This is a genomic window from Mycobacterium paraffinicum, assembly GCF_001907675.1.
GTDB classification, from domain to species: Bacteria; Actinomycetota; Actinomycetes; order Mycobacteriales; family Mycobacteriaceae; genus Mycobacterium; species Mycobacterium paraffinicum_A.
Map to the genome: position 1 here is coordinate 1 of NZ_MPNT01000037.1, position 54,370 is coordinate 54,370.

The 54,370-nt window shown below is 70.8% G+C and carries 38 protein-coding genes and 2 pseudogenes; 21 read left to right on the plus strand and 19 right to left on the minus strand.

Translation table 11 applies throughout. From position 1 onward, the window contains the following. From BRW65_RS26350 to BRW65_RS26410, 13 genes are all read left to right on the plus strand, one after another. Positions 1-433 (plus strand): Asd/ArgC dimerization domain-containing protein (locus tag BRW65_RS26350; protein WP_279627700.1); only part of this gene is annotated, 433 nt, incomplete at its 5' end. A gap of 56 nt (positions 434-489) precedes the next feature. Beyond that, positions 490-1,722 carry a bifunctional glutamate N-acetyltransferase/amino-acid acetyltransferase ArgJ gene (argJ, locus tag BRW65_RS26355; protein WP_073879776.1) on the plus strand — a complete coding sequence of 411 codons (1,233 nt, stop codon included), beginning with the start codon at positions 490-492 and terminating at the stop codon, positions 1,720-1,722. After that, a complete protein-coding gene (gene argB / locus BRW65_RS26360; protein WP_073879722.1) occupies positions 1,719-2,606 on the plus strand; it encodes an acetylglutamate kinase in 888 nt (295 codons plus the stop codon). Before argJ ends, argB begins: the two co-directional genes overlap by 4 nt. Beyond that, positions 2,603-3,802, plus strand: coding sequence for an acetylornithine transaminase (locus BRW65_RS26365; RefSeq protein ID WP_073879724.1), 1,200 nt, complete (start codon positions 2,603-2,605; stop codon positions 3,800-3,802). Before argB ends, BRW65_RS26365 begins: the two co-directional genes overlap by 4 nt. Beyond that, positions 3,795-4,721 (plus strand): ornithine carbamoyltransferase, encoded by a 927-nt coding sequence (gene argF / locus BRW65_RS26370; RefSeq protein WP_073879725.1) that lies wholly within the window; start codon positions 3,795-3,797, stop codon positions 4,719-4,721. Before BRW65_RS26365 ends, argF begins: the two co-directional genes overlap by 8 nt. Then, entirely contained in the window at positions 4,718-5,218 is a 501-nt protein-coding gene (locus BRW65_RS26375) for an arginine repressor (protein WP_073879727.1), read from the plus strand. Before argF ends, BRW65_RS26375 begins: the two co-directional genes overlap by 4 nt. A gap of 12 nt (positions 5,219-5,230) precedes the next feature. After that, complete coding sequence (locus BRW65_RS26380; protein ID WP_073879729.1) at positions 5,231-6,439, plus strand: argininosuccinate synthase; 1,209 nt, start codon at positions 5,231-5,233, stop codon at positions 6,437-6,439. Then, positions 6,436-7,854 (plus strand): argininosuccinate lyase, encoded by a 1,419-nt coding sequence (argH, locus tag BRW65_RS26385; protein ID WP_073879731.1) that lies wholly within the window; start codon positions 6,436-6,438, stop codon positions 7,852-7,854. Before BRW65_RS26380 ends, argH begins: the two co-directional genes overlap by 4 nt. A gap of 108 nt (positions 7,855-7,962) precedes the next feature. Then, positions 7,963-9,024 (plus strand): type III polyketide synthase, encoded by a 1,062-nt coding sequence (locus BRW65_RS26390; protein WP_073879733.1) that lies wholly within the window; start codon positions 7,963-7,965, stop codon positions 9,022-9,024. An 83-nt stretch (positions 9,025-9,107) separates the two neighbouring features. Beyond that, positions 9,108-15,467, plus strand: coding sequence for a type I polyketide synthase (locus BRW65_RS26395; RefSeq protein WP_073879735.1), 6,360 nt, complete (start codon positions 9,108-9,110; stop codon positions 15,465-15,467). A 7-nt stretch (positions 15,468-15,474) separates the two neighbouring features. Continuing rightward, positions 15,475-21,804 (plus strand): type I polyketide synthase, encoded by a 6,330-nt coding sequence (locus BRW65_RS26400; protein WP_073879737.1) that lies wholly within the window; start codon positions 15,475-15,477, stop codon positions 21,802-21,804. A gap of 1 nt (position 21,805) precedes the next feature. Continuing rightward, positions 21,806-24,835, plus strand: a complete 3,030-nt coding sequence (locus BRW65_RS26405; RefSeq protein ID WP_073879739.1) for a type I polyketide synthase — start codon at positions 21,806-21,808, stop codon at positions 24,833-24,835. A 127-nt stretch (positions 24,836-24,962) separates the two neighbouring features. Next, a complete protein-coding gene (locus tag BRW65_RS26410; RefSeq protein ID WP_073879741.1) occupies positions 24,963-26,024 on the plus strand; it encodes a type III polyketide synthase in 1,062 nt (353 codons plus the stop codon). Here BRW65_RS26410 and BRW65_RS26415 read toward each other — a convergent pair. The 11 genes and pseudogenes from BRW65_RS26415 to BRW65_RS26460 all read right to left on the minus strand — a co-directional run bounded on the left by BRW65_RS26415 (position 26,007) and on the right by BRW65_RS26460 (position 38,038). Next, positions 26,007-27,281, minus strand: a complete 1,275-nt coding sequence (locus tag BRW65_RS26415) for a cytochrome P450 (RefSeq protein WP_139273243.1) — start codon at positions 27,279-27,281, stop codon at positions 26,007-26,009. The two genes, BRW65_RS26410 and BRW65_RS26415, sit on opposite strands and share 18 nt — an antisense overlap. 5 nt (positions 27,282-27,286) lie before the next feature. Next, on the minus strand, positions 27,287-29,059 hold the full coding sequence (locus tag BRW65_RS26420; protein WP_073879745.1) for an ABC-F family ATP-binding cassette domain-containing protein: 1,773 nt from the start codon (positions 29,057-29,059) through the stop codon (positions 27,287-27,289). 10 nt (positions 29,060-29,069) lie between these two features. Next, positions 29,070-29,245: pseudogene (locus tag BRW65_RS31060) on the minus strand (antitermination regulator); the annotation flags it as partial. Positions 29,246-29,263: 18 nt separating this feature from the next. Then, complete coding sequence (locus BRW65_RS26425; protein WP_432206457.1) at positions 29,264-30,394, minus strand: enolase C-terminal domain-like protein; 1,131 nt, start codon at positions 30,392-30,394, stop codon at positions 29,264-29,266. Further along, complete coding sequence (locus BRW65_RS26430; RefSeq protein WP_208611931.1) at positions 30,367-31,380, minus strand: SDR family oxidoreductase; 1,014 nt, start codon at positions 31,378-31,380, stop codon at positions 30,367-30,369. The genes BRW65_RS26425 and BRW65_RS26430 overlap by 28 nt, the downstream gene beginning before the upstream one ends. Before the next feature lie 15 nt (positions 31,381-31,395). Further along, the gene (locus tag BRW65_RS26435) at positions 31,396-33,189 is read right to left on the minus strand and encodes a glycoside hydrolase family 15 protein (RefSeq protein WP_073879747.1); all 1,794 of its coding nucleotides are present in this window, start codon (positions 33,187-33,189) and stop codon (positions 31,396-31,398) included. Then, positions 33,182-34,885, minus strand: a complete 1,704-nt coding sequence (locus BRW65_RS26440) for a GMC family oxidoreductase (RefSeq protein WP_073879749.1) — start codon at positions 34,883-34,885, stop codon at positions 33,182-33,184. The genes BRW65_RS26435 and BRW65_RS26440 overlap by 8 nt, the downstream gene beginning before the upstream one ends. Further along, the gene (locus tag BRW65_RS26445) at positions 34,885-35,631 is read right to left on the minus strand and encodes a gluconate 2-dehydrogenase subunit 3 family protein (protein ID WP_073879751.1); all 747 of its coding nucleotides are present in this window, start codon (positions 35,629-35,631) and stop codon (positions 34,885-34,887) included. Before BRW65_RS26445 ends, BRW65_RS26440 begins: the two co-directional genes overlap by 1 nt. Before the next feature lie 5 nt (positions 35,632-35,636). Next, positions 35,637-36,116 (minus strand): hypothetical protein, encoded by a 480-nt coding sequence (locus tag BRW65_RS26450; RefSeq protein WP_073879753.1) that lies wholly within the window; start codon positions 36,114-36,116, stop codon positions 35,637-35,639. A gap of 645 nt (positions 36,117-36,761) precedes the next feature. Beyond that, positions 36,762-37,655, minus strand: coding sequence for an integrase core domain-containing protein (locus tag BRW65_RS26455; protein WP_139273239.1), 894 nt, complete (start codon positions 37,653-37,655; stop codon positions 36,762-36,764). A 38-nt stretch (positions 37,656-37,693) separates the two neighbouring features. Next, positions 37,694-38,038 carry a helix-turn-helix domain-containing protein gene (locus tag BRW65_RS26460; protein ID WP_073879758.1) on the minus strand — a complete coding sequence of 115 codons (345 nt, stop codon included), beginning with the start codon at positions 38,036-38,038 and terminating at the stop codon, positions 37,694-37,696. Positions 38,039-38,129: 91 nt separating this feature from the next. Between BRW65_RS26460 and BRW65_RS26465 the strand changes: the two genes are divergently transcribed. Then, positions 38,130-39,581: an HNH endonuclease signature motif containing protein gene (locus BRW65_RS26465; RefSeq protein ID WP_084188004.1), complete on the plus strand. Its 1,452-nt coding sequence runs from the start codon at positions 38,130-38,132 to the stop codon at positions 39,579-39,581. 7 nt (positions 39,582-39,588) lie between these two features. Here the strand turns inward: BRW65_RS26465 and BRW65_RS26470 are convergent, their stop codons facing one another. Further along, positions 39,589-40,290: an MspA family porin gene (locus tag BRW65_RS26470; RefSeq protein WP_244168219.1), complete on the minus strand. Its 702-nt coding sequence runs from the start codon at positions 40,288-40,290 to the stop codon at positions 39,589-39,591. A gap of 109 nt (positions 40,291-40,399) precedes the next feature. Here BRW65_RS26470 and BRW65_RS32050 point away from each other — a divergent pair, with 109 nt between their 5' ends. The 3 genes from BRW65_RS32050 (at position 40,400) to BRW65_RS26480 (ending at position 43,840) form a co-directional block, all read left to right on the plus strand. Continuing rightward, positions 40,400-40,561 (plus strand): hypothetical protein, encoded by a 162-nt coding sequence (locus BRW65_RS32050; RefSeq protein ID WP_208611932.1) that lies wholly within the window; start codon positions 40,400-40,402, stop codon positions 40,559-40,561. Between the two features lie 86 nt (positions 40,562-40,647). Then, complete coding sequence (locus tag BRW65_RS26475) at positions 40,648-43,635, plus strand: acyl-CoA synthetase (protein ID WP_073879786.1); 2,988 nt, start codon at positions 40,648-40,650, stop codon at positions 43,633-43,635. Beyond that, positions 43,628-43,840, plus strand: coding sequence for a Trm112 family protein (locus BRW65_RS26480; protein ID WP_068217817.1), 213 nt, complete (start codon positions 43,628-43,630; stop codon positions 43,838-43,840). The genes BRW65_RS26475 and BRW65_RS26480 overlap by 8 nt, the downstream gene beginning before the upstream one ends. Here BRW65_RS26480 and BRW65_RS26485 read toward each other — a convergent pair. Genes BRW65_RS26485 through BRW65_RS26500 form a run of 4 tightly spaced genes read right to left on the minus strand, consistent with a single transcriptional unit; the run spans position 43,806 to position 47,248 of the window. Continuing rightward, on the minus strand, positions 43,806-44,429 hold the full coding sequence (locus BRW65_RS26485; protein WP_073879788.1) for a TetR/AcrR family transcriptional regulator: 624 nt from the start codon (positions 44,427-44,429) through the stop codon (positions 43,806-43,808). The two genes, BRW65_RS26480 and BRW65_RS26485, sit on opposite strands and share 35 nt — an antisense overlap. Beyond that, positions 44,429-45,247 (minus strand): ABC transporter permease, encoded by an 819-nt coding sequence (locus BRW65_RS26490; protein WP_139273241.1) that lies wholly within the window; start codon positions 45,245-45,247, stop codon positions 44,429-44,431. Before BRW65_RS26490 ends, BRW65_RS26485 begins: the two co-directional genes overlap by 1 nt. After that, positions 45,181-45,936: an ABC transporter ATP-binding protein gene (locus BRW65_RS26495; protein WP_073879760.1), complete on the minus strand. Its 756-nt coding sequence runs from the start codon at positions 45,934-45,936 to the stop codon at positions 45,181-45,183. The genes BRW65_RS26490 and BRW65_RS26495 overlap by 67 nt, the downstream gene beginning before the upstream one ends. Positions 45,937-45,967: 31 nt before the next feature. Then, positions 45,968-47,248: an ammonium transporter gene (locus BRW65_RS26500; protein ID WP_073879762.1), complete on the minus strand. Its 1,281-nt coding sequence runs from the start codon at positions 47,246-47,248 to the stop codon at positions 45,968-45,970. Positions 47,249-47,320: 72 nt separating this feature from the next. Between BRW65_RS26500 and BRW65_RS26505 the strand changes: the two genes are divergently transcribed. Further along, positions 47,321-47,932: a DNA-3-methyladenine glycosylase gene (locus tag BRW65_RS26505; RefSeq protein ID WP_073879764.1), complete on the plus strand. Its 612-nt coding sequence runs from the start codon at positions 47,321-47,323 to the stop codon at positions 47,930-47,932. Between the two features lie 69 nt (positions 47,933-48,001). Here BRW65_RS26505 and BRW65_RS26510 read toward each other — a convergent pair whose 3' ends face one another. Further along, complete coding sequence (locus tag BRW65_RS26510; RefSeq protein WP_073879766.1) at positions 48,002-48,892, minus strand: bile acid:sodium symporter family protein; 891 nt, start codon at positions 48,890-48,892, stop codon at positions 48,002-48,004. Positions 48,893-49,019: 127 nt separating this feature from the next. Here BRW65_RS26510 and tyrS point away from each other — a divergent pair, with 127 nt between their 5' ends. Then, positions 49,020-50,291 (plus strand): tyrosine--tRNA ligase, encoded by a 1,272-nt coding sequence (gene tyrS, locus BRW65_RS26515; protein ID WP_073879768.1) that lies wholly within the window; start codon positions 49,020-49,022, stop codon positions 50,289-50,291. Positions 50,292-50,308: 17 nt separating this feature from the next. Here the strand turns inward: tyrS and BRW65_RS26520 are convergent, their stop codons facing one another. Further along, complete coding sequence (locus BRW65_RS26520) at positions 50,309-51,814, minus strand: flavin-containing monooxygenase (RefSeq protein ID WP_073879770.1); 1,506 nt, start codon at positions 51,812-51,814, stop codon at positions 50,309-50,311. Next, entirely contained in the window at positions 51,811-53,127 is a 1,317-nt protein-coding gene (locus tag BRW65_RS26525) for an NADH:flavin oxidoreductase/NADH oxidase family protein (RefSeq protein WP_073879772.1), read from the minus strand. Before BRW65_RS26525 ends, BRW65_RS26520 begins: the two co-directional genes overlap by 4 nt. A gap of 89 nt (positions 53,128-53,216) precedes the next feature. On the opposite strand from BRW65_RS26525, the gene BRW65_RS26530 reads away from it, so the two are divergent. Both BRW65_RS26530 and BRW65_RS26535 read left to right on the plus strand, forming a co-directional pair. Further along, positions 53,217-53,798, plus strand: coding sequence for a TetR/AcrR family transcriptional regulator (locus BRW65_RS26530; RefSeq protein ID WP_073879774.1), 582 nt, complete (start codon positions 53,217-53,219; stop codon positions 53,796-53,798). A gap of 118 nt (positions 53,799-53,916) precedes the next feature. Continuing rightward, positions 53,917-54,234 (plus strand): annotated as a pseudogene (locus BRW65_RS26535) (DUF732 domain-containing protein); the annotation flags it as partial. Between the last annotated feature and the right edge of the window lie 136 nt (positions 54,235-54,370).

The window sequence follows — 54,370 nt, forward strand, 5'->3', positions numbered from 1 at the left end:
GGCCTACAACATCGCCGGGGCCCACCGGCACACCCCCGAGATCGCCCAGGGCCTGCGGGCGGTCACGAACCGCGACGTCTCGGTGTCGTTCACCCCGGTGCTGATCCCGACGTCGCGCGGCATCCTGGCCACCTGCACCGCGCGCACCCGTTCGCCGCTGTCGCAGCTGCGGGCCGCCTACGAAAAGGCTTACGACGCGGAGCCTTTCGTTCACCTGCTGCCCGAGGGCCAGCTGCCCCGCACCGGCTCGGTGATCGGCAGCAACGCGGCGCACATCGCGGTCGCGGTAGACGAGGCCGCCGAGACGTTCGTGGCCATCGCCGCCATCGACAACCTGGTCAAGGGCACCGGCGGAGCGGCGGTGCAGGCGATGAACCTGGCGCTGGGTTGGCCGGAGGCGCAAGGCCTTTCGGTGGTCGGGGTCGCGCCGTGACTCGCGCCGGCGACGATGACGCCGGCGCAGCCGGGGTCGGTGGGGGTACCTCCCGCTTGCGGGGGAGAGCGGCGCCATCTGTCGTAGCAGCCGAGGCGCGCTTGGTGCGCGAACAGGGCGTCACCGCGCCGGCCGGGTTCCGGGCCGCCGGCATCGCCGCCGGCATCAAGGCGTCGGGCAACCGCGACCTGGCCCTGGTCTTCAACGAGGGCCCCGACTACGCGGCCGCCGGTGTGTTCACCCGCAACAAGGTCAAGGCCGCGCCGGTGCTGTGGACCCAGCAGGTGCTGGCCACCGGCGCCCTGCGCGCGGTGATCCTCAACTCCGGCGGCGCCAACGCCTGCACCGGACCGGGGGGCTTTCAGGACACCCACGCGACCGCCGAGGCCGTCGCGGCCGCGTTGTCGGACTGGGGAACCGAGACCGGGGCCATCGAGGTCGCGGTGTGCTCCACCGGCTTGATCGGTGACCGGTTGCCGATGGGCAAGGTGCTGGCCGGGGTGCGGGCGATCGTGCAGGACATGGCCGGCGGGCTGAGCGGCGGGGACGAGGCCGCGCGCGCGATCATGACCACCGACACCGTGCCGAAACAGGTTGCGCTGCACCACGCGGGCAACTGGACCGTCGGCGGGATGGCCAAGGGCGCGGGCATGCTGGCGCCCTCGCTGGCCACCATGCTCTGCGTGCTCACCACCGACGCGGCCGTCGAGTCCGCCGCGCTCGACCAGGCGTTGCGCCGGGCCACCGCGCGCACCTTCGACCGGCTGGACATCGACGGCAGCTGTTCGACCAACGACACCGTTCTGCTGCTGGCGTCGGGGGCAAGTGAAATCACGCCGAGCCAGGCCGATCTGGACGACGCCGTGCTGCGGGTCTGCGACGACCTGTGCGCGCAGCTGCAGGCCGACGCCGAGGGCGTCACCAAGCGCGTCATCGTCACCGTGACCGGGGCCGCCTCCGAGGACGACGCGCTGACCGCCGCGCGCGTGATCGCCCGCGACAGCCTGGTCAAGACCGCGGTCTTCGGGTCCGATCCCAACTGGGGCCGGGTGCTGGCGGCCGTCGGGATGGCCCCGGTGACGCTGGACCCGGACCGAATCACCGTGTCGTTCAACGGCTTTGCCGTGTGCGTCGACGGGGTCGGGGCGCCGGGCGCGCGCCAGGCGGACCTGTCGGGCGCCGACATCGACATCACCGTCGACCTGGGGGTCGGCGACGGCACCGCCGCCGTCCGCACCACCGACCTGTCGCACGCGTACGTCGAAGAGAATTCGGCCTACAGCTCGTGACGGTCGACACTCGAGAGCTGTCCACCGCGGTCAAGGCTCAGGTGCTGGCCGAGGCGCTGCCCTGGCTCAAGCAGCTCTACGGCAAGGTCGTGGTCATCAAGTACGGCGGCAACGCCATGACCGACGACACGCTGCGGCACGCGTTCGCCGCCGACATGGCCTTCCTGCGCAACTGCGGCATCCTGCCGGTCGTCGTGCACGGCGGCGGCCCGCAGATCACCGCCATGCTGCGCCGCCTGGGCATCGAGGGCGACTTCAAGGGCGGATTCCGGGTCACCACACCGGAAGTGCTGGACGTGGCGCGGATGGTGCTGTTCGGCCAGGTGGGCCGCGAACTGGTCAACCTGATCAACGCGCACGGCCCCTATGCCGTCGGCATCACCGGCGAGGACGCGCAACTGTTCACCGCCGTGCGGCGCAGCGTCACCGTGGACGGCGTGGCCACCGACATCGGTCTGGTGGGCGACGTCGAACGGGTCAACACCGCCGCCGTGCTGGATCTCATTACGGCGGGCCGCATTCCGGTGGTGTCGACGCTGGCGCCGGACGCCGAGGGGGTCGTGCACAACATCAACGCCGACACCGCCGCGGCGGCCCTCGCCGAGGCCCTGCGCGCCGAAAAGCTGTTGATGCTCACCGACGTCGAGGGTCTCTACACCAGCTGGCCGGACCGCGGCTCGTTGGTCAGCGAGATCGACACCGCCACACTTTCCCAACTGCTACCCACGCTGGAGGCGGGCATGATCCCCAAGGTCGAGGCGTGCCTGCGGGCCGTGACGGCCGGCGTGCCGAGCGCGCACGTCATCGACGGGAGGGTCGAACATTGTGTGCTGGTGGAACTATTCACCGACGCGGGCACCGGCACCAAGGTCGTGAGCGCATGACTGAAGGAAACGCGATGAAGCAGCGCTGGGAAGCCGTGATGATGAACAACTACGGCACCCCGCCGCTGGCCTTGGCCAGCGGCGACGGCGCCGTGGTGACCGACGTGGACGGCAACACCTACCTGGACCTGCTCGGCGGCATCGCCGTCAACGTCCTCGGCCATCGCCACCCCGCGGTCATCGAGGCCGTCACGCACCAGATGGCGACGTTGGGCCACACCTCCAACCTGTACGCCAGCGAACCGGGCATCGCGCTGGCCGAGGAGCTGGTGGCCCTGTTGGGGGCCTCCGACGAGGCCGGGGCGCCGACGCGGGTGTTCTTCTGCAACTCGGGAACCGAGGCCAACGAGGTGGCGTTCAAGCTGTCGCGGTTGACCGGGCGCACGAAACTCGTTGCGGCGCAGGGCGGTTTCCACGGCCGCACGATGGGGTCGCTGGCGCTCACCGGTCAGCCGAGCAAGCAGGCGCCGTTCGAACCCCTGCCCGGATACGTCACGCACGTGCCGTACGGGGACGTCGACGCGCTGGCCGCGGCGGTCGACGAGGCCACCGCCGCGGTGTTCCTCGAGCCGATCATGGGGGAGGGCGGCGTCGTCGTCCCACCCGAGGGCTACCTGACCGCCGCCCGCGACATCACCTCGCGGCACGGCGCGCTGCTGGTGCTCGACGAGGTGCAGACCGGAATGGGCCGCACCGGAGCGTTTTTCGCCCACCAGCACGACGGCATCACCCCCGACGTCGTCACCATGGCCAAGGGGCTCGGCGGCGGGCTGCCCATCGGCGCCTGCCTGGCCGTCGGGCCTGCCGCGGAGCTGATGACCCCCGGCCTGCACGGCAGCACCTTCGGCGGCAACCCGATCTGCGCGGCGGCGGCGCGGGCGGTGTTGCGGGTGATCGCGGACCAGGACCTGACCCGGCACGCCGAGGTGCTCGGCAAGTCGGTGCGCCACGGCATCGAATCCCTGAATCACCCGCTGGTCGACCACGTTCGCGGGCGCGGGCTGCTGCAGGGCATGGTGCTGACCGCGCCGCGGGCCAAGGAGGCCGAAAGCGCCGCACGCGCGGCCGGCTTCCTGGTCAACGCCGCCGCCCCCGACGTCATCCGGCTGGCCCCTCCGCTGATCGTCACCGAGGCCCAGCTCGACGGCTTCGTCGCGGCCCTGCCGGGCATCCTGGACAAGGCCGCCCATGCCTAGGCACTTTCTGCGCGACGACGACCTGTCGCCCTCCGAGCAGGCCGAGGTGCTGCAGCTGGCCGCCGAACTGAAGAAGGACCCGTTCAGCTGGCGCCCGCTGGAGGGGCCGCGCGGCGTCGCGGTGCTCTTCGACAAGAACTCCACCCGGACCCGGTTCTCCTTCGAGGTGGGCATCGCCCAGCTCGGCGGGCACGCCGTCGTCGTCGACGCCCGCAGCACCCAACTGGGCCGCGACGAGACGCTGGCCGACACCGCGCGGGTGCTGTCCCGCTACGTCGAGGCCATCGTGTGGCGGACGTTCGGCCAGGACCGGCTCGAGGCGATGGCCGAGGCGGCGACGGTCCCGGTGGTCAACGCGCTCTCCGACGACTTCCATCCCTGCCAGGTGCTCGCCGACCTGCAGACCATCACCGAACACAAGGGATCGCTTGCGGGGCTGCGGATGTCCTACTTCGGCGACGGCGCCAACAACATGGCCCATTCGCTGCTGCTCGGCGGGGCGACCGCCGGCATGCACGTCACGATCGCCGCGCCGGACGGCTTCGCGCCCGCCCCGGCATTCGTCGCGGCGGCCACGGAGCGCGCCGAAGCCACCGGCGCCTCGGTCACCCTCACCGCCGACCCCGACGCGGCCGCACGCGGCGCCGACGTCCTGGTGACCGACACCTGGACGTCGATGGGGCAGGAGGACGACGGGCGCGACCGCCTCACACCGTTCCGGCCGTTCGGGGTCGACGAGCGGCTACTGGGCCTCGCCGACCCGGAAGCCATTGTGCTGCACTGCCTTCCGGCCCACCGCGGCGACGAAATCACCGACGCGGTGATGGACGGGCCGGCCAGTGTGGTGTGGGACGAGGCCGAAAACCGGCTGCACGCCCAGAAGGCGCTGCTGGTCTGGCTGCTGGAGCGGTCGCGATGACCCGCTCGAAGACCACCACCGAAACCACCCGGGCCGGCCGGCAGGACCGCATCGTGGCGATCCTGTCGTCGGCGTCGATCAGCAGCCAGGGCGAGCTGGCGGCCCGGCTGGCCGACGAGGGCATCGAGGTCACCCAGGCCACGCTGTCCCGCGACCTCGAGGAGCTCGGCGCGGTGAAGCTGCGCGGCGCCGACGGCGGCGTCGGGGTCTACATCGTCCCCGAGGACGGCAGCCCGGTGCGCGGGGTGTCCGGCGGCACCGCGCGGCTGTCCCGGCTGCTGAGCGAGTTGCTGGTGTCGGCCGACGCCAGCGCCAACCTCGCGGTGCTGCGCACCCCGCCGGGCGGCGCCAACTATTTGGCCAGCGCGATCGACCGCGCGGCGCTACCGTACGTCGTCGGCACCATCGCCGGTGACGACACCGTCTTCGTGGCCGCCCGAGAGCCGATGACCGGCGCCGAGCTGGCCCGCACCCTCGAAGCCCTCACCACGACATAAGGAGATTGGTTCATGTCAGATCGCGTCATCCTGGCGTATTCCGGCGGGTTGGACACGTCGGTCGCGATCAGCTGGATCGGTAAGGAGACCGGCCGTGAGGTGGTGGCCGTGGCGATCGACCTCGGCCAAGGCGGCGAGGACATGGAGGTCGTCCGCCAGCGCGCCCTGGACTGCGGCGCGGTCGAAGCCGTCGTCGTCGACGCCCGCGACGAGTTCGCCGAGGGCTACTGCCTGCCCACCATCTTGAACAACGCGCTCTACATGGACCGCTACCCGCTGGTGTCGGCCATCAGCCGGCCGCTGATCGCCAAGCACCTGGTGGCCGCCGCCCGCGAGCACGGCGGCACCACCGTCGCGCACGGCTGCACCGGCAAGGGCAACGACCAGGTCCGGTTCGAGGTCGGATTCGCCTCGCTGGCACCGGATTTGGAGGTGCTGGCGCCGGTCCGCGACTACGCGTGGACGCGGGAGAAGGCGATCGCGTTCGCCGAGGAGAACGCCATCCCGATCAACGTGACCAGGCGCTCGCCGTTCTCCATCGACCAGAACGTATGGGGCCGCGCGGTGGAAACCGGCTTCCTGGAACACCTTTGGAACGCGCCCACCAAGGACGTCTACTCCTACACCGAAGACCCCACGATCAACTGGAACACCCCCGACGAGGTGATCGTCGGGTTCGAGCGCGGCGTCCCGGTGAGCATCGACGGCAAACCGGTGTCGGTGCTGGGCGCCATCGAGGAGCTCAACCGCCGCGCCGGCGCCCAGGGGGTGGGGCGGCTCGACGTGGTCGAGGACCGGCTGGTGGGCATCAAGAGTCGCGAGATCTACGAGGCCCCCGGCGCGATGGTGCTCATCACCGCCCACACCGAGCTCGAACACGTCACGCTGGAGCGCGAACTGGGCCGCTTCAAGCGGAACACCGACCAGCGCTGGGCCGAGCTGGTCTACGACGGGCTTTGGTACTCGCCGCTGAAGACCGCGCTGGAAGCGTTCGTCGAGAAGACCCAGGAGCACGTCACGGGCGAGATCCGAATGGTGTTGCACGGCGGGCACATCGCCGTCAACGGCCGGCGCAGCGCGGAGTCGCTCTACGACTTCAACCTGGCCACCTACGACGAGGGCGACAGCTTCGACCAATCCATGGCCAAGGGCTTCGTCTACGTGCACGGGCTGTCGTCGAAGATCGCGTCCCGCCGGGACCTGGCGGCCGACGAAGCGTGAGCACACGCGAGGGCTCGCTGTGGGGCGGCCGGTTCGCCGACGGCCCGTCGGACGCGCTGGCCGCCCTGAGCAAGTCCACTCATTTCGACTGGGCGCTGGCCCCCTACGACATCGTGGCGTCGCGGGCCCACACCGTGATCCTGTTCCACGCCGGGCTGCTCACCGCCGAGCAGCGCGACGGCCTGTTGGCCGGGTTGGACAGCCTCGCCGAGGACGTGGCCGACGGCAGCTTCACACCGCTGGTGACCGACGAGGACGTGCACGCCGCGCTCGAGCGCGGGCTGATCGACCGGGTCGGCCCCGACCTGGGCGGCCGGCTGCGGGCCGGGCGGTCGCGCAACGACCAGGTGGCCACCCTGTTCCGGATGTGGCTGCGCGACGCGGTGCGCCGGGTCGCCGACGCGGCCCTGGAGGTGGTGGCTGCGCTCGCCGCCCAGGCCGGCGCGCACCCGACGGCCATCATGCCCGGCAAGACGCACCTGCAGTCCGCCCAGCCGGTCCTGCTGGCCCACCACCTGCTCGCCCACGCGCACCCGCTGCTGCGCGACGTCGACCGCATCGTGGACTTCGACAAGCGCGCCGCGGTGTCCCCGTACGGTTCCGGGGCGCTGGCCGGCTCGTCGCTGGGGCTGGATCCCGACGCGATCGCGGCCAAGCTGGGTTTCGCGGAGGCCGCGGACAATTCCATCGACGCGACCGCGGCCCGCGATTTCGCCGCCGAGGCCGCGTTCGTCTTCGCGATGATCGGCGTCGACCTGTCCCGGCTGGCCGAGGACATCATCCTGTGGAGCTCGACGGAGTTCGGCTACGTCCGGTTGCACGATTCCTGGTCCACCGGCAGCTCGATCATGCCGCAGAAGAAGAACCCCGACATCGCCGAGCTGGCCCGCGGCAAGTCCGGACGGCTGATCGGCAACCTGGCCGGGCTGCTGGCCACGCTGAAGGCGCAGCCGCTGGCCTACAACCGCGACCTGCAGGAGGACAAGGAGCCGGTCTTCGACTCGGTGGCCCAGCTGGAGCTGGTGCTGCCGGCGATGGCGGGGCTGGTCGCCAGCCTGAGCTTCGACGTCGACCGGATGGCCGCCCTGGCCCCGGCGGGCTACACGCTGGCCACCGACATCGCCGAGTGGCTGGTGCGCCGGGGCGTGCCGTTCCGGTCCGCGCACGAGGCCGCCGGGGCCGCCGTGCGCGCGGCCGAGGGGCGCGCCGTCGGGCTGGACGAGTTGACGGACGACGAATTGGCCGCCATCAGCCCCGAGCTGACGCCGGAGGTGCGCGAGGTGTTGACGATCGAAGGCTCGGTGTCCTCGCGCGACCGGCGGGGCGGGACCGCGCCGGCCCGGGTCGCCGAGCAGCTCGAATCCGTGCTGGCCGAATGTGAGCAGCTCAGGGCGCGGCTCGGCGGCCGGGGATGAGATGACCTCGATTTACGCGCCGGCAAATTTGAACCGGACTAGAATCCCCGCTCAAGCGATGCGGCTGAACCTGTCGAGCCAGAACTTCGTCATCAAGGGGTGGGACCAATGAGCGTCGTCGCCGGCGTATTCGGTGCCTTGCCGCCGTATCGCTATTCCCAGCGTGAGCTCACCGACTTCTTCGTCAGCATCCCCGAATTCGAGGGCTACGAAGACATCGTCCGGCAGCTGCACGCCAGCGCCAAGGTCAACAGCCGCCACCTGGTGCTGCCGCTGGAGCGCTATCCCACGCTGACCGACTTCGGCGCGGCGAACCGCATCTTCATCGAGAACGCCGTCAACCTCGGCTGCGAGGCCCTCTCGGGCGCCCTCGACGAGGCCGGCCTGCGGCCGCAGGACCTCGACGCGCTGATCACGACGACGGTCACCGGCCTCGCGGTGCCCTCCCTGGACGCCCGGATCGCCGGGCGGCTGGGGCTGCGCGACGACGTGCGCCGGGTTCCGCTGTTCGGCCTGGGCTGTGTGGCCGGCGCCGCCGGCGTCGCCCGGCTGCACGACTACCTGCGCGGGGCGCCCAACGCCGCCGCGGCCCTGATCTCGGTCGAGCTCTGCTCGCTGACCTATCCCGGATACAAGCCGTCGCTGCCCGGCCTGGTCGGCAGCGCGCTGTTCGCCGACGGGGCGGGCGCGGTGGTCGCCGTCGGCGAGCGGCGTGCCGAAAAGGTGGCCGCGGGCGGGCCCAGCATCCTGGACTCGCGCAGCACGCTCTACCCTGATTCGCTGCGCACCATGGGTTACGACGTCGGCGCCGCCGGATTCGAGCTGGTCCTTGCCAAGGACCTGGCCGAGGTGGTGCAGGAGCACATCGAGCAGGACGTCACCGGGTTCCTCGGCGCGCACGGGCTGACGACGACCGACATCGGCGCCTGGGTCAGCCACCCCGGCGGCCCGAAGATCATCGACGCGATCAACGCGAGCCTGAGCCTGCCGCCCGACGCGCTGGAACTGACCTGGCGTTCGCTGGGTGAGATCGGCAACCTGTCGTCGGCCTCGGTGCTGCACGTGCTGCGGGACACCCTGGCCAAGCCGCCACCCAGCGGAAGCCCCGGGCTGATGATCGCGATGGGCCCGGGTTTCTGTTCCGAACTCGTGTTGCTGCGCTGGCACTGACCTAAGGCATTGCTTCTCGTGCCCCTCAGAGATTTCGCGATGGACCGACCAACGACCCCGACCTCCCGCCCGGGTCGCGCCTCATGAGCAGCGACCCCGAGGAGCTCGTCAAGGCGCTGCGCGCATCCCTGAAGGAAAACGAGCGGCTGAAACGGGAGGCCCGCGAATACCTGGCCGCGGCAACCGAACCCGTCGCCGTGGTGGGGATGGGTTGCCGGTATCCGGGCGGGGTGGATTCCCCCGAGGCCCTGTGGCAGATGGTGGTCGAGGGCCGCGACGTGGTCTCGGACTTCCCGGCCGACCGGGGCTGGAACCTGGCGGGCCTGTTCGATTCCGATCCCGACGCGGTGGGCAAGTCCTATGCCCGATGCGGGGGCTTCCTGGCCGACGTGGCCGACTTCGATGCCGCGTTCTTCGGCATCGCACCCAGCGAGGCGCTGGCGATGGACCCGCAGCAACGCCTGCTGCTGGAGGTGTCGTGGGAAGCGTTGGAGCGGGCCGGGATTGACCCCGCCACCCTGCGCGGTTCGCCGACGGGCGTGTTCGCCGGCATCTTCCACGGCTCGTACGGCGGCCAGGGCAGGGTGCCGGGGCATCTGGAGCGCTATGGGCTGCGCGGTTCGACGTTGAGCGTGGCGTCGGGCCGGGTGGCCTACGAGCTGGGCCTGGAGGGGCCGGCCATTTCCGTGGACACCGCCTGTTCGTCGTCGCTGGTGGCCATGCACCTGGCGGCGCGCTCGTTGCGGGCCGGGGAGTGCGACCTGGCGCTGGCCGGCGGGGTGACGGTGATGGCGACCCCGGCGATGTTCATCGAGTTCAGCCGGCAGCGGGCGCTGGCCGCCGACGGGCGGTGCAAGGCGTACGCGGGAGCCGCCGACGGCACGGGTTTTTCCGAGGGCGTCGGCGTGCTGGTGCTCGAACGGTTGTCCGACGCGCGGCGGTTGGGGCACACCGTGCTGGCGCTGCTGCGCGGATCGGCGGTGAACCAGGACGGCGCCTCGAACGGGCTGGCGACGCCGAACGGGCCGTCGCAGCAACGGGTGATCCGCGCCGCGCTGGCCGACGCGCGGCTCGGCACGGCGGACGTGGACCTGGTGGAGGGGCACGGCACGGGCACCACCCTCGGGGATCCGATTGAGGCGCAAGCGGTCCTGGCGACCTACGGGCAGGACCGGCCGGCGGACCAGCCGCTGTGGCTGGGGTCGATCAAGTCCAACATGGGTCACACCTCGGCGGCGGCGGGCGCCGGCGGGGTGATCAAGATGGTGCAGGCGATCCGCCACGGGCTGATGCCCAAGACGTTGCACGTGGATGTGCCGACGCCGCATGTGGATTGGTCGGCGGGGGCGGTGTCGCTGCTGACCGAGGCGCGGGACTGGCCGGCGCAGGACCGGCCTCGCCGCGCGGGGGTGTCGTCCTTCGGGATCAGCGGCACCAACGCGCACGTCATCGTCGAGCAGCCGCCGGCGGAAACCCCCACGCCGGCGGGCGATGACGTCCCCGCGCCGTGGGTACTGTCGGCCCGATCGGCCGACGCGCTGGCCAACCAGGCGTCCCGGCTCCTGGCGCGGCTGAACGACGACCCGGGTCTGCGGGTGGTCGACGTGGCCTGGTCGCTGGTTTCGACGCGGTCGCTGTTCGAGCACCGGGCCGTGCTGGTGGGCGCCGACCGCGAGCGCCTGATCGCGGGGCTGGCCGACGTGGCGGCCGGCGCGCCGGGCGCGGGCGCCGCGGTGGGCCGGGCGCAACCGGTCGGCAAGACGGTGTTCGTGTTTCCCGGGCAGGGCTCGCAGTGGGTCGGCATGGGGGCCGAATTGCTCGACAGCTCAGCCGTGTTCGCCGAACACCTGCAGCGTTGCGAGAAGGCGCTCGCCGAACACCTCGACTGGTCGCTGGTGGACGTCATCCGCGGGGCGCCGGGCGCGCCCGGGTTGGACCGGGTGGACGTGGTGCAGCCCGCGCTGTGGGCGGTGATGGTGTCGCTGGCCGAGTTGTGGCGCTCGGTGGGCGTCGTCCCCGACGCGGTGATCGGTCATTCGCAGGGCGAGATCGCGGCGGCGTACGTGGCGGGCGCGCTTTCCCTGGAGGACGCGGCCAGGGTGGTGGCGCTGCGCAGCCGGCTGCTGGTGGAATTGTCGGGTGCGGGCGGCATGGTGTCGCTGGCGTGCGGGTTGTCCCGGGCCGAGGATCTGATCGCCGGGTGGGGCGAACGGTTGAATGTCGCCGCCGTCAACGGCGTTTCGGCGGTGGTGGTGTCCGGTGAGGTGGGTGCCCTCGACGAGTTGATGACCCGCTGCGAGGCCGACGGCGTGCGGGCCCGCAGGATCGACGTGGACTACGCCTCCCACTCCCGGCACGTGGACGCGATCCGCCCGGCGCTGGCCGAGGCGCTGGCCGGGATCGAGCCGCGATCGTCCTCGATCGCGTTGTTCTCCACCGTGACCGGCGAAGTGTTGGACACCGCCGGCCTGGACGCCGACTACTGGTACCGCAGCATCCGGCAGACGGTCCAGTTCGAGCGCGCGGTGCGCAGCGCGTGCGACGCCGGGTACGGGGTGTTCGTCGAATCCAGCCCGCACCCGGTGCTGCTGGCCGCCGTCGAGGACACCGTGACCGACTGCGGCGCCGCGGCATTGGTGGTGCCGTCGCTGGGCCGCGACGACGGTTCGCTGCAGCGGTTCTGGCTGTCGGCGGGCCAGGCCCACGTGGCGGGCGTTCCCGTGGACTGGAGGGCCGCCGTCGCCGGTTTGGGCGGGCGGCGCGTCGACCTGCCCACGTACGGCTTTGCGCGGCAGCGCTTCTGGCTGCCGGGCGGCGCCACCGGGTCGGGCGACGTGGCCACCCTGGGACTGGCGGGCGCGCGGCACGCGCTGCTGGGCGCGGTGGTGGCGCGGCCCGATTCCGGTGGGGTGGTGCTGACCGGCCGGTTGTCGACCGCGGCCCAGCCGTGGCTGGCCGACCACGCCGTCGGTGGCACGGTGTTGTTCCCCGGCGCGGCGTTCGTGGAGCTGGCCATCCGCGCCGGCGACGAGGTCGGGTGCGCGACGCTCGAGGAGCTGACGTTGTCGGCCCCGTTGGTGCTGCCGGCGACCGACGGGGTGCAGGTGCAGGTGGTGGTCGGGGCCGCCGACGAGTCGGGCCGGCGCGAGCTGTCGGTGTATTCGGCCGCCGCGCAATCGGAGTGGGTGCTGCACGCGCACGGCTCGGTGCGTCCGGCGGCGGTGACGCCGTCCGCCGACCTGTCGGTGTGGCCACCGGCGGGGGCGGCGCCCATGGACGTGGCCGACGCCTACGCGCGGCTGGCGGACCGCGGCTACGAGTACGGCCGCTCTTTCCGCGGCCTGCGCGCGATGTGGCGGCGGGGGGAGGAGATCTTCGCCGACGTCGCCGTGCCGGACGACGCCGGCGCGCAGGACGGTGGCTTCGGGATCCATCCGGTGTTGCTGGATGCGGCGCTGCACGCGATCGGCGTCGCCGGCGAACGGGGCGAAACCCTGCTGCCGTTCTCCTGGCAGGGGGTGTCGCTGCACGCGGCCGGCGCTCCGCGGGCGCGGGTCCGGATAGCGCCCTCGGGTGCCGGGGCGGTGTCGGTGGAATTGTCCGACGGGTCCGGGCTGCCGGTGTTGTCGGTGCGCTCGCTGGCAATGCGCCCGGTTTCGGCCGAGCAGCTGGCGGCGGTCGCCGCGCCCGCCGAGGGGCTCTTCGAGGTGGCGTGGTCACCGATAGCGTTGAGCGACAAGCATTCCGACGCCACGTTGTGGGAGCCGGCCGCGCACGGCACCGATCCGGTCCGGTCGGTGCACGCGGCCGCCGCCGAGGCGCTGGGCGTACTGCAATCGCGGTTGGCCGATCCGGAGTCCGGGACGCTGGCGGTGCGGACCCGCGGGGCGGTCGCGCTCGCCGGTGAGGACGTCGCGGACCTGCCCGGCGCGGCGGTGTGGGGGCTGGTGCGGTCGGCGCAGGCCGAGCAGCCGGGCCGGGTGGTGTTGATCGACTCCGACGGATCGTTGGACGCGCGCGCCGTGATGGGTTGCGGCGAAACGCAATTGGTGATTCGCGCGGGCGTGGCCTACGCGGCCCGGATGCGGCCGGCGCGCGGCGGATCGGTGTTGCGGCTGCCGGCCGGGGGCTGGCGGCTGGACGCGGGCGGCGGGGGCACGCTGGAGGACCTGGTGGTGGGCCCGTGCCCGCGGGCGGAGCTGGAGGCCGGGCAGGTCCGGGTGGCGGTGGCCGCGGTCGGCGTGAATTTCCGGGATGTGTTGGTGGCCTTGGGCATGTATCCGGGCGGCGGCCAGTTGGGGGCTGAGGGCGCGGGCGTGGTCGTCGAGGTGGGCCCCGGGGTGGCGGGCCTGGCGGTCGGCGATGCGGTGATGGGGCTGCTCGGCGTGGTCGGTTCCGAGGCGGTGGTCGACAGCCGAATGGTCACGCCGGTGCCGCGAGGCTGGTCGCTGGTCACGGCCGCGGGGGTGCCGGTGGTGTTTCTCACCGCGCTCTACGGGTTGTCGGTGCTGGCCGGGCTGCGCGCGGGCGAGCGCGTGCTGGTGCACGCCGCCACCGGCGGGGTGGGCATGGCCGCGGTCCAGCTGGCGCGGCACTGGGGCGCGGAGGTGTTCGCGACCGCGAGCCGCGGCAAGTGGGACACCCTGCGCGCCATGGGATTCGACGACGACCACATCGGTGATTCGCGGACGCTGGACTTCGAGGAGAAGTTCTCTGCGGTAACCGGCGGTGCCGGGGTCGACGTGGTGCTCAACTCCCTGGCCGGTGAGTTCACCGACGCGTCACTGCGGCTGTTGGCCCCCGGCGGCCGGTTCATCGAGATGGGCAAGACCGACGTCCGCGATCCGCGCGTCGTCGCCGACGAACATCGCGGCGCGCGCTACCAGGCCTTCGACCTGCTGGAGGCCGGACCCGATCGCACCGCGGCGATGCTGGCCGAGATCGTCGAACTGCTGCGGGACGGCGCCCTGACGCCGTTGCCGCTCAAGGCCTTCGACGTGCGCTGCGCTTCGGCGGCCTACCGGTTCGTCAGCCAGGCTCGGCACATCGGCAAGATCGCGCTGACCATCCCGACCGGGCCCGGCGCCGTGCTGAGCGGCTGCGGCGGGCTGGCCGGCGGCAGCGTGGTGATCACCGGCGGCACCGGCATGGCCGGTTCGGCGCTGGCCCGCCACCTCGTCGACCGCTACCGCGTCGGCCACGTCGTGCTGGCCAGCCGGGCCGGCGCCGGGGCCCCGGGGGTCGCGGAGCTGGTGGACCGGTTGCGGGAGGCCGGCGCCGCCGTGTCGGTGGTGGCCTGCGACGTCGCGGACCGCGACGCGGTCGCGGCGATGTTGGCGCAGATTCCGGCGCAGTATCCGCTGCGCGGTGTGGTGCACGCGGCGGGCGTCCTCGACGACGGGTTGATCGCCTCGCTGACCCCGGATCGGGTGGACGCGGTGTTGCGGGCCAAGGTCGACGGAGCCTGGCACCTGCACGAGCTGACCCGGGACCTGGATCTGTCGGCGTTCGTCGTGTTTTCGTCGATGGCCGGGATCGTCGGCACCCCGGGCCAAGCCAATTACGCGGCGGCCAACAGCTTCCTCGACGGCCTGGTCGCCCACCGTCGGGCGCATGGACTTGCGGGCCTGTCGCTGGCCTGGGGGCTGTGGGAGCAAGCGTCGGCGATGACGGCGCACCTCGGCGAGCGCGACAAGGCCCGGATGAGCCGGCTCGGCATCGCGCCGCTGTCCACCGAGCAGGCGCTGGAATCCTTCGACGCCGCCATGCTGCTCGAGACCCCGGTGCTGATGGCCGCGCGGCTGGATCGGGTCGCCCTGTCCGACAACGCCGCCGCGCTGCCGCCGCTGCTGAGCGAGCTGGCCGCCCGCGCCACCCGCCGCGTCGTCGACGACGTCGACACGACCGCGCTGCTGACCGGTCTCACCGCGCGCCTGCACGGCCTGACCCCCGAGGCGCGCCAGCGCGAGCTGGTCGACCTGGTCCGCGCCAACGCGGCGACCGTGCTGGGCCTGCCCAACCCGGCCGACATCGACGCCGGCCGCGCGTTCTCCGACCTCGGCTTTGACTCGCTCACCGCCGTCGAACTGCGTAACCGGCTGAAAACCGCTACGGGCCTCACCCTTTCGCCCACGTTGATCTTCGACTATCCCACGCCCGCTGCCCTGGCCGAGCACCTCGACGGCCACCTGTCCGCCGGTCCGGTTGACGACCGGCCCGACCTGATGGCCCGCTTCACCGACGTCACCCGCGAATTGCAGGCGCTGCTCGCCCGACCCGACTGGGACCCCTCCGACAAATCGGCGTTGCGGGCGCGCCTGCACACCCTGCTCGCCGCCCTGGGACCCGCCGATCACCTCGACCCGGAGGGCCTCGACGCCGACCTCGATGCCGCCACGGAAAGCCAACTCTTTGCCATCCTCGACGAAGAACTCGGCCGCTGAGACCGCGATGCCGGATACCACGCAGCACGTCGATTACCTGAAACGCCTGACGGCGGATCTCCGGCGGGCGCGGCGACGCGTCTCGGAGCTGGAAGGCAGGCTGTCCGAACCGATCGCGGTGGTGGGCATGGCGTGCCGGTACGCCGGCGGGGTCGATTCGCCGGAGACCCTGTGGGCGCTGGTGAACGACGGCCGCGACACGGTGTCGGACTTCCCGGCGGATCGCGGCTGGGACGTCGACGGGCTATACGACCCCGATCCCGACGCGGCGGGAAAGATGTACACCCGCCAGGGCAGCTTCCTGCGCGACGCGGCGGACTTCGACGCCGGTTTCTTCGGGGTGGGACCCAGCGAGGCCCTGGCGATGGATCCGCAGCAGCGGTTGATGCTGGAGATCTCGTGGGAAGCGTTGGAGCGGGCGGGGATTGACCCGCTGGCGTTGCGGGGCTCGGCGACCGGCGTGTTCGCCGGCGTCATCCACGCCGGCTACGGCGGCGAGGTGAAGGGTGAGCTGGAGGGCTACGGGCTGACCGGTTCGACGCTGAGCGTGACGTCGGGGCGGGTGTCCTACGTGCTGGGGCTGGAAGGCCCGGCGGTGTCGATCGACACGGCCTGTTCGTCGTCGTTGGTGGCCATGCACCTGGCGGCGCAGTCCCTGCGCTCGGGGGAGTGCGACTTGGCGCTGGCCGGCGGCGTGACGGTGATGGCCACCCCCGCCGCGTTCGTGGAGTTCAGCCGGCAGCGGGCGCTGGCCCCCGACGGCCGGTGCAAGGTGTACGCCGGTGCCGCCGACGGCACGTCGTGGTCGGAAGGCGCGGGCGTCCTGGTGCTCGAGCGGCTGGCCGACGCGCGACGGCTGGGGCATCCGGTGCTCGCGGTGCTGCGCGGTTCGGCAGTGAACTCCGACGGCGCCTCCAACGGCCTGACCGCACCCAACGGGCCGTCCCAGCAGCGGGTGATCCGGGCGGCGCTGGCCGACGCCGGGTTGACCGCTGCCGACGTCGACGTGGTCGAAGGCCACGGCACGGGAACGGTTTTGGGCGATCCGATCGAGGCCCAGGCCCTGCTGGCGACCTACGGGCAGGACCGGCCGGCGGACCGGCCGCTGTGGCTGGGATCGATCAAATCCAACATCGGGCACACGTCGGCCGCGGCGGGAGTGGCCGGTGTGATCAAGATGGTGCAGGCGATGCGGCACGGGGTGATGCCCAGGACGCTGCACGTGGACGTGCCGTCGCCGCACGTGGATTGGTCGGCGGGCGCGGTGTCGGTGCTGACCGAACCCCGGCCCTGGCCGGCGCGGGACGGGCAGCGCCGGGCGGGGGTATCGTCGTTCGGGATCAGCGGGACCAACGCCCACGTCATCGTCGAGCAGCCGCCAGAGTCGGAAACCGTTGCGGAACAAGCTGATTCACCCGACATTGTGATGCCGTGGGTGGTGTCGGGCCGGTCGGCCGAGGCGTTGGCCGCGCAGGCTTTGCGGCTGTCGGCGCACCTGGACGCCGAGCCGGCTCTGCGCGCCGTGGACGTCGGCTGGTCACTGGCCACCACCCGTGCGGCCCTGGAACACCGCGCCGTGCTGGTGGGCCGCGATCGGGACACGCTGACCGCGGGGCTGGCCGGGGTGGCATCCGGGGCGCCCGGCCCGGGCGTCGTGGTCGGGCGTTCCCGCCCGGTCGGCAAACGCGTGTTCGTGTTTCCCGGCCAGGGCTCGCAGCGGCTCGGGATGGGACGCGAACTGTATCAACGCTTTCCGGCGTTCGCGCAGGCCTTCGACGAGGCCGTGGCGGCGGTGGATGGCCACGCGCGGTTGCCGCTGCGCGACGTGATGTGGGGCGGCGACCCGGGCCTGTTGGAAAACACCGAGTTCGCCCAGCCCGCGTTGTTCGTCCTCGAAGTCGCCCTGGCGGCGCTGTGGCGGTCGTGGGGGGTGACCCCCGATGTGGTGATCGGCCACTCGGTGGGGGAGATCGCGGCGGCCTGTGTGGCGGGGGTGCTGTCGTTGCCGGACGCCGCGCGGGTGGTGGCGGCCCGCGGACGGCTGATGGCGGCGTTGCCGGCCGGCGGCGTGATGGTGGCGGTGAACGCGACCGAGGCCGAGGTGGCGCCGCTGCTGAACGGCGGCGTGAGCCTCGCGGCGGTCAACGGCCCAGATGCGGTGGTGCTTTCGGGCGAGCGAACCGCGGTGACGACGGTGGCGGACCGGCTGGCGGACTGCGGCCGGCGGGTGCGGCAGCTGGCCGTCTCGCACGCCTTCCACTCGCCGTTGATGGAGCCCATGATCGGGGAGTTCTCCTCGGTGCTGGCCGGGGTGTCGCCCGGCGCGGCGCGAATCGACCTGGTGTCCAACGTGACCGGACAATTGGCGGGGCCCGGATACGGGTCCGCCGAGTACTGGGTCGAGCACGTGCGCCGGCCGGTGCGGTTCGTCGACGGCGTGCGGGTGGCCGAATCGCTGGGCGCCGGCGCATTCGTGGAGGTCGGCCCGGGCGCCGCGTTGACGGCCGCAGTGGAGCGGTCCCTGGCGGCGGAGCCGGCCGTCGCGGCGGTGTCGATGGGCAAGGGCCGTCCCGAAGTCGATTCGCTGCTGCTGGCGGCCGGGCAGCTGTTCGTCTCCGGCGCCGCGGTGGACTGGGCGGGCGCGTTCGCCGGCCTGACCGCGAACCGGGTCGACCTGCCGACGTATGCCTTTCAGCGGCGCCGGTTTTGGCTGTCGTCGGAGGCGGTGGGCGGGCGCGACACGGCCGGGTTGGGGTTGACCGGCGCCGAGCATGCCCTGCTGGGCGCGGTCGTGGAGCGGCCCGATTCGGGCGGTGTGGTGTTGACGGGCCGGCTGTCGACGGCCGCCCAGCCGTGGCTGGCCGATCACGCGGTGACTCAGACGGTGCTGTTCCCGGGTGCGGGGTTCGTCGAGCTGATGCTGCGGGCCGGCGACGAGGTCGGCTGCCCGGTGATCGAGGAGCTGACGCTGTCGGCCCCGTTGGCGTTGCCGGCGACCGGCTCGGTGCGGGTGCAGGTGGTGGTGGACGCCGCCGGCGAGACCGGATCCCGTGCGGTGGCGGTGTATTCGCAGGCCGGTGCCGAATGGACCGTGCATGCCCAGGGTGTGGTGAGCGAAGGTGCGCCCACGCCGGACGCGGACCTGTCGGTGTGGCCCCCGATCGGCGCCACGGCGGTCGACGTGACCGGCGCCTACGACGATTTGGCGGGGCGCGGCTACGGCTACGGTCCGGCCTTCCGCGGCCTGCGGAAGGTGTGGCGGCGGGGGACCGAGATCTTCGCCGAGGTCGAGGCGCCGCAGCAGGCCGGTGTGGCGGTGGGCGGCTTCGGGATCCATCCGGTGGTGCTGGATGCGGCCCTGCACGCACTGGGCGTGGCCGACGAGGGCGCCGAGACTGTCTTGCCGTTCTCCTGGCAGGGAGTGTGCCTGTACGCGGCCGGCGCGTCGCGGGTCCGGGTGCGGCTGGCGCCGGTGGGTCAGGGCGCCGTGTCGGTGGAACTGGCCGATTCGTCGGGCCTGCCGGTGCTGTCGGTGCGCGAGCTGGTGACGAGGCCGGTCTCGGCCGCCCAGCTGTCCGCGGCCGCGGCGGCCCGCTCCGGTGGCGGCGAACTCCTGGAGGCCGTGTGGTCCCCGGTCACGTTGACCGACAACGCCGGTGGGCCCGCTCCCGAGGTGTGGCAGCCGACGTCGGCCGGCGACGGGGTGATCGGATCGGTCTACGCCGCCACCCATGAGGCGTTGGGCGTGTTGCAGTCCAGGGTCGAGGACGCCGGGCCGTTGGTGGTGCTGACCAGCGGCGCGGTCGCGCTGCCCGGCGAGCGGGTCGCGGACCTGGCCGGTGCCGCGGTGTGGGGGCTGGTGCGCTCGGCGCAGGCCGAGCAGCCGGGCCGGGCGGTGCTGGTCGACTCCGACGGTTCGCTCGATCTCGGCTCCGTAATCGCCTGCGGCGAGCCGCAATTGGTGGTGCGTGCGGGCACCGCCTACGGCGCACGGCTACAGCCGCTCAAGCCGCACCCGCTGTTGCCGTTGCCCGAGCCGCCTTCGGTGTGGCGGCTGGCCGCCGGCGACGCCGGGACGCTGGAGGACCTGGCGGTTCAGTCGGGCCCGCCGGCGGAGCTCGCGGCCGGGCACGTGCGGGTGGCGGTCGCCGCCGCCGGGGTGAACTTCCGCGACGTGCTGGTGGCCCTGGGCATGTATCCGGGCGCCGCGCAGCTGGGCGCCGAGGGCGCCGGACTGGTGACCGAGATCGGTCCCGGCGTCACGGATTTGGCGGTCGGCGACGCGGTCATGGGCATATTGGGCCTGACCGGGTCGGAGGCGGTCGTCGACCGCCGGCTGCTGACGCGGGTACCGTCGGGCTGGTCGTTCGCACAGGCCGCCGGCGTGCCGGTGGTGTTCTTGACGGCGTATTACGGATTGTCGGTCCTGGGCGGCCTGCGCGCCGGCGAGCGGGTGCTGGTGCATGCCGGCGCCGGTGGCGTGGGTATGGCGGCCGTGCAGCTGGCCCGCCATTGGGGCGCCGAGGTGTTCGCGACCGCGAGCCGCGGCAAGTGGGACACCCTGCGCGCCATGGGCCTTGACGACGACCACATCGCGGATTCGCGGACGCTGGAATTCGAGGAGAAGTTCTCCACCGCCACCGGCGGTGCCGGCGTGGACGTCGTGCTGAACTCGCTGGCCGGCGAGTTCACCGATGCGTCGCTGCGGTTGCTGGGCCGCGGCGGGCGCTTCATCGAGATGGGCAAGACCGACCTGCGCGACCCGGCAGCCCAGCCCGGGATCTATTACCGCGCGTTCGACCTGATGGAGGCCGGCCCGGACCGCATCGCGGAGATGTCGGCCGAGCTGATGCGGTTGTTCGCGGCCGGGGCTTTGCGGCCCCTGCCCGTCAAGGCCTTCGACGTGCGTTGCGCCGCAGAGGCTTACCGGTTCGTGAGCCAGGCCCGGCACATCGGCAAGGTGGTCCTCACCATGCCCGGCGGGCCGGCCGGCCTGGCCGGCGGGACCGCGCTGATCACCGGCGGAACCGGCATGGCGGGCTCGGCGGTGGCCCGCCACCTGGTCGACCGCTACCGGGTGCCACACGTGATGCTGGTGAGCCGCAGCGGTGAGCGGGCGGACGGGATGTCCGGGCTGGTGGCCGAGCTGCGCGAGGCGGGCGCCGAGGTGTCGGTGGTGGCCTGCGACGTCGGCGACCGGGACGCCGTGGCGGGGCTGCTGGCGCAAGTGCCGGAGCGCTTCCCGCTGCGCGGGGTGTTTCACGCGGCGGGTGTGCTCGACGACGGGTTGATCGCCTCGCTGACCCCGGATCGGGTGGACGCGGTGTTGCGGGCCAAGGTCGACGGGGCCTGGCACCTGCACGAGCTGACCCGGAATCTGAATCTTTCGGCGTTCGTGATGTTCTCGTCGATGGCGGGGATCGTCGGGGCGCCGGGCCAGGGCAACTATGCGGCCGCCAACTCGTTCCTCGACGGCCTGGCCGCGTACCGCCACGCCCAGCGACTGCCCGCCCTGTCGATCGCCTGGGGGATGTGGGAAGAGGCTTCGGCCATGACCCGGCACCTCGGTGATCGCGACAAGGCCCGGATGAGCCGCGCCGGGCTGGCGCCGCTGTCCACCCCGCAGGCGCTCGACCTGCTGGACGCCGCGCTGCTGACCGAGCCGCCCGTCGTCGTGGCGACCCGGCTCGATACCGCCGCGCTGGCGCACGGCGGCGCCGCGCTGCCACCGCTGTTGAGCCGCTTGGCGACTCGCCGCGCCCGGCGGGTGCTCGACCCCACCGACATGGTGTCGCTGACCGGGCTGCGGGCGCGGCTGGAGGGCCTGGACCCCGAGCAGCGGCGGCGCGAGCTCGTCGAGCTGGTGTGCGGCAACGCCGCCACGGTGTTGGGGCACAGCACCGCGGACGTCAACGCCGCCCAGGCTTTCGCAGATCTCGGGTTCGACTCGCTGACCGCCGTGGAGTTGCGCAACAGGCTCAAAATCGCGACCGGCCTGACCCTTTCGCCGACGCTGATCTTCGACTACCCGACTCCGGCGGCGCTGGCCGAACACCTCGACGGCCAGCTGGCCACCGGTACGACCGGTGAGCCGCCCGATCGGATGGCCCGCTTCAACGACGTGGCCCGCGAATTGCAGGCGCTGCTCGGCCAACCCGACTGGAGCCCCGGCGACAAGGCGCAGCTCATCACCCGGCTGGAAGCCCTGGTGCACACCCTGACCGGGCCGGCGGACGTCGCCTATCCGGAGCAGCCCGACGACCCGTTCGACGACGACATCGCCACCGCCACCGAGAGCCAACTCTTCGCCATCCTCGACGACGAGATCGGCCCCTAGCATGGCGGACGTCGCAGTCATCGGCCTGGCGTGCCGATTCCCGGGCGCGGCAAACCCCCGCGAATTCTGGGATCTCATCCGCGACGGGCGGGAGGCGACGCGGTTGCCCGGGGACGTCGCCGAGTTCGACGCCGACTTCTTCAACCTCTCGCCGCGCGAGGCGTGCGCGATGGACCCGCGCCAGCGATTGGCCCTCGAACTGACCTGGGAAGCCTTCGAGGACGCCTTCGTGGTACCCGAAACGGTTCGCGGAGCGGACATTTCGGTGTATGTGGGGGCCATGGCCGACGACTACGCGGCCCTCACGCTGCGCGACATCGCCGACAACCTCGACCACCACTCGTTCGCCGGCATCAGCCGGGGGATGATCGCCAACCGGGTCTCGTACGCCTTCGGCTTGCACGGCCCCAGCATGACCGTCGACTCCGGCCAATCGTCGTCGCTGCTCGCCGTGCACCTCGCCTGCGAGAGCCTGCGCGCCGGCGAGTCGACGCTGGCGATTGCCGGCGGGGTCCACCTCAACCTGGCCGACGAAACCGCAATGCTGGAGCGCGAATTCGGCGCGCTGTCGGCGTCGGGTCACACCTACGCGTTCGATCGGCGCGCGGACGGCTACGTGCGCGGCGAGGGCGGGGGACTGGTCCTGCTGAAGCCGTTGCCGGCGGCCCTGCGCGACGGGGACCGCGTTCACGCGGTCATCCGGGGCAGTGCCGTGGGTAACGCGGGGCACAGCGCCGCCGGCCAGACCGTGCCCTCGGTCCCCGGTGAGGCGGACGTGATCCGCCGGGCGCTCGCCGCCGCCGCCGTGGGCAGCGGCGACATCGATTACATCGAGGCCCACGGCACCGGCACCAAGGTCGGCGACGCGGTGGAGGCCCAGGCGCTGGTCGAGGTGTTCGGCGGGCGCGAGCTGACCGTGGGCTCGGTGAAGACCAACATCGGTCACGCCGGCGCCGCCGCCGGAATCGCGGGCTTGCTCAAAGCCGTTCTGGCCGTGGAACACTCGGTGCTGCCGCCGAGCCTCAACTATTCCGCGAATCCCGAACTGCAACAGCTGCGGGTCAACACCGCCGCGCTGCCCTGGCCGGCGGCGGGGCGCCCGCGCCGCGCCGGGGTCTCGTCCTTCGGGATGGGCGGCACCAACGGGCACGTCGTCGTGGAACAAGCACCGCCGCAACCGGATACGCCCGCCGATCCGCACCAACCACCACTCGCGTGGGTGCTGTCGGCGCGCTCGGAGCCCGCCCTGGCCAACCAGGCGCGCCGGCTCTCGGCGTGGGTCGCGGGCCCGGGGCGCGGCGCGGCGGACGTGGCGTGGTCGTTGGCGACGACCCGCTCGGTGTTCGAGCACCGGGCGGTGCTGGTCGGCGGGGATCTCGGGGCACTGATGCGCGGCGCGTCGGCCCTGGCCGCCGGCGAGCCGGCGCCCGGTGTGGTCGCAGGCCGGGCCGGGTCCGCGGCGAAGACGGCCTTCGTGTTCCCCGGCCAGGGCTCCCAATGGCCGGGGATGGGCCGCGAACTGCACCTGCGGTTCCCGGCCTTCGCGCACGCCTTCGACGAGGCCGCGGTGGCGTTGGATCCCCACCTGCGGTCGCCGCTGCGCGAGGTGATGTGGGGTACGGACGCGGAGGCGTTGCAAGGCACCGAGTTCGCGCAGCCGGCCTTGTTCGCGCTCGAGGTCGCCCTGGCCGCGTTGTGGCGGTCCTGGGGCGTGACGCCCGATGTGGTGCTGGGCCATTCGGTCGGCGAGATCGCGGCGGCGCACGTGGCCGGCGTGTTGTCGCTGGGCGACGCGGCGCGCATCGTGGCGGCGCGCGGCCGGCTGATGGCGGCGCTGCCGGGCGACGGGGTGATGGTGGCGGTGAGCGCCGGGGAGGCCGAGGTCACCCCGATGCTGGGTGACGGTGTCGGCATCGCGGCGGTCAACGGCCCCAACGCGGTGGTCCTGTCGGGCGAGCGCACCACGGTGGCCGCCGTGGCGGAGCGGTTGGCGGACGGCGGCCGGCGGACGCATCGGCTGGCGGTCTCGCACGCGTTTCATTCGGTGTTGATGGAACCGATGCTCGACGAGTTCGCTCGGCGGGTCGCCGACGTCGAGCCGCAGCAAGCGCGAATCTGCTTGATTTCCAATGTGTCCGGGGAGCCGGCCGACCTGGGGTACGGGTCCGCGCGGTACTGGGTGGAGCACGTGCGCCGGCCGGTGCGGTTCCTCGACGGCGTACGCACGGCCGAGGGCCTCGGGGTGACGGCGTTCGCGGAGGTGGGCCCGGGCGGCGGGTTGAGCGCGGCGGTGGACCAGTCGCTGACGACCGAGCGCCCCGTCTCGGTGGTGACCCTGCCCAAGGACGGTCCCGAGGTCGAGTCGCTGCTGACCGCGGCCGGACGGCTGTTCACCGCCGGGGTGTCCGTAGGCTGGCCGGCCGTGCTGGCCGGCTCCGGAGGCCGACGCGTCGAGCTGCCCACGTATGCCTTTGCCCGCCAACGATTCTGGCTGGGCGGCGCGCAGGATGCGTTGCCCGCCAACGCAAGCCGGTCCCCGGACCTCGCCGAGCAACTGCACGCGCTGACCCTCGAGGAGCAACGCCGGCGACTGGTCGCACTGGTCTGCGAGCACGCGGCCGCTGTCGCGGGACACCCGGACGGCCGTGCCATCGACCCCGACCGCGCCTTCGCCGACCTCGGCTTCGACTCACTGACCGGCGTGGAACTGCGCAACCGCCTGACGACCGCAACCGGGTTGGCCCTGTCGCGCACGCTGATCTTCGACTATCCCACTCCGGCCGCGCTGGCCGATCACCTGCGTCAGCAGCTATTTCGTGGCGAAGACCAGGAATCCGACGACGAGAAGGTGTGGTCCGCTCTGCGCAGGATTCCGCTCGCCGAGCTGCGCAGAACCGGCTTGCTCGACAAACTTCTGCTGCTGGCGGGTGGCCCGGAAAACGTTGTCGCCGAACCGGTCACCGACCCGATCGACGAGCTGAGCCCCGACGATCTGATCGCGCTGGCGCTGAAAACCGAGGACGCTGAATGAGCAAATTCCGATCCAATAAGACACATGTCGAATACTTCAAACTTTTGCCGAATTACCGGCAACCGCTTAAAATTCGAAAATTAGCGAAAGTCCCATTCGAGCTGGGATGCAAGCAAAAGGGTCGGGCATGAGCGTCATCGCGGGTGTATTCGGAGCGTTGCCGCCGCATCGTTACAGCCAGGCCGAAATCACCGAGCAACTCGTGCAATTCCCCGCATTGACCGAACACGAGGAGATCGTGCGGCGGTTGCACGCCGCCGCCAAGGTCAACAGCCGCCACCTGGTCCTGCCGCTGGAACGGTACCCGTCGCTGACCGATTTCGGTGAGGCCAACGAGATCTTCATCGAACACGCCGTCGAACTCGGCTGCGAAGCGCTGCTCGGCGCGCTCGAGGAGGCCGGTCTGCGGCCGCAGGACATCGACATGATCGCCACCACCACGGTCACCGGGGTCGCGGTGCCGTCCCTCGACGCGCGGATCGCCGGACGGCTGGGCCTGCGTCCGGACGTGCGCCGGGTGCCGCTGTTCGGGCTGGGCTGCGCGGCCGGGGCCGCCGGGGTGGGCCGGCTGCACGACTACCTGCGCGGCGCGCCCGACGGCGTCGCCGTCCTGGTGTCGGTCGAGCTGTGCTCGCTCACCTTCCCGGCGGTCAGGCCGACCGTCTCGGGGCTGGTGGGCACCGCCATGTTCGGCGACGGCGCGGCCGCCGTGGTCGCCGTCGGCGACCGTCGCGCCGAGCGGCTGAGCCCCGGCGGACCCGACATCGTCGATTCCCGCAGCCGCCTGTACCCCGAATCGCTGCACATCATGGCCTGGAACGTCAGCTCGGCCGGGCTGCACCTGGTGATGTCCCCGGAGCTCACCAACTTCATCGACCGCTACCTGGCCGACGATGTCGGCCGCTTCCTGAGCGCCCACGGGCTGGCGAAGGACGACGTGGCCGCCTGGGTGGCGCACCCCGGCGGTCCCAAGGTCATCAACGCGATCGCCAACAGCCTCGAGCTGGCGCCGGATGCCCTCGAGCTGACCTGGCGCTCGCTGGGCGAGGTCGCGAACCTGTCGTCGGCGTCGGTGCTGCACATCCTGCGTGACACCATCGCCAAGCCGCCGCCCGGCGGGGGCCCCGGGCTGATGCTCGCGATGGGGCCGGGATTCAGCGCCGAGTTGGTGCTACTGCGCTGGCGCTAGGTCGACGGTCAACCCCGGCTTGGGGGACAGCGCGGCAAGGTTGACGGCGCGGATGCGCTGGGGCGGCATCCGCAGCGTGGTCCTGGCGAGCAGGCGGGCCAGCATGACGGTCAGCTCGGTGGTGGCCATGGCCGCGCCGATGCAGCGGTGCAGGCCGCCGCTGAACGGAAGGAATTCGTGTGGCGCGGGCTTGCGATAGCCGGGGGCGTCGGGGTCCCACCGCTGCGGCCTGAATCGCGTTGGCTCGGGCCATATCTCGGGGACGCGATGCGTGACGTACGGGCTGAAGATGAGCAGCCGGCCCGCCGGTATGCGGTGGCCGTCGAAGGAGATCTCGCGGATCACCTTGCGCGCCGAGATCACCCCGGGCGGGTAGAGCCGCAGGGTTTCGTGGACGACGCCGTTGAGATAAGTCAGCGCCGTCAGGTCGCCCGCGCCCGGGGGCCGTCCGCCGAGCACGCGTGCGACTTCCTCGGCGGCGGTGTCCCACGCGCCCGGCACGGACAGCAGCATGTAGATCGCCCACGCCAGCGCGCCGCTGGTGGTCTCGTAGCCGGCGGTGATGAGCGAAATGACGGCGTCGCGAATCTCGTTGTCGCTCAAGGCGTAGCCCTCGTCGCCGCGACCGTTGATAAGCATCGTCAGCATGTGGTCGTCGGGCCTGGGATCCCTGCGGGCGGCGGCGATCTGGGCGTCGACGAGGGCGTCGATGCGTTTCCGGGCGGCCACCGCCCGTCGCCAGCCCGGCGCGTTGAGCCGCCGTTGCAGCGCGACCACCTGCGGAAGCATGTGGGTCAGGTCGAGCAGGGGTTGCAGCTGTTCGCCCAGGAAGTCCGAGTGGGCGGCCAGGCGCGGGCCGAACAGGCTCTCGCCGGTGCTGCGCCGCACCGCCGAGCGGCACTCCGCGTAGATGTCCAGCCGCTGCCCCGGCCGCCAGCCGTCGATCACGGCGTCGATGGTGGACACCATGGTGGCGACGTAGTCCTGGATCTGCCGATGGCGCAGGCCGGGCGCGACGACACTGCGCCGGCGCCGGTGGTCGTCGCCGTCGCTGACGATCAGCGCGGTGGGTCCGTCGACGATGGCGAGGTTCTGAAAGGTCAACCGCCAGCTGAACGCGTCGGCGTTGGCGAACACGAACTTGTTGGCCTCGGCGCCCAAGAGGTAGGTGTAACCGTGCCGGCCGACGCCGGAATTGATGACCGGGCCGCGGCGCCGGTACAGGGCCAGCAGGGCCTCGCCGGGCGGGTACCGCACAGGGTTCATTCAAGCGCCTCCGATAGCTCCAGCCAGCGGCCCTCCGTCTCGGCGACCTCGTCCTCGAGCTCCCGCAATTCCCGGGTGAGCCGCGTGATGCCCACGTGATCGGACTGGTCGTGCTCGGCGAGTTCGTGGTGTTTGGCCGCGATCCGGTCGGCCAGCCGCGCGAGCTGGCGGTCCACCGCGGCCAGCTCCTTCTCGGCGGTGCGGCGCTCGGCACCGGACATCCCCGGAGAAGACGCCGGCGGGGGCTCGGTAGGAGCCGCAACGGTCCGGCGCGCCGCCAGCCGCAGGTACTCGTCGATGCCGCCGGGCAGGTGCCGCAACCGGCCGTCGAGAATGGCGTACTGCTGATCGGTGATCCGCTCGAGCAGGTAGCGGTCGTGCGAGACGACGATCAGCGTCCCCGGCCACGAGTCGAGCAGGTCCTCCATCGCGGTCAGCATGTCGGTGTCGACGTCGTTGGTCGGCTCGTCGAGGAGCAACACGTTGGGCTCGGAGAGCAGCGTGAGCATCAGCTGCAACCGGCGCCGCTGGCCGCCGGAGAGTTCGCCGACGCGGGCCGAGAGCTGGCGCCCGCCGAAGCCGAGCCGCTCCAGCAGTTGGGCCGGCGTGACCTCGCGGCCCTCGACCTCGTAGGCGCCGCGCAGCCGGCCCAGCACGTCGGCGATGCGGTCGTCGGAGAGGCCGGCCAGGGCGTCGCCCTGCTGGTCGAGCACGGCCAGCTGAACGGTCTTGCCGCGCTTGACCCGCCCGGTGTCGGGCGCGACGGTCCCGGCGATCAGCCCCAGCAGCGTCGACTTCCCGGCGCCGTTGGCGCCGACGATGCCGGTGCGTTCGCCCGGGGCGATCCGCCACTCGACGTCGCGCAGCACCGGGCGGCCGTCAAAGGCCACCGACACGTCGAGCAGGTCGATGACGTCCTTGCCGAGCCGGGCCGTCGCCAGCTTGGCCAATTCGACGGGGTTGCGCAGCGGCGGCACGTCGGCGATCAGCTGGTTGGCCGCCTCGATCCGGAACTTGGGCTTCGAGGTCCGCGCCGGCGCGCCGCGACGCAGCCAGGCCAGCTCCTTGCGCATCAGGTTCTGCCGCTTGGCCTCCGCGGTGGCGGCCAGCCGGTCCCGCTCGACGCGCTGCAGCACGTACGCCGCGTAGCCGCCCTCGAACGGCTCCACGATCCCGTCGTGCACCTCCCACGTCGTGGTGGCGACCTCGTCGAGGAACCAGCGGTCGTGCGTCACCAGCAGCAGTCCGCCGGCGTTGCGCGCCCAGCGCTGTTCGAGATGCTCGGCCAGCCAGGTGATGCCCTCGATGTCGAGATGGTTGGTGGGCTCGTCGAGGGCGATGACGTCCCACTCGCCGATCAGCAGCCGGGCCAGCTGCACCCGCCGGCGCTGGCCCCCGCTGAGCGTGGATATCGCTGCGTCCCAATCGATGTCGGAGACCAGGCCGCCGACCACGTCGCGGACCCGCGCGTTGCCGGCCCACTGGTGTTCGGCCGCCTCGCCGACCAGCGTCCAGCCCACCGTGTGGGCCGGGTCCAGCGTGTCGGCCTGGCTGAGCGCGCCGACGCGCAAGCCGCTGCGCCGGGTGACCCGGCCCGAGTCGGGCCGCAGCTCGCCGGTGAGCAACCGCAACAGGCTGGACTTCCCGTCCCCATTCCGGCCGACGATGCCGATGCGCGCGCCGTCGTTCACGCCCAGCGTGACCGAATCGAATACCAGCTGGGTCGGATATTCGAGCCGAATGGCCTCGGCTCCCAATAGGTGCGCCACTGGCCCGACCCTACTGCGGCTGCGCCAGGGGCAGCAGCGCGCGGTCGACCTCACCCTCGGTCTCCGCCGACGCCTTGCTGGCCACCGCGTCCAGGAAGCGGCTGGCAGCGTCGCGCAGCTCCAGGCTGCTTTCCTCCGGACCGCCCACACCAGGATGTCGAACGCCCGCTCGGCGTAGATGTCGTAGGCGGCCCAACGCATGGATCAGGCTTTCCGGTACGGCTCCGCGTCGGCGTGTTTGAACTCGAGTCCCAGCCCGGGCCGGTGTTGGTCCGGTCGCAACGCGCCGCCATTGGGGGGCAGCGCGCCGTCGAACAGCATGTGTTCGATGCGATGGTGGTCGTGGAAGTACTCGAGGTGCCGCAAATTGGGGATGGCCGTCGCCACGTGGGCGTGCAGGTTGGGGGCGCAGTGCCCGGACACGTCGACGTTGTAGGCGGCGGCAACCGCCGCGGCCCGCAGCCAGTCGGTGATGCCCCCGCAGCGGGTGACGTCGATCTGCAGGCAATCGACCGCCTGGGCGGCGAGCATCCGGTTGAAGTAGGCCAGGTCGTAGCCGTACTCGCCGGCGGTGACGTCCGGGGCCACCTGGTCGCGCACCTCCCGCAGCCCGGCGAGGTCGTCGGAGGAGACGGGCTCCTCGAACCACGTGACGTCCTGGTCGGCGGTCGCGTTGGCGATCCGGATCGCCTGCTTGCGGCGGTAGGCGCCGTTGGCGTCGACGTAGAGTTCCGCGTCGGGCCCTATCACGCTGCGCGACAGGGTGATTCGCTCCAGGTCGCGGCGCTCGTCGGAGCCCCAGGACTCGCCGATCTTGATCTTGACACGCGGAATCTTCCACTCACCCACCCAGCGTTCCAGTTGGGCGCGGGTCCGCCGCTCGTCGTACGTGGTGAAGCCGCCGCTGCCGTAGATCGGCACCGATTCGTGTGCCATGCCGAGCAGCCGGCAGACCGGCAGGCCGAGCAGCTTGCCCTTGAGGTCCCACAGGGCGGTGTCGATCGCCGAGATCGCGCACGACACCAACCCGGGCCGCCCGTTGTTGCGCATGGCCCCGACCATCGCCTGCCACCCGCCGGTGATGTCCAGGGCGCTGTGTCCGGTGAGCGTGCCGGCGAGCGCGCCGTTGATCAACGCCGCACAGGCGCCGTCGGCGTACGTGTAGCCGATCCCGCGCCGCCCGCCGGCCGTGACCTCGGCCAGCACCAGCGTCGTCGACGACCACGGCAGCGTGCCGTCGGCCTCCGGCGCGTCGGTGGGGACTTCGTAGACCTGCGCGGCGACGTCGTCGACGGGTGCGTCGACGCTCACCGTGCCCACCGGCGCGCGAGCCACGCGCCCACCCCGGCCGCGCCGAGCGCCCCGGTGCCGCTGACCACCGGGTGCTGCGACGCCCACAGTTGCGGGCTCATGGAGTGGGACTTGTCGTGGAACCCGCCGTGGGCGCCGCGGTCGCTGCCTGGCTCCTGGTCGAGCGGGTGCCAGAGGTTGTGGGGCCGCCCCGCGTCCACGCGCTCGTCGGTCTGCTGCGAGTCGTACCCGGTGCGGCCCAGGTAGCGGTCCAGCAGTGGTGCGATGAACTTCTGTGCCAGCAGGGTCACCATGGTGGAGTCGCCGACCCAATACTGTTTGCGCTCAGGATGATCCGCCGCATAGAGGACGCCGCGGGCAGCGACCTCGGGCTGGTAGATCGGGGGCACCGGCTGGGGGTGGCGGGGCAGCCGCGACAGCACCCAGGAGAACTGGGGGGTGTTGACCGCGGGCATCTGTACCACGGTCACCCGAACCTTCGAGCGCTCGTGCAGCAGTTCGCAGCGTACCGATTCGGTGAACCCGTTGATGGCGTGCTTGGCGCCGCAGTACGCCGACTGCAGGGGGATGGACCGCTGGCTCAGCGCGGACCCGACCTGGACGACGGTGCCGCGGTCCCGCGGCCGCATTTTGGCCAGCGCCGCCATGGTCCCGTGCACGTACCCCAGGTACGACACGTCGGTGACGCGCTTGAATTCCTCGGCGCTGATCTCGCTGAACGGTGCGAACACGGAAGTGAAGGCGACGTTGACCCAAACGTCGATGGGGCCGAAGGCGGCCTCGGCCTCGTCGGCGGCGGCGACGACGGCCGCGTGATCGGCGACGTCGGTGGGGATGGCCAGCGCCTTGCCGCCGCCGGCTTCGACGTCGCGCACGGCGCCGTCCATCCCGGCGGCGCCGCGGGCGAGCAGGGCCACGTTCGCCCCGCGCTGCCCGAACAACTGGGCGGTGGCCCGGCCGATGCCGGCGCTGGCCCCGGTGATCACAATCGTTTTCGGGGTCGGTGTCATCGCCGAAATCTCCTTTCAGCCGTGGTGGACGCCGTCGTCGGCGAGGGTGGACGTGCATTCGAGCAGCAGCGCGTGCGCGAAAGCCTGGGGAAGATTGCCGCGCAGCTGGCGCTGCCGGACGTCGTACTCCTCGCAGAACAATCCCGGAGGTCCGCAGGCGGCACGGTTGCGCTCGAACCAGCGCACTGCGCAATGATCGTGTCCCAGTTGGTGTTCGGCGAGCGCCATCATGAAGCCGCAGAGCAGGAAGGCGCCCTCGGCGTCGCCGAGGTCCCGCTCGTCGTGCCGGAAGCGGTAGACGAACCCGTCGTCGCTCAGCTGGTCGCGGACGGCGTCCAGCGTGGCCCGGGTGCGCGGGTCGTCGGCGGGCACGGCCCCGCGCACGGGCGGCAGCAGCAGCGACGCGTCGACGCCAGGCAGTCGTGGGCTGCGCTGCCAGTAGCCGCCCTGCGGGTGCAGGCTGCTGGCGGCGGTGTCGGCCAGGATCGCGTCCGCCAGCGACGCGCAGGCGGCCACCTCGTGGCCGCCGCCGGCCACCTTGGCGATGGCCCGCAGCCCGGCAACACACGCCAGGCGGGACTGGGTCCAGTGCTCATCGTCGATCTCCCAGATCCCCGCATCCGGTTCGCGCCAGCGCTTTTCGATCGCGCCGATGGCGGTCTGGGCGGCGCGCCAGCCCTGGGCCTCGAGCCGGCCGGCGTTGCCGGCCCGGGCCAGCAGCTGCAGCGCCTCGCCGAGGACGTCGAGCTGGAATTGCTGGTTGACCCGGTTGCCGACTTTGTCGGTGCCCCCCGGATAGCCGGGCAGGTCGAGGTCTTCTTCACCGGGCACGCTGTCGCCGGTGACGGTGTAGGCCGGCCAGAGGTCGGGCCCGTGCTCGAGCAGCCGGGCGCCGATGAATTCCACCGCGCGGTCCAGTAATTCGTGCGCTCCGACCGTCGCGGCGGCGATGCCGGCGTAGGCCTGGTCGCGGATCCACGCGTAGCGGTAGTCGTAGTTCTGGTTGGTGTGCGCGCGTTCGGGCAGGCTCATCGTCGCGGCGGCGACCATGCCGCCGCCGCTGCTGGTCAGCCCGCGCAGCACGGCGTAGGAGTGGCGCGCGTCGCGGGGGGCGATGCTGCACTTCAGCTCCGGAGCGCTGCGATGCCAAGCGGCCTCCGTTGCGTCCCAGGCGATGTCGGGGTCGGGCGGCCGGTCGGGCAGCGCCCGCTCGGAGAGCTCCAGCACGAAGTCGTGTTGACCGCCCTCGTCGACGGTGATCTCGCACGTGAGCAACTCGCCGCGGCCGCGCGCAGCCTTGACCGAACGCACATCGCAGCCGCCGAGCCAGCGCCAGCGCAAGGGTCCCGACTTTGCGCTGCACACCCCGTCGTCGACGCTCGGCTCGCCGGCGCCGCGGCGGCCGAACGCGGCACTCGGCTGCAGCAGCACCCGCACGCGCGCGGTGCCGCGGCAGCCGATCAAGCGGCGCAGCATCACCACCCGGTCGGAGTCGCCCGGGAAGGCAAGGGCCTCACGGCATTCCACGATGCCGTCGCGGGTGATCCAGCGATTGCGCCAGATCAGGCTGCCCGGCTCGTAGTAGCCGCCCCAGACGTGCCGCACGTCGGTCGGGGTGATCGCGTACGTCCCGCCGCCCCCGATGAGGTTCGAGAACACCGCATCGGAGTGCCACCGCGGCGCGCACATCCACGCGACGTCGCCCTGCGGCCCGATCAGGGCACCGCGCTCGCCGTCGGCCAGCAGCGCGTACTCGCGCAACACCCGCGGCGAGAAGGTCGCCTCGACGTCGATCGTGCGGTCAGCCACGGACCCCCGCCTCCGCCGGTCGCCTCACCGCGAGGTCGGTGCCGATCCTTCCGGTCGCCATCCGATCGGCGAGCCGGGAGGCCAGCGCCATGATCGTCAGCGCCGGGTTCGCCGAGCCCTGCGTCGGACACACCGAGCCGTCCGCCAGGAACAGGTTCGGCACGCCCCACACCCGGTGATCGGAATCCACCACCGAGTTGTCCGGACGGGTGCCCATCCGCGCGCCGCCGATCAGGTGGGCGAACCGCTGGATGGTGAGCACGTCCTGGGCGCCGGCGGCGTGCAGGATGTCGCCGATCACCGCCGTGGAGTAAGCCATGTTGGCCTTGTCGTTGTCGCACAGTGTGTAGTCGAACCGGGCCACCGGGAGGCCATACGGGTCCCGCTCTTCGGCGAGGGTGACCCGGTTTTCCGGCATCGGCAACAACTCGTTGAGCACGCCGATGGTCGCCCAGTGGTTGTAGTCGCGCATGTACTCCCGCATAGCGCGGCCCCAATGCCCTTCCGCGAGTACGTGTTCGGCCCACCCGATGGGCAGCGGCGAGACGGTCTGGATGGAGAAGCCGCGGGCGAAGCCGCGCGACGGGTCCGTCTCGTAGAACTGCTCCGAGGACACCTCGGGGGGCGGGGCCTTGTACATCCGGACCTCTTCGGACCACCGCCCGGCCGACTGCGTGGCGCCCTGCACCATCACATAGCGGCCGACCTGGTCCTCGTTGTTACCCAATCCGTTCGGGAAGCGTTCGTTCGCCGAGTTCAGCAGCAGGCGCGGCGTTTCGATGGAATACCCGGCGATCGCGACGGCCTTGGCCCGCTGCAGCCGTTCGGCGCCACCCGCCTCGTCGTAGTAGACCACCCCGCGGGCTGCGCCGGTCTCGTTGAGCTCGACGCGGGCGGCCATGCAGTTGGCGCGGATCTCCACCGCATGGGCCAGCGCATCGGGCAGGTGGGTGACGAACGGGCTGGCTTTGGCCGCCACCTTGCAGCCCTGCAGGCAGTAGCCGCGGTAGATGCAGTGCGGGCGGTTGCCGAAAGTGCCGTTGACGATGCCGACCGGGCCCACCCTCATCTCGATGCCGAGCTGCATCGCCCCCCGCCAGAGCTTGGCGGCGGCGCCCGAAATCGGGTGTGGTGAGAAGGAGTAACGGTGAGGGTAGCCCCACGGCCAGTTCTGCCCGGCGACCGGCAACTCGAGCTCGACGCGCTCGTAGTGGCGGCGGATGTCCTCGTATCGGATCGGCCAGTCCGCCCCGACCCCGTCGAGGGTGTAGGTGTGAAAGTCGCTGGGATGAAACCGCGGGGTGTAGCCGGCGTAGTGGACCATCGAGCCGCCCACCCCACGCCCGGAGTTGTTCTTGCCCAACTCGATTGGGTCCTCGCCGCCGATGATCCGCTTCTGGGTCCAGTACAGGGAATGCGCACCCGCCTCGTCGGAGACCCAGTCCTCGTCCGGGTGCCAGAACGGGCCCGCCTCGAGGATCACCACCCGCCAGCCGGCACGCGCCAGCCGTTGCGCCAGCACCGACCCGCCGGCGCCCGCACCGACGACCACCAGGTCGACCTCCTCGTCGTCGCGGTACCGCTTCATCGTCTTTTCGCCGGGCAGGTCGCGCGAATGCACATCGAGCAGGAACCGCGATTCGTTGTCCTTCGGCCCGATCGCTCCCCTCAGGAGGCCGCGGAGGCGGTCGCCCATCACACCTCACCCCGCTCGACCACTTGCACCGGGTCCTCGTGCGTGGCGCCCCGGGTCTCGAACGGCTCGCGGACGGCGGCGGGTCCGGTGGCACCGCCGAGGCGCATGAACCCGCGCGGGTAGGCCGGGCCGCCGAAGCCGATCTCGTTCCACGCCCAGGGGTGGGAGTAGAAGCCGGCCAACGCCATTCGCATGCACACCGACCAGGCGCGTTTGACGTTCAGGCGCTCCCAGGTCCCGTCGTCCAGCGCGCCGCGGGCGAACTGGTCGATGATCTCTTCGCGGGTGTCAGGGTCGGCGTCGGCGAACGATGCCCGCCCGTGGCGGCGGGACGCGGTCTCGTCGAGCGCGCGCAGCACCAGCCGCCAGGTGTCGCGGTCGTCGGGCAGGTCGGCATACTGGTAGCCGTCGAACCGCCCGTCGGCCAGCTTGGAGTCGACGGACTCGGGGACCGGCACGCGCGGCTCGCGGTCCTGCGCCAGCACCGTGTCGCAGAATGCGCGCAGGCACGGCTCCTCTTCCGCGGTGAAGAAGCGCAGCGGGCCGGGCGGTTCCAGCCGGGCCAGCACCACCCTCTTGGTGGCCTCGTCCCACGTATCGGCCGTCTCCAGCACGTCGAAATCCGGGTAGCGGCCGATCATTTGGGGTGTGACGCCGCGGCGTTGCTTGGGCAGCCAGGACGGGTGCGGGGGTTTGCGATCCGCGCGCAGGTTGGGCAGGTGGTCCGGGCGTGAGGTGTCGGCCATCGCGCTCAGCCCCGGAACCGCTCGCGCCGCAGGATCGAGGCCAGCAGTCCCATCGCCCCGACCATGCACATCAGCCCCGGCGCCGCGACCGGCGGACCCATGGGCACGTTGTAGGACGCGTTCCTCCACCCGCCGGGCTTGCGGGCGACCCCGCGGGCGTGCAGGTATTCGCCCATCAGGCCGTTGGCGGTGTAGACACCCGCGGTGATCGGCAGCCAGAGTTTCGCCCAGCGCCGCGAGAACACCCCGCCTATTCCTGCGACCACCACCGGCGGTGTCACCACGATCGGACTCCACATCCACTTGTTGCCGAAGCTGGCCTTGTAGTGCTCGAAATAGATTTCCGCCGTCGTGACGACGGCCGCGACGGCCGTCAGCCCGGACAGCGAGCGTTCGAAGCGACCGTGCGCGACGTCGTACAACGCGCGCTCGGCGATGTGTTCGGCCTCGCCCGTGCGTCGACCGCCATTGCTTAACAACAACATTGGGTTCCTTTCCTCGCCATTTGAGTCAGCCGATCGGCTGCGCGGGCTGATCCGGATATGCGGGGATGTAGTGCGAGGCATAGGCGGGAGCGGGTAGCCGCGCGCGGAGAGTGCCTGCCGCCGTCTTGCCCACGCGTCACCTCATTCCTGAAACGAAACACGCTCGGCCAGCCGGCGCGATGAACCCTCGCGACGGCCGCCCAAAGAACTGGCAAGCGCCCAGCTGCGTGTTTCAACCGAGGTGGTCCCGACAGCGCGTCGTGACCGAAGCGCATCCGGTGCGTACCCGATTCCCGCCGGTGTAAACAGTTCGATCGGTGTCGGGTTGGCCGCCCGTCGGGGTTTCTTGCGAGCCCCGGCGGCCGTCCGTGACGTCTCTCAACCACGTCGGCTGTGATGTCTCAGGACATCAGTGACAGTTCTGCATCAGGGCTTCAGTGACGGTTGGTGTGTCAGGAGTTTGGTGACGGTTTCTCGGGGTTGGGGCGGCGGGGGCCGCGGGGTCGGCCGTTGCCGACGTATCTGATGCCAGGTGCGGGTCGGGTGTGTTCGATGAGGACTTCGCCCTGCAGGTCGGTGACGATGACTTTGTCTGCGGCGCTGACGACGAGGACCTGTTGAGCGTCGGTGGCCGGTTGTCTTGAGTCAAGAAGATGGCAGGTTTTTGCTGGTGAGGTAGGCCTGTTTGGGGGTGTGGTCGGCGAGGGCTGATCGGATGGTGTTGTAGATGATGCGGAAGCGGTGGACTTCCATGTCGAGGGCGTCGCCGTCGCCGATGTAGCCGCGGTAGAGGTGCTCGTATTTTAGGGTGCCGAAGAACCGTTCGATGACGCCGTTGGTTTGTGGTGATTTGATGCGGGTGCGCACGTGGCGCAGCAGGGGGTCGTCGCCGGTGAAGGCGATCTGAAAGGTTTGGCCGCGAAAGCAGGGACCGTTATCAGAGACCAGGGCAATGGGGGCAGGGGCGTGGCCGATGACGGTTTCGGCGGCATCGACGATGTCCATGAGGCCGCGGTCGTCGCGTAAGTCGGCCAGGTCCAGGATGCGTTGGGCTTCGGTGATGGCCAGCTGCAGACAGCGCAGGGCATCAGCACCTCGGCCGGTAGGGGTGACGGTGACGGCCAGGCAGTATTTGGTGGCGTAGTCGATGACCGCGCAGATGCGCCAGATACCGCCGGTAGTGGTTTCAAATTCAGAAAAGTGGGTCTGCCAGACCCGGTTACGTTCGGTGGGCGGATCCTGGAACACTTTGCGGCGCAACACAGCCCAGGACTTGCGATCCGCCCGAAAGCCTTGCGGCAGAAGCAGTCCGCGCCGCCGTAAGGCTCGGGCCACCGAGGAATTGGTGACGTCGTGGCCATCGGCACGCATCAACGCGGCGATCTTGCGATACCCCCACGCCGGCCAGGCTTCGGCGTACTTGGCGGCCACCGCCTCGATGCGGTCGACTGTCGGCGCCGGCCACGGCCCTTTGATCGGGGCACCGTGACGCAGCGGCGCCAACCATCGTCGGTAGGTGCGTTCGGGGATGCCGGCCAAAACGCAGAACCTCGAAACCGGCAGACCCGCTGCTTCTCTTAGGGCTTCGAGGTCGACGAAGGGACCTGATCGGCGAAAGCTGCACCGCGCTGCCAAATCCGCAACTGCACCGTGGCTTCGGCCAGCGCCAGCTTGAGTTGCTCGTTTTCCATCCGCAGCCGCCGCTGCTCGGGATTGCCCAGCTTGCCTGCCGGCCCACCAGGAACCTCCTCGAGCCGCTCAGCGCCGGCCTCCAGGAACTGGTGCTTCCACTTGGTGACGGTGACCGTGGCGACCCCACACCGGCGTGCTGCCTCAGCACACGTCATCTCGTTGGCCAAGACTGCCACCACCAGCCGGGTTTTCTCCTCAGCCGGAATCTTCGTCCGTCGCGACCGAACCATCTGCTCAACCTTTCAACTCCGGCCGCAGTTATCCACACTTTGCGACCCTGCCAAAAAGTTTGAGTCAGTGGATGGTCGTATAATCGAACACATGTTCGAGTACTCGCTAGCGTCGCGGTCGACGCCGGAATCGTCGGCGCTGCTGGATCGGATGCGTGAGGCGGGCCGTGCGGAGGCGCGGGCCGCCGCCGACCGGTTGGTGGCGGTCGGCGAGCTGTTGGTGTTGCGCTGCCGGGACTCGGGGGAGCGGGCGGACTGGGCGGCCGACGCGTGGGAGGCGGTTGCCGGGCAGGTCGGTGCGGCGCTGGGCTGCAGTGTGGCGATGGCGCATAGCTACCTTCGGTACGCGGTGGCAATGCGCGAGCGCCTGCCGCAGGTCGGCAAGGCCTTCCAGGCCGGCGATTTCGACTATCGCGCGTTCCAGACGATCGTGTTCCGCACCGACTTGATCACCGACGCCGAGGTGTTGGCGCGGGTGGATGCCCGGCTCGCGGCGTTGCTGTCGCGGCGCCCGTCGCTGACCCGCGGCGGGTTGAGCGCGGCGGTGGATCGCGTGGTGGCGCTGGTGGATGCCGATGCGGTGCGCCGGGCCAAGGAGGCGGCCAGCGATCGGTTCGTGGATGTGCAGGCCAACGAGTCGGGGATGGCGTGGCTGACGGGCAGCATGTTCGGCGCCGACGGGCATGCCCTGGATCGGCGGCTCGACGAGCTGGCGCGCGGCGTCTGTGACGCCGACCCGCGCAACCCGCGGCAGCGGCGTGCCGATGCGCTCGGGGCGCTGGCCGCCGGGGCGGACCGGTTGCGGTGTCAATGCGGAACGCCCGAGTGCGCCGCCGCCGAGCGCACCCCGAGCGCCGTGGTGATTCACGTGGTCGCCGAGCAGGCCGCGGTCGCCGGCCACGGCACGGTCCCGGGCGTCCTGCCCGGTTTCGAAGGACTCCTGCCGGCCGAGGTGATCGCCGAGTTGGCCCGTTCGGCCAAGCTGGTGCCGTTGGACGTGCCGGGCCAGGCCGAGCCGCGCTACACCCCGTCGAGGCGGCTGGCCGACTTCGTGCGGTGCCGGGATCTGACGTGTCGGGCGCCGGGCTGTGATCGCCCGGCCGTCGACTGCGACATCGACCACACGATCCCGTACTCCGAGGGCGGTGCGACGCATCCGTCGAACCTGAAAGCCCTTTGCCGCCAACATCATTTGCTGAAGACGTTTTGGGGGTGGCGGGACGAACAGTTGCCCGACGGCACCCTGGTCTGGCGGCTGCCCGACGGGCACACCTACGTCACCACCCCGGGCAGCGCGCTGCTGTTCCCCAGCCTGTGCGCGCCCACCGGCGACGTCCCAGCCCCCACACCCGTCGAGCGGTGCGGCGAGCGCACCGCGATGATGCCGCTGCGCACCCGCACCCGCGCCCAGAACCGGGCCCAGCGCATCGCCACCGAACGCCACCGCAACCGCCGAGCCCGGCTGGCCGCCCAACCCGCGGTGCCAACCAGCTCGTCATCCGCCGGCCCCGCGCCCCCCGACGACGACCCGCCACCCTTCTAGTCGCGGGTCAGACGGATTTGGTGACGCCCACGTAGGACAGGACCACGTCGGATTCGTCCGTCACCTGAGTCAGGGTCGCGTAGGACCGGATGAACGACTGGCCGACGCAGCCGTCGATCTTGACGTGGAAGCCCGTGACGATGACCCGGGGATTGGGGCCCTTGAAGTCTTTCTTGGCCACCGGTACGACAATTACGACGCCGGGCTTGAGGCCGACGGTGACCACGCCGTTCAGCGGTGTGGTGATCAGCGGGACGGCCACTGGCGTACCGGCCCCCAGGCCCGCGATGCCGAGGCCCGGGCTGACGCCGGCGCTGCCCGCGATGGTGACACCGTTGGACGTGCTCATGTCGATTCCGCAGCCGATCTCGTAACCCACGTCGAGCACCCCGCGAGGCTGTTCGAGCCCGTCCAGCGAGCCGAAAAACGTTCCGCGGGCGAGGTATTCGCGAGACGAGACCGCGGTGGTCAACGGCGCTATGGGGGCTTGCGACTCGTCCTTGGCCGCAAGTGTCAGGGTCCAGCCTTCGGGCGTCGTGAAGGTCACCGGGTCCGATGACGGCACCCGCCCGTCGTCCGGTGCCCCGGCGGTGGCCGCGGCGTTTTCGGCGTCGGGATCGGCGGCCGTCGGCGGTGCCGAAACCACTGATGTGACGACGCACAACGAGAGAATCGCAGCGCGACGGACGATGACGGCTACCGGCCACACGAGCGATACCGTATGCGCGGGCCGATTCCGGCCCAGAAATTTGCTGGCCGACCGGCCGAAGTCGTTGTGCGTTCGTGACCGTTATGGAACATCGGTCCGAACTCGGGCGATGACCGGTGTGAAGGGCGGCGATGAGAACCCGTCTGCGCGCTCGCCGACTGTTCGCCGGGGCCGCCTCGTCTGGCTGAAAGCAACGGCCGCAATGCTGAGACGACTGCGGTGCTGGGCGATGCTCAGGTCCAAAATCGACCTGCCCGACCGCAACGATTGAGCCCCCGGAGCAAACCGCCTGGCCAGGACCGCTGAGCCCGGCGATGTGCCATGATGTCGGAGCTGTCAAGACACAAGGGAGCGGCCGTGGATCTCAACTTGTCGATTGTCACGCGACCGGTCGAGCGCCTGATCGCTACGGCGCAGAACGGGCTGGAGGTCGTCCGGCTGGGCGGCTTGGAAACAGGTAGCGTCCCATCGCCGTCGCAAATCGTCGAGAGCGTACCGATGTACAAGCTCCGGCGTTATTTCCCACCGGACAGCCGGCGCGAGAAGCCGCCGGTGGGCCCGCCGGTGCTGATGGTCCACCCGATGATGATGTCGGCCAACATGTGGGACGTCACGCGCGAGGAGGGCGCGGTGGGCATCCTGCACGCCAACGGGTTGGACCCCTGGGTGATCGACTTCGGCGAGCCCGACAAGGTCGAAGGCGGCATGCGCCGCACGCTGGCCGACCACATCGTCGCGCTCAGTCAGGCCATCGACACCGTCAAGGACGTCACCGGCAGCGACATCCACCTGGTCGGCTATTCGCAGGGCGGCATGTGGTGCTATCAGGTCGCCGCCTACCGGCGGTCGAAGAGCCTGGCCAGCATCGTCACCTTCGGTTCGCCGGTGGACACCCTGGCCGCCCTGCCGATGGGCATCCCGGCAAACTTCGCCGCGCCCGCCGCCAATTTCATGGCGGACCACGTCTTCAGCCGGTTGGCCATCCCCAGCTGGATGGCGCGCACCGGCTTTCAGATGCTCGATCCGCTCAAGACCGCCAAGGCGCGCGTCGATTTCGTCCGCCAGCTGCACGACCGTGAGGCGCTCCTGCCGCGCGAACAGCAGCGCCGGTTCCTCGAGCGCGAAGGCTGGATCGCCTGGTCGGGTCCCGCGATCTCGGAACTGCTCAAGCAATTCATCGCCCACAACCGGATGATGACCGGCGGCTTCGCCGTCAACGGCCAGATGGTCACGCTCACCGACATCACCTGCCCGGTGCTGGCCTTCGTCGGCGAGGTGGACGACATCGGGCAGCCGGCCTCGGTGCGCGGCATCCGGCGGGCGGCACCCGACGCCGAAGTCTACGAATCCACCATCCGCACAGGCCATTTCGGCTTGGTGGTGGGGTCGAAAGCGGCGCAACAGAGTTGGCCGACCGTCGCCGAGTGGGTCAAGTGGCTGTCCACCGGCGGCGACAAGCCGACGGGCATCGACCTGATGGCCGACCAGCCCGCGGAGCACAGCGACAGCGGGGTCGCGCTGAGCTCCCGGATCACGCACGGCCTCGGGGAAGTGTCCGAGGCGGCGCTGGGCATGGTCCGCGGCGCGGCGAACACGGTGGTCGCGGCGAACAAATCGATGCGCACCCTGGCCGTCGAAACGGCCCGCACGCTGCCGCGCCTGGTCCGCCTGGGCCAGATCAACGACCACACCCGCATCTCGCTGGGCCGCATCATCGACGAACAGGCGCACGACGCCCCCCAGGGCGAATTCCTGCTGTTCGACGGGCGGGTGCACACCTACGAGGCCGTCAACCGGCGCATCAACAACGTCGTCCGCGGGCTGATCGAGGTCGGCGTCCGGCAGGGCGACCGGGTGGGCGTCCTGATGGAGACGCGACCCAGCGCGCTGGTGGCCATCGCCGCCCTGTCCCGGCTGGGCGCGACCGCGGTCGTGATGCGACCGGATGCCGACCTGGCCGCATCGGTCCGGCTCGGCGGGGTGACCGAGCTGCTGACCGACCCCACCAATCTCGAGGCGGTGCTGGCGGCGGACCGCCAAGGTCTCCGGCAGGTGCTGGTGCTCGGCGGCGGCGAGTCGCGCGATCTGCACCTGCCCGACGACAGCGATGTCATCGACATGGAGAAGATCGACCCGGACGCCGTCCAGCTGCCCGGGTGGTACCGGCCCAACCCGGGATTGGCCCGCGACTTGGCGTTCATCGCGTTCAGCGCGGCCGGTGGCGAGCTGGTGGCCAAGCAGATCACCAACTTCCGCTGGGCGGTGTCGGCCTTCGGGACGGCCTCGACGGCCGCCCTGGACCGCCGGGACACCGTGTACTGCCTGACCCCGCTGCACCACGAGTCGGCGTTGCTGGTGAGCCTGGGCGGCGCGGTGGTCGGCGGCACCCGCATCGCGCTGTCCCGCGGCCTGGACCGCGACCGGTTCGTCCAGGAGGTGCGGCAGTACGGCGTCACCGTGGTGTCCTACACCTGGGCCATGCTCCGCGAGATCGTCGACGATCCCGCGTTCGTGCTGCACGGCAACCACCCCGTCCGGCTGTTCATCGGGTCCGGCATGCCGACCGGCCTGTGGGAACGGGTCGTCGACGCGTTCGCGCCCGCGCACGTCGTCGAATTCTTCGCCACCACCGACGGACAAGCGGTGCTGGCCAACGTGTCCGGCGCCAAGATCGGCAGCAAGGGCCGTCCGCTGCCCGGCGCGGGCCGCATCGAGCTGGCCGCCTACGACCCCGAGCACGACCTGATCCTGGAGAACGAGCGCGGCTTCGTCCAGGTCGCCGAACCGAAACAGGTCGGGGTGCTGCTCGCCGCGTCCAACGGCCCGATCGATCCGACGGCGTCGGTCAAACGCGGAGTCTTCGCCGCCGGCGACACCTGGATCTCCACCGAGTACCTGTTCTACCGCGACGACGACGGGGACTTCTGGCTGGCGGGCCGCCGCGGCTCGGTGGTCCACACCGCGCGCGGCCTGGTGTTCGACGAGCCGGTCACGAACCTGCTGGGCTGCATCAACGGTGTCGATCTGGCGGTGACCTACAACGTGCCGGTGGGCGACCGGGAAATCGCGGTATCGGCGGTGACGCTGCTTCCCGGGGCCAGCATCACCGCGGCCGACCTGACGGATGCCGTCGCCAGGATCCCGATCGGGGTGGGGCCCGACATCGTCCAGGTCTGCCCGGAGTTGACCTTGAGTGCGACGTACCGCCCCACGGTCAGCGCCCTGCGCGCGGCGGGAATTCCCAAGCCGGGCCGTCAGGTGTGGTACTTCGATGCCGACGGCAACTTCTTCCGCAAGCTGACCCCCACCGTGCGGTCCGAGTTGAGCGGGCGTTCCGATGGTTGACGATTCACTGCTGAGCATCCTGGTCTGCCCGGCCGACCGGGGCCCGTTGCTGCTCATCGACGATGAGCTGTACAACCCGCGGCTGCGGCGCGCCTATCGCATCGAGGACGGCATCCCGGTGCTGCTCGTCGACGAGGCCCGCGACGTCGACGACGACGAGCACGCCCGGCTCATGGCACGAGGCCGTCCGGCAGATCCCCGGTGAGGTAGCGCTGCAGGTTCGGGGCGACGGTCCGGGCGACCTGCTCCGCCGGCAGCGACGCGAACGGCTCCAGCTGCAGGACGTAGCGCGCCATCACCACGCCCACCAGTTGCGAGGCGACGAATTGGACGCGGATCAATCCGCTGCCGGGCGGATTGTCCACGCGCGGGCCGATTTCCACCCCGATCACGTCCTGGATGAACGAGCGGAACAGGTTGACCTCCGTGCCGGCAAGGATGGAGCGCAGGGCCGCGACGAACGCGGTGCCGACCTCGGAATCCCACAGCGGCAACAACATCGACGGCAGCGTGTGGCCGAGTTCCTCGACGGGCACCTCGCGCAGCCGGCCGATCACCTGCATCGGGTCGATCGGGATGTGCACGGCGGCCGCGAAGAGCTTTTCCTTGGTGCCGAAGTAATGGTGCACCAGGGCGGAATCTACCCCGGCCGCCGCCGCCACCGCGCGTATCGAGGTGTCGCGAATACCGTTCCGCGCAAACAACTCTCGGGCGCTGGCCAGGATCCGCTCGCGGCTGTCGGAGCTGCCGGCCGGGCGTCCGCGCCGCCTGCGCCCGGCCTCGACGGACGCCACTACGGGGTCCGCCGCCGCAGCGTCGCGGCCGCCAGGCACAGCGCCGCGAGCGCGAACCCCAGCACGACGACGATGTCGCGCACCGCGACGTAGGTCAGCTGTGGGTGGGCGCCCACCTGCTGCAGCGCCTCCAGCGCGTAGCTGGCCGGCATCACGTTGCTGACCCACTGCAGCCAGTGCGGCATCAACGCCCGCGGCACGATGATGCCGGCCAGCAGCAGCTGGGGCACCATCACTAGCGGGATGAACTGCACCGCCTGAAACTCGGTGCGCGCGAAGGCGCTACACAGTAGGCCCAGGCCCACGCCGAGGACGGCGTTGACGATCGCGATCGCGAACACCCACGCCGGGCTGCCTGCGGTGTCGAAGCCGAGCAACCAGAACGACACGATGCATGCCAGCACCGCCTGCGCCGCGGCGGCCACCGAGAAGGCGGTGCCGTAGGCGATCAGCAGGTCGAACCGGCGCAGGGGAGTGGTCAGGATGCGCTCCAGCGTCCCGGAGGCCCGTTCACGCTGCATGGTGATGGCCGTGATGATGAACATGACGAACAGCGGGAACAGTCCCAGCAGGATCAGGCAGGCGTTGTTGAACGGCGCCGGGGTGCCGGGGCGGTGCGGCGCGTTCTGAAACATGTAATACATCAACGTGATCACCAAGATCGGCACGAACAGGATCATGGCGACGCTGCGGTGGTCGGCCGCCAGTTGGCGCAGGATCCGCGTCGTGGTGGCGGTGTAGCCCTTGAGTCCTAGCCGGCCTGGCGCATGGTGCTGCGCTTGATGATGGACAGAAACGCGTCCTCCAGTGACGGGCATCCGGTGTCCTCTCGTAGTCGGGCCGGGGTGGTGTGGGCAAGCAGGTGACCGTCGCGCATCAGCAGCAGGTCGCCGCAGTGGTCGGCCTCGTCCATGACGTGGCTGGAGACCAGCAGCGTGGTTCCGGCGCGGGCGAGGTCGGTGAACTGCTCCCAGAGATCGGCGCGCAGCACGGGGTCGAGGCCGACCGTGGGCTCGTCGAGGACGAGCAAATCGGGCCGGCAGACCAGCGCGCAGGCCAGCGACACCCGGGTGCGCTGCCCGCCGGAAAGGTTGCCGCAGAGGGCGGTCCGGTGGTCGGTCAGCCCGACCCGCTCGATCGCGGCGTCGGCGGAATGGTGGTCGAAACCGTACAGGGCGGCGAAGTAACGGACGTTGTCGACGACCCGCAGGTCGTTGTAGATCGTCGGGTCCTGGGGAAGGTAGCCCACCCGGCGGTGCAGCGCCGCCGACCCGGCCGGGTGGCCGAGCACCTCGACCGTCCCCGAGGTGACGATCTGGGTGCCGACGATGCAGCGCATCAGGGTGGTCTTGCCGCAACCGGAGGGGCCGAGCAGGCCCGTGATGCTGCCCCGCCCGATCTGCACCGAGAAGTCGTGCAGGGCGGGGCGTTTTCCGCGGACGGCCCGCAGGTGTTCGATGCGGACGGCCGGGGTCGCGATTAATTCATCACGTGATGAAGTCATCATGTGATGAATATCGTCCTCCGGCGAGGAGATGTCAAGGGTTGAGGCGCTCGTCCAGTCCGGGGCGGCGCAGCGGCAGGTGCCCGTGCACGCCCTCGGCATAGGCGGTCTCGGCGTGCTGGGTGAGGTCGACGCCGGTCGTCTCGTCCTCCGGGCTGAGCCGGAAGCCCATCACACGGTCGATCACCTTGGCGAGCACGAACGACACCGTGAACGCGTACAGCGCGACCACGACGATCGCGAGCAGTTGCTTGCCCAGCTGGGTGAAGCCGCCCCCGAACAACAGGCCCCGCGGGCCCGCCGTCATGACCGCCGTGGCAAGCAACCCGATCAACGACACCCCGACGACGCCGCCGACGAAATGCACACCGACCACGTCGAGCGAATCGTCATAGTTGAAGCGGAATTTCGCGCTGACCGCGAACGAGCACACCACCCCGGCCGCGAGGCCGACGACCGCCGCGCCCAGCGTGTTGACGGTTCCGCACGACGGCGTGATGGCGACCAGCCCGGCGACCACACCCGACGCCGCGCCGAACGTCGTCGGCCTGCCGTCGCGGATCTGCTCGACCGAAAGCCAGCCGAGCATGCCGAGGCAGCCGGCGACGAGCGTGTTGAGGAAGATGGCCGCGGCGGTCCCGTTGGCGGCCAGGGCGGAACCGGCGTTGAACCCGAACCAGCCGAACCACAACAGGCCGACGCCGAGCAGCACCAGCGGCAGGTTGTGCGGCCGCATGGCGTCCTTCTTGAAGCCGATGCGCGGGCCGAGCACCAGCGCCAGCGCCAGCGCGGAGGAACCGGACACGATCTCCACGACGAGGCCGCCCGCGTAGTCGAGCACCCCCAGCTTGGCCAGCCAGCCGCCGGGTCCCCAGACCCAATGCGCGACAACCGAATACACGACGACCGCCCACACCGGCACGAACACCATCCAGGCCGCGAACTTGGCGCGGTCGGCGATCGCGCCGCTGACCAGCGCGGCCGTGATGATCGCGAACGTCACCTCGAAGGTGGCGAACAGCAGTTCGGGAACCGTCCCGCGGGTGGTGTCCGGGGTGATCCCGAGCATCCCGACGTGGCGCAGGTTGCCCAGGAACCCGCTCGCGCCGTCTTCGGAGAACGCGATCGTGTAGCCGACCAGCAGCCACGCCACCGTGACGAGCGGAATGGAGATGAAGCTCATCATGATCATGTTCAGCACCCCGGTGGTGCGGACCATCCCGCCGTAGAAGATCGCCAGACCGGGGGTCATCAACAGCACGAGTGCGGTGCTGGCCAGCAGCCACGCGGTGGCGGCGGGGTCGATCGGATGCATGACGCGCGCTCCTTCACTGGGTCGCAAGACACCGGGATATTGCCATGGTGGCGCCGCCGGTAGGTTCGGTGGGTGGCCGCAAGCCAGCTGTTAGTCGACCCCGTGGCGGCCGCGCATCGGCTCCTCGGCGCCACCCTCACCGGCCGCGACGTCAGGGCCGTCGTCGTCGAGGTCGAGGCGTACGGCGGCGTGCCGGACGGCCCGTGGCCGGACGCGGCGGCCCACTCCTACCGCGGCATCAGTGGGCGCAACGCGGTGATGTTCGGACCCCCTGGCCGGCTCTACACCTATCGCAGCCACGGAATCCACGTCTGCGCCAACGTCTCCTGCGGTCCGGACGGCACGGCCGCGGCCGTCTTGCTGCGGGCCGCCGCGCTCGAGGACGGCGCCGACGTCGCGCGCGCCCGCCGCGGCGAGCTGGTCCGCGCGGCCGCCCTCGCCCGGGGGCCGGGCAACCTGTGTTCGGCCCTGGGAATCACCATGGAGGACAACGGGATCGACCTCTTCGACGCCGACAGCCCGGTGACCCTGGAACTCAACGAGCCGCTGACCGCCGTGTCCGGTCCCCGCGTCGGCGTCAGCCAGGCCGCCGACCGGCCCTGGCGGTTGTGGCTCACGGGCCGCCCGGAAGTCTCGGCCTACCGGCGCAGTCCGCGGGCGCCGGCCCCGGGAACCAGCGACTAGACCCGGCGACTGTGGGTGATATGCACCAGAATTCGGCCGGATCCGTGCGTAACCCCCACGCTCGGCCGGCTAAGCGCGCGCCGGCTCGGCCGGGTGGGTGACCACGCGAAAGCCGGGGTCCGCGCGGCGCGCGAGGAAGACGAACGTCACGGCCAGCAGGGGCGCGACGGCGCTGTATACCGCGGCCGGCGTGGCCATTTCGGCGCTGTTCAGCAGTTGCGGGCTCAGCGCGATGCCCATCGCCACCACGGCGTTGTGCATGCCGACCTCCAGGCTGACCGCCACGGCCTGCCGCGGAGCCAGCCGCATCAGGCGTGGCGCCAGGTAGCCCACCGTCAGGCTGACGGCGCAGAACGCGACGACGGCCCCCGTCAGCGCGCCGATGTTGTGCCACAGCGTCGTTCGCCCCCCGGCGATGGCACCCAGCACGGCGACGACCAGCAGCGCAATGGCCAGTATCCGGACCGGTTTCTGCAGGCGCCGGACCAGCCCCGGGAAGCGGTGCCGGAAGGCGACCCCGACCGCGATGGGGACGAGCACCATTCCGAAGACCGTGAAGAACTTGTCCGCCTGGAGCGGCAGGAACCGCCCCCCGCCCAGAAACCAGGTCATCGACACCGCCAGGATCGCGGGCAACGCGACGATGGACAGCACGGCGTTGATCGCGGTCAGCGTCAGGTTGAGCGCCAGGTCGCCGTTGAACAGGTGGCTGAGGATGCTGGACATCGTCCCGCCGGGGGTGGCGGCCATCAGCATGAGCCCGACCGCCAGGTGGGGTTCGAGACGGAAGGCCTCGGCGATGACCAGGCACAGGGCCGGGAGCAACAGCGACTGACAGATCAGGGCAACCACCAAAGGCTTGCGCAGCGTGGCGGCCCGTTTGAAGTCGTCGACCGTGAGCGTCAGCCCGAGGGCAAACATCACGACCACGACGACCAACGGCCAGAATGGGCTGTCCATGACGCTCCGCGTTGTCGGTGCACTTGTCGCCGAAGGCTCTGGTGCGACGCAGCGCCGCGCATGAGCTTGCCTTATCGGGCGGCGCGAGGGCGAATCGCGGCCCCGGGAGCGACTAAAGTCGCTGGCGATGTCTTCCGGGATCTTTGACGAGCTGAGCTGGCGCGGCCTGATCGCGCAGTCCACCGACCTCGACGCGCTGGCCGCCGAGGATCGACCGCTGACGGTGTACGCCGGCTTCGACCCCACGGCCCCCAGCCTGCACGCGGGCCACCTGGTGCCGCTGCTGGCGTTGCGCCGTTTTCAGCGCGCCGGCCACCGTCCGATCGTGCTCGCCGGCGGGGCCACCGGCATGATCGGCGACCCGCGCGACGTCGGGGAGCGCACCCTCAACGAGGCGGACACCGTCGCCGAATGGACCGAGCGCATCCGCGGGCAGCTGGAGCGCTTCGTCGATTTCGACGAGTCCCCGACGGGCGCGGTCGTCGTCAACAACCTGGACTGGACGGCCCCGCTCTCGGCCATCGAGTTCCTGCGCGACCTGGGCAAGCACTTTTCGGTCAACGTCATGCTGGACCGCGACACCGTCCGGCGCCGGCTGGAGGGCGACGGCATCTCCTACACCGAGTTCAGCTACATGCTGTTGCAGGCCAACGACTACGTCGAATTGCACCGCCGCTACGGCTGCACGTTGCAGATCGGCGGATCCGATCAGTGGGGCAACATCATCGCCGGGGTCCGGTTGGTCCGCCAGAAGCTGGGCGCGACGGTGCACGCGCTCACCGTCCCGCTGGTGACGGCGGCCGACGGCACCAAGTTCGGCAAGTCCACCGGCGGCGGCAGTCTGTGGCTGGACCCCGCGATGACCCCGCCGTACGCCTGGTACCAGTACTTCTTCAACACCGCCGACGCCGACGTGATCCGCTACCTGCGGTGGTTCACCTTCCTGTCGGCCGACGAGCTGGCCGAGCTGGAAAAGGCCACCCAAGAGCGCCCGCAGCAGCGCGCCGCGCAGCGGCGGCTGGCCCACGAGCTGACCGTGTTGGTGCACGGGGAGGCGGCGACCGAGGCCGTCGAGCATGCCAGCCGGGCGCTGTTCGGGCAGGGCGAACTGGACCGGCTCGACGAACCGACCTTGGCCGCCGCGCTGCGCGAGACCTCGGTCGCCGAGCTCGAACCCGGCGCCCCCGACTCCATCGTCGACCTGCTGGTGGCCACCGGACTGTCCGACAGCCGCAAGGCCGCGCGCCGCACGATCGGCGAGGGCGGCGTCTCGGTCAACAACGCCCGGATCGAGAGCGACGAATGGGCCCCGCGGCCCGCCGACTTCCTGCACGGCCGGTGGCTGGTGCTGCGCCGCGGCAAGCGCAACGTCGCCGGGGTCGAACGAGTAACCGCGTAGGCCGCGCGGTTGTCGCTTCACGACAACAAATCGGCGCGGGGACGGGCGGGGTGTACGACGTAGTCCTCGGGCCTGAACTGGCGAGTGCGCCTGCGAAAGTCGAACGTCGCGCTCGGCCATAAGTGACTGTTGCGGCCGGTGGCATCGCGGTACCAGTTGTCGCAGCCGCCCGCGGTCCAAACGCTGCCTTCGGTGAGTTGGTCCACCGCCTCCACGAACCGCGCCTGGGCCTGCACCGTCGGCTCGATGGTTGCGGCGCCGCGGTGGGCGGCGTACCGGATCGCGTCGATCACGACCTCGATTTGGGACTCCAGCATGTGGATCACCGAGGTATGGGCCAAGCCGATGTTGGGTCCGTGCATGAGGTAGACGTTGGGGTAGCCGGCGACCATCGTGCCCAGGTGAGCGCGTGGGCTCCGGCCCCAGGACTGCGCCATGCTGGCGCCGTCCGCGCCATAGATGCGGTCGGTCAGCGGCAGGTGGTCGGTCTTGAAGCCGGTACCGAAGATGATGGCGTCGACTTCGTGCAGTGTCCCGTCATTGTCGACGATCCCGGAGCGGGTGACCTCACGGATGCCGCTCGTGACGACGTCGGCATTCGGCTGGTCAAGCGAGCGCCAGTAGTCGTTGGAGATCAGGACGCGCTTGCAGCCGAGGCGGTATGTCGGCGTCAGCTTGGCCCGCAGATCCGGGTCCGACACCTGGGCGCGCAGGTGCTTGAGGGAGGTCCGCTCGGCCGACTTCATCAGGGCGGGATGCCGGAAGGCGAGCACGTTCAGCTCGCGTCGGGCGTAGATCCGGGCCCGGTAAAGCCAGTGCAGTCCGGGCACCTTCTCGAGCAGGCGCTGTTCGGTTGGGCCGATGGCGCGGTCGTGCCGCGGCATGACCCAGGGTGCGCTGCGCTGAAACAACGTGAGTTGTGCGACGTGGGGCTGGATCGCGGGGACGAACTGGATCGCCGAGGCGCCCGTGCCGATCGCGGCCACCCGCTTGCCGCGCAGGTCGAACGAATGGTCCCAACGAGAGGAGTGGAACACCTTTCCCGCGAAGTGGTCGATGCCAGGCAGGCGGGGCATGGCCGGATCCGCGAGGGCGCCGGTGGCGACCACCATGTGCTCGGCCTCGATCGCGCCCTGTCGCGTCGTCAACCGCCAGCGCGCGGCTGAAGCGTCCCAGCGGGCTTCCTCGACGGGGCAGTTCAGGCGGATGTGGGGCGTCAGCCCGAAGTCGTCGGCCACCCGCTGCAGGTAACCGAAGATCTCGGGCTGCGGAGAGAACATGTGCTGCCATCGTGCGTTGGGGGCGAAGGAGAAGGAGTACAGGTAGCTTTCGACGTCGCACGCCGCGCCCGGGTAAGCGTTGTCCCGCCACACGCCGCCCACGGCGCCGGCGCGCTCGAGGACGACGATGTCGTCGATGCCGGCTTGGCGCAGCCGGATGGCCGCGCCGAGGCCGGCGAATCCTGATCCGATGATCGCGACTCGCACCACGCGAGCCCCGTTGCGATTGAGTGCGTTGGTCATGGCTTCGACACGCCGATCTCGCTCGCCGGAGCGGCACCGCTCGCACTCAGGATCGGCTGGCTTGCCGCGCGTGGGCTTGGCGGAAAGGTCGCCAGCCAGGAGCGGTAGCGGCGCAGCGCGCGGCGTCGGTGCAGTTGGTCGCAAACCATGGCGTATGCGGGGCGGGTGCCTAGCGCGGGTTGCCGGCCGCGGGCGATGCGCCGCAGCTGGTGGCGGACGAGCGCCATGCTGGCTGCCGACGCAAGCGTCTTATCCGTCCAGTTCACTCGGCGGAGCTGGCCGCGCGCTTGCCTGCCCGCGCGCCAGCGGTTCGGAAGGTCAGGGGTTACCGCCAGCGCCGTGGCCATGCCGACCACCGACACTCCGTGGTCGAGCGCTGTCTCGGCGGTCTCCCGATGGGTTATCCCACCCGTGAGCATCAGCGGCAAGGGGCTGGTCTCAGCCAATGCGGCGGCCAATTCCAGGAAGTACGCCTCCCGCGCTTGTGTGCGTGCATCAGCGGGGCGCCCCGTCATCGCCGGGCTTTCGTAGCTGCCGCCGGACAGCTCGACAAGGTCAACACCGAGGGGCTCGAGCATGCCGATCACCTGGCGCGCGTCGTCGGCGTCGAAACCCCCGCGCTGGAAATCGGCCGAGTTCAATTTCACCCCGACCGCGAACGACGGTGACACCGCCGAGCGGACCGACCGCACCACGTCCACCAGCATCCGGGCCCGATTGTGCAGCGAGCCACCCCACTCATCGGTTCGGCGGTTGCTCAGCGGAGAGAGGAATTGCGAAAGAAGGTATCCATGCGCCGCGTGCACTTCCACGCCGTCGAATCCGGCTTGTTCGGCACGAACGGCCGCGACCGTGAATCGTTCGACGGTGGCCGCGATCTGTTCGGGCGTCATCGCGATCGGCTGGCCGAAACGCTTGCTGTGCTTACCCGCGTCAACCCCGATCGCCGAGGGCGCCCACGTAACCCCGGGCATGTCGGCCTGCACCTGGCGGCCGGGGTGATTGATCTGCATCCACATCGCGGAACCGCCGGCCTTGCCGGCCGCGGCCCACTGCCGGAACGGCTCCAGTGGCGCCGCATCGTCGAGAACGACGCCTGCGGGGCCCGTCAGTGCCTGGGCGTGGACCATCACGTTGCCGGTGATCAACAGCCCGGCACCGCCGGTTCCCCAACGCCGGTATAGCGAAAACAATCGTTCTCCGGGCAGCTGCCCGGAGTCCGCCATGTTTTCTTCCATCGCCGCCTTGGCGATCCGGTTGCCCAGTGTCAGGCCGTTGCGCAGAGTCAACGGCGAAAACAGTTCGGTCGACATCGTGAGGAGCCTCTCGATCGGATATGATGTGAACGCCGCTTACAGTACGGTGGCAATGTGAGCAGTGTCAACATGAGTGAAAGTGAGCTATGTCAACCTCGACCGCGCCCTACCACCACGGCGATCTACCGGCGGCGTGCCTGCGCGCCGCGATGGAGCTGCTTGAAGAAGGTGGGGCGACGGAGCTATCACTGCGTGCCGTGGCAAGGCGCGCCGGCGTGTCCCCCGGGGCCCCGTATCGCCATTACGCCAACCGCGAGGCTCTGTTGTCCGCGGTCGCGGCGGTCGGCTATCGCGAACTTGCCGCCCTCTTGAACTCGGCCCAGCGCGCGCCGGCATCGCCGGATGACCTCGCGGACGTCGCGGTCGCCTATGTGCGGTTCGCGTTGGATCGGCCGGCGCTGTTTCGAGCGATGTTCGGCGAGCCCTGCGATCAGGGCCGCGAACGGGTGGCGGCAGCGGCGGTGATCTCCGAGTATCTGGGAGCGATCGTGCGACGGATTTTTCCCGACGTCGACGAACACGCGATGTCGACCGCTGTCTGGGCGCTTGTCCATGGCTTGGCCTTCCTGCATCTGGACGGCAAGCTTGATTCCTCCGATCCCGCTGAAGTGTCGGCTCGCGTGCGCGCTGCCATCAACGCGATGCTCGGAGCGTCCGGCGGCGATTAAGGCTGCCAGCCGGTCCCCGTCGTGGGGATCGAAAAGGTCTCAGGAACGCACCCGCAAAACGCCTGGATGCGCAAATCTTTACCGCACCGTGTTGCGGCTGTGACCCGCATTGGCCAGGGTGGTCACGGTGACATCCCTGAGGCGTGTGGAGTGGGCCCTGCTGCGTCTCGTCGGAGTGGGCGCCTGTGTGGCGGGCCTGGCGGCGCCGCTGGCCGCGCCGGTCCGCGCCGACATGCGCGGGAATGCCTTCCTGATGGCGCTCAGCAACGCCGGCATCACCTATCCCCATCCGGCCAGCGCCCTGGCGCTGGGCGAGTCGGTGTGCCCGATGCTGGTCATGCCCGGGCAGTCCTTCGACTCGGTGGCCGCCGAGATGTCGAACCGCAGCGGGCTGGGCTACGAGTCGGCCGGCCTGTTCACCATCGTCGCCGTCGCTGTTCGCCACCAAGATCGCCGAGGAGGCCGTCACCACGGACCGCAAGATCGACGTCCGCAGCGAGCTGCGGTGTGCACCCCCGGTTCCCACGCTGGTCGAGATGTCCAAAGAGGCCGAGATGATCGTGGTCGGCAGC

Excerpts from the sequence above, each read along its gene's own strand:
- argF (WP_073879725.1), top strand. The coding sequence starts at position 3,795 with ATGCCTAGGCACTTTCTGCGCGACGACGACCTGTCGCCCTCCGAGCAG.
- BRW65_RS26525 (WP_073879772.1), bottom strand. The coding sequence starts at position 53,127 with ATGTCGACCGAACTGTTTTCGCCGTTGACTCTGCGCAACGGCCTGACA.
- BRW65_RS26490 (WP_139273241.1), bottom strand. The coding sequence starts at position 45,247 with ATGCCCGTCACTGGAGGACGCGTTTCTGTCCATCATCAAGCGCAGCAC.
- BRW65_RS26500 (WP_073879762.1), bottom strand. The coding sequence starts at position 47,248 with ATGCATCCGATCGACCCCGCCGCCACCGCGTGGCTGCTGGCCAGCACC.
- BRW65_RS26520 (WP_073879770.1), bottom strand. The coding sequence starts at position 51,814 with ATGACCAACGCACTCAATCGCAACGGGGCTCGCGTGGTGCGAGTCGCG.
- BRW65_RS26445 (WP_073879751.1), bottom strand. The coding sequence starts at position 35,631 with ATGGCCGACACCTCACGCCCGGACCACCTGCCCAACCTGCGCGCGGAT.
- BRW65_RS26460 (WP_073879758.1), bottom strand. The coding sequence starts at position 38,038 with ATGGTTCGGTCGCGACGGACGAAGATTCCGGCTGAGGAGAAAACCCGG.
- BRW65_RS26390 (WP_073879733.1), top strand. The coding sequence starts at position 7,963 with ATGAGCGTCGTCGCCGGCGTATTCGGTGCCTTGCCGCCGTATCGCTAT.
- BRW65_RS26400 (WP_073879737.1), top strand. The coding sequence starts at position 15,475 with ATGCCGGATACCACGCAGCACGTCGATTACCTGAAACGCCTGACGGCG.
- BRW65_RS32050 (WP_208611932.1), top strand. The coding sequence starts at position 40,400 with ATGACCGGTGTGAAGGGCGGCGATGAGAACCCGTCTGCGCGCTCGCCG.
- BRW65_RS26450 (WP_073879753.1), bottom strand. The coding sequence starts at position 36,116 with ATGTTGTTGTTAAGCAATGGCGGTCGACGCACGGGCGAGGCCGAACAC.
- BRW65_RS26430 (WP_208611931.1), bottom strand. The coding sequence starts at position 31,380 with ATGACACCGACCCCGAAAACGATTGTGATCACCGGGGCCAGCGCCGGC.
- tyrS (WP_073879768.1), top strand. The coding sequence starts at position 49,020 with ATGTCTTCCGGGATCTTTGACGAGCTGAGCTGGCGCGGCCTGATCGCG.
- BRW65_RS26365 (WP_073879724.1), top strand. The coding sequence starts at position 2,603 with ATGACTGAAGGAAACGCGATGAAGCAGCGCTGGGAAGCCGTGATGATG.
- BRW65_RS26395 (WP_073879735.1), top strand. The coding sequence starts at position 9,108 with ATGAGCAGCGACCCCGAGGAGCTCGTCAAGGCGCTGCGCGCATCCCTG.
- BRW65_RS26380 (WP_073879729.1), top strand. The coding sequence starts at position 5,231 with ATGTCAGATCGCGTCATCCTGGCGTATTCCGGCGGGTTGGACACGTCG.
- BRW65_RS26375 (WP_073879727.1), top strand. The coding sequence starts at position 4,718 with ATGACCCGCTCGAAGACCACCACCGAAACCACCCGGGCCGGCCGGCAG.
- BRW65_RS26440 (WP_073879749.1), bottom strand. The coding sequence starts at position 34,885 with ATGGGCGACCGCCTCCGCGGCCTCCTGAGGGGAGCGATCGGGCCGAAG.
- BRW65_RS26480 (WP_068217817.1), top strand. The coding sequence starts at position 43,628 with ATGGTTGACGATTCACTGCTGAGCATCCTGGTCTGCCCGGCCGACCGG.
- BRW65_RS26530 (WP_073879774.1), top strand. The coding sequence starts at position 53,217 with ATGTCAACCTCGACCGCGCCCTACCACCACGGCGATCTACCGGCGGCG.
- BRW65_RS26405 (WP_073879739.1), top strand. The coding sequence starts at position 21,806 with ATGGCGGACGTCGCAGTCATCGGCCTGGCGTGCCGATTCCCGGGCGCG.
- BRW65_RS26465 (WP_084188004.1), top strand. The coding sequence starts at position 38,130 with ATGTTCGAGTACTCGCTAGCGTCGCGGTCGACGCCGGAATCGTCGGCG.
- BRW65_RS26495 (WP_073879760.1), bottom strand. The coding sequence starts at position 45,936 with ATGATGACTTCATCACGTGATGAATTAATCGCGACCCCGGCCGTCCGC.
- BRW65_RS26410 (WP_073879741.1), top strand. The coding sequence starts at position 24,963 with ATGAGCGTCATCGCGGGTGTATTCGGAGCGTTGCCGCCGCATCGTTAC.
- BRW65_RS26510 (WP_073879766.1), bottom strand. The coding sequence starts at position 48,892 with ATGGACAGCCCATTCTGGCCGTTGGTCGTCGTGGTCGTGATGTTTGCC.